This is a genomic window from Paraburkholderia sediminicola (genome assembly GCF_046026855.1).
Lineage (GTDB): Bacteria > Pseudomonadota > Gammaproteobacteria > Burkholderiales > Burkholderiaceae > Paraburkholderia > Paraburkholderia sediminicola_A.
Genome location: NZ_JAQQET010000043.1, coordinates 1 through 57671 on the forward strand (window position 1 = coordinate 1; position 57671 = coordinate 57671).

Annotated in this window: 45 protein-coding genes and 1 pseudogene; 31 read left to right on the top strand and 15 right to left on the bottom strand. The window is 62.9% G+C overall.

The annotated features are described in order from the left end of the window. The first annotated feature begins 1055 nt into the window (after window positions 1-1055). From PQR40_RS33980 to PQR40_RS34025, 10 genes are all read left to right on the top strand, one after another. Window positions 1056-3338: an amylo-alpha-1,6-glucosidase gene (locus PQR40_RS33980; RefSeq protein WP_408340960.1), complete on the top strand. Its 2283-nt coding sequence runs from the start codon at window positions 1056-1058 to the stop codon at window positions 3336-3338. Window positions 3339-3435: 97 nt separating this feature from the next. After that, complete coding sequence (locus PQR40_RS33985) at window positions 3436-4290, top strand: MurR/RpiR family transcriptional regulator (protein WP_408340958.1); 855 nt, start codon at window positions 3436-3438, stop codon at window positions 4288-4290. A gap of 144 nt (window positions 4291-4434) precedes the next feature. Continuing rightward, entirely contained in the window at window positions 4435-5481 is a 1047-nt protein-coding gene (locus PQR40_RS33990) for a C45 family autoproteolytic acyltransferase/hydrolase (RefSeq protein ID WP_408393297.1), read from the top strand. Window positions 5482-5514: 33 nt separating this feature from the next. Continuing rightward, entirely contained in the window at window positions 5515-6843 is a 1329-nt protein-coding gene (locus PQR40_RS33995; protein WP_408227002.1) for an aspartate aminotransferase family protein, read from the top strand. Between the two features lie 28 nt (window positions 6844-6871). Next, window positions 6872-7426, top strand: a complete 555-nt coding sequence (locus tag PQR40_RS34000; RefSeq protein WP_408393223.1) for a carboxymuconolactone decarboxylase family protein — start codon at window positions 6872-6874, stop codon at window positions 7424-7426. A gap of 243 nt (window positions 7427-7669) precedes the next feature. Then, window positions 7670-8095, top strand: a complete 426-nt coding sequence (locus PQR40_RS34005; protein WP_408227008.1) for an OsmC family protein — start codon at window positions 7670-7672, stop codon at window positions 8093-8095. A 191-nt stretch (window positions 8096-8286) separates the two neighbouring features. Then, a complete protein-coding gene (locus PQR40_RS34010; protein ID WP_408393225.1) occupies window positions 8287-9141 on the top strand; it encodes an isocitrate lyase/PEP mutase family protein in 855 nt (284 codons plus the stop codon). A gap of 127 nt (window positions 9142-9268) precedes the next feature. Next, window positions 9269-9907: a TetR/AcrR family transcriptional regulator gene (locus tag PQR40_RS34015; protein WP_408393227.1), complete on the top strand. Its 639-nt coding sequence runs from the start codon at window positions 9269-9271 to the stop codon at window positions 9905-9907. A 30-nt stretch (window positions 9908-9937) separates the two neighbouring features. Next, window positions 9938-11500 (top strand): MFS transporter, encoded by a 1563-nt coding sequence (locus PQR40_RS34020; protein ID WP_408227017.1) that lies wholly within the window; start codon window positions 9938-9940, stop codon window positions 11498-11500. A gap of 485 nt (window positions 11501-11985) precedes the next feature. After that, a complete protein-coding gene (locus tag PQR40_RS34025; protein ID WP_408227020.1) occupies window positions 11986-12258 on the top strand; it encodes a YodC family protein in 273 nt (90 codons plus the stop codon). A gap of 40 nt (window positions 12259-12298) precedes the next feature. On the opposite strand, the gene PQR40_RS34030 is transcribed toward PQR40_RS34025, so the two are convergent. Continuing rightward, complete coding sequence (locus tag PQR40_RS34030) at window positions 12299-12616, bottom strand: DMT family transporter (RefSeq protein ID WP_120345089.1); 318 nt, start codon at window positions 12614-12616, stop codon at window positions 12299-12301. Window positions 12617-12831: 215 nt separating this feature from the next. Here PQR40_RS34030 and PQR40_RS34035 point away from each other — a divergent pair, with 215 nt between their 5' ends. Continuing rightward, window positions 12832-13119, top strand: coding sequence for a winged helix-turn-helix transcriptional regulator (locus tag PQR40_RS34035; RefSeq protein ID WP_408510799.1), 288 nt, complete (start codon window positions 12832-12834; stop codon window positions 13117-13119). A 38-nt stretch (window positions 13120-13157) separates the two neighbouring features. Here the strand turns inward: PQR40_RS34035 and PQR40_RS34040 are convergent, their stop codons facing one another. Beyond that, entirely contained in the window at window positions 13158-13478 is a 321-nt protein-coding gene (locus PQR40_RS34040; RefSeq protein WP_408227026.1) for a superinfection immunity protein, read from the bottom strand. Between the two features lie 164 nt (window positions 13479-13642). Here PQR40_RS34040 and PQR40_RS34045 point away from each other — a divergent pair, with 164 nt between their 5' ends. The 3 genes from PQR40_RS34045 (at window position 13643) to PQR40_RS34055 (ending at window position 17547) form a co-directional block, all read left to right on the top strand. Beyond that, entirely contained in the window at window positions 13643-15106 is a 1464-nt protein-coding gene (locus PQR40_RS34045; protein WP_408227029.1) for a M20 family metallopeptidase, read from the top strand. A gap of 26 nt (window positions 15107-15132) precedes the next feature. Continuing rightward, complete coding sequence (locus PQR40_RS34050; RefSeq protein ID WP_408510775.1) at window positions 15133-16236, top strand: malate/lactate/ureidoglycolate dehydrogenase; 1104 nt, start codon at window positions 15133-15135, stop codon at window positions 16234-16236. Window positions 16237-16659: 423 nt separating this feature from the next. Further along, window positions 16660-17547: a crotonase/enoyl-CoA hydratase family protein gene (locus PQR40_RS34055; RefSeq protein ID WP_408227035.1), complete on the top strand. Its 888-nt coding sequence runs from the start codon at window positions 16660-16662 to the stop codon at window positions 17545-17547. A gap of 149 nt (window positions 17548-17696) precedes the next feature. Here PQR40_RS34055 and pdeR read toward each other — a convergent pair whose 3' ends face one another. From pdeR to PQR40_RS34070, 3 genes are all read right to left on the bottom strand, one after another. Continuing rightward, window positions 17697-19700, bottom strand: a complete 2004-nt coding sequence (gene pdeR / locus PQR40_RS34060) for a cyclic di-GMP phosphodiesterase (RefSeq protein WP_408227038.1) — start codon at window positions 19698-19700, stop codon at window positions 17697-17699. 216 nt (window positions 19701-19916) lie between these two features. After that, window positions 19917-24422 carry a DEAD/DEAH box helicase gene (locus PQR40_RS34065; protein WP_408510776.1) on the bottom strand — a complete coding sequence of 1502 codons (4506 nt, stop codon included), beginning with the start codon at window positions 24420-24422 and terminating at the stop codon, window positions 19917-19919. Window positions 24423-24510: 88 nt separating this feature from the next. Then, the gene (locus PQR40_RS34070) at window positions 24511-27852 is read right to left on the bottom strand and encodes an autotransporter outer membrane beta-barrel domain-containing protein (RefSeq protein WP_408239752.1); all 3342 of its coding nucleotides are present in this window, start codon (window positions 27850-27852) and stop codon (window positions 24511-24513) included. A 336-nt stretch (window positions 27853-28188) separates the two neighbouring features. Here PQR40_RS34070 and PQR40_RS34075 point away from each other — a divergent pair, with 336 nt between their 5' ends. Beyond that, complete coding sequence (locus tag PQR40_RS34075) at window positions 28189-29244, top strand: aldo/keto reductase (protein ID WP_408393238.1); 1056 nt, start codon at window positions 28189-28191, stop codon at window positions 29242-29244. Between the two features lie 147 nt (window positions 29245-29391). Here the strand turns inward: PQR40_RS34075 and PQR40_RS34080 are convergent, their stop codons facing one another. After that, entirely contained in the window at window positions 29392-29748 is a 357-nt protein-coding gene (locus PQR40_RS34080; RefSeq protein WP_201072666.1) for a carboxymuconolactone decarboxylase family protein, read from the bottom strand. Between the two features lie 117 nt (window positions 29749-29865). On the opposite strand from PQR40_RS34080, the gene PQR40_RS34085 reads away from it, so the two are divergent. Beyond that, window positions 29866-30807, top strand: coding sequence for an AraC family transcriptional regulator (locus PQR40_RS34085; protein ID WP_408239759.1), 942 nt, complete (start codon window positions 29866-29868; stop codon window positions 30805-30807). Here PQR40_RS34085 and PQR40_RS34090 read toward each other — a convergent pair. The 4 genes from PQR40_RS34090 to PQR40_RS34105 all read right to left on the bottom strand — a co-directional run bounded on the left by PQR40_RS34090 (window position 30804) and on the right by PQR40_RS34105 (window position 33802). Further along, window positions 30804-31373 carry an FUSC family protein gene (locus PQR40_RS34090; RefSeq protein ID WP_408336398.1) on the bottom strand — a complete coding sequence of 190 codons (570 nt, stop codon included), beginning with the start codon at window positions 31371-31373 and terminating at the stop codon, window positions 30804-30806. The two genes, PQR40_RS34085 and PQR40_RS34090, sit on opposite strands and share 4 nt — an antisense overlap. Window positions 31374-31415: 42 nt before the next feature. Further along, complete coding sequence (locus PQR40_RS34095; protein ID WP_408510777.1) at window positions 31416-32735, bottom strand: cation:proton antiporter; 1320 nt, start codon at window positions 32733-32735, stop codon at window positions 31416-31418. Between the two features lie 93 nt (window positions 32736-32828). Next, window positions 32829-33239, bottom strand: a complete 411-nt coding sequence (locus PQR40_RS34100) for a DUF3175 domain-containing protein (protein WP_408239768.1) — start codon at window positions 33237-33239, stop codon at window positions 32829-32831. 35 nt (window positions 33240-33274) lie between these two features. Continuing rightward, window positions 33275-33802, bottom strand: a complete 528-nt coding sequence (locus PQR40_RS34105; protein WP_408393240.1) for a PRC-barrel domain-containing protein — start codon at window positions 33800-33802, stop codon at window positions 33275-33277. A gap of 281 nt (window positions 33803-34083) precedes the next feature. On the opposite strand from PQR40_RS34105, the gene PQR40_RS34110 reads away from it, so the two are divergent. After that, complete coding sequence (locus PQR40_RS34110; protein WP_408336407.1) at window positions 34084-34350, top strand: hypothetical protein; 267 nt, start codon at window positions 34084-34086, stop codon at window positions 34348-34350. Between the two features lie 112 nt (window positions 34351-34462). Here the strand turns inward: PQR40_RS34110 and PQR40_RS34115 are convergent. After that, window positions 34463-35290 (bottom strand): annotated as a pseudogene (locus tag PQR40_RS34115) (DNA topoisomerase IB); the annotation flags it as partial. An 81-nt stretch (window positions 35291-35371) separates the two neighbouring features. Here PQR40_RS34115 and PQR40_RS34120 point away from each other — a divergent pair. From PQR40_RS34120 to PQR40_RS34140, 5 genes are all read left to right on the top strand, one after another. Beyond that, entirely contained in the window at window positions 35372-35713 is a 342-nt protein-coding gene (locus PQR40_RS34120; protein WP_408239777.1) for a chemotaxis protein, read from the top strand. Between the two features lie 162 nt (window positions 35714-35875). Beyond that, window positions 35876-36439 carry a DUF4142 domain-containing protein gene (locus PQR40_RS34125; RefSeq protein ID WP_408239779.1) on the top strand — a complete coding sequence of 188 codons (564 nt, stop codon included), beginning with the start codon at window positions 35876-35878 and terminating at the stop codon, window positions 36437-36439. Further along, the gene (locus tag PQR40_RS34130; RefSeq protein WP_408219670.1) at window positions 36436-36780 is read left to right on the top strand and encodes a DUF1488 family protein; all 345 of its coding nucleotides are present in this window, start codon (window positions 36436-36438) and stop codon (window positions 36778-36780) included. Before PQR40_RS34125 ends, PQR40_RS34130 begins: the two co-directional genes overlap by 4 nt. Before the next feature lie 96 nt (window positions 36781-36876). Then, window positions 36877-37458: a hypothetical protein gene (locus PQR40_RS34135; RefSeq protein ID WP_408239782.1), complete on the top strand. Its 582-nt coding sequence runs from the start codon at window positions 36877-36879 to the stop codon at window positions 37456-37458. A gap of 303 nt (window positions 37459-37761) precedes the next feature. Then, window positions 37762-38214: a PA2169 family four-helix-bundle protein gene (locus tag PQR40_RS34140; RefSeq protein ID WP_408336413.1), complete on the top strand. Its 453-nt coding sequence runs from the start codon at window positions 37762-37764 to the stop codon at window positions 38212-38214. Between the two features lie 96 nt (window positions 38215-38310). On the opposite strand, the gene PQR40_RS34145 is transcribed toward PQR40_RS34140, so the two are convergent. Next, complete coding sequence (locus PQR40_RS34145) at window positions 38311-38649, bottom strand: BON domain-containing protein (protein WP_325042715.1); 339 nt, start codon at window positions 38647-38649, stop codon at window positions 38311-38313. Window positions 38650-39005: 356 nt separating this feature from the next. Between PQR40_RS34145 and PQR40_RS34150 the strand changes: the two genes are divergently transcribed. The 8 genes from PQR40_RS34150 (at window position 39006) to PQR40_RS34185 (ending at window position 50833) form a co-directional block, all read left to right on the top strand. Next, the gene (locus PQR40_RS34150; protein ID WP_408510778.1) at window positions 39006-40481 is read left to right on the top strand and encodes an RNA polymerase factor sigma-54; all 1476 of its coding nucleotides are present in this window, start codon (window positions 39006-39008) and stop codon (window positions 40479-40481) included. A gap of 137 nt (window positions 40482-40618) precedes the next feature. Then, complete coding sequence (locus tag PQR40_RS34155) at window positions 40619-41818, top strand: pyridoxal phosphate-dependent aminotransferase (protein WP_408510779.1); 1200 nt, start codon at window positions 40619-40621, stop codon at window positions 41816-41818. A gap of 314 nt (window positions 41819-42132) precedes the next feature. Then, a complete protein-coding gene (locus tag PQR40_RS34160; RefSeq protein WP_408510780.1) occupies window positions 42133-42837 on the top strand; it encodes a gluconate 2-dehydrogenase subunit 3 family protein in 705 nt (234 codons plus the stop codon). Between the two features lie 153 nt (window positions 42838-42990). Beyond that, window positions 42991-44763, top strand: coding sequence for a GMC family oxidoreductase (locus tag PQR40_RS34165; protein ID WP_408510781.1), 1773 nt, complete (start codon window positions 42991-42993; stop codon window positions 44761-44763). Window positions 44764-44765: 2 nt separating this feature from the next. Beyond that, window positions 44766-46085 carry a c-type cytochrome gene (locus PQR40_RS34170; RefSeq protein WP_408510782.1) on the top strand — a complete coding sequence of 440 codons (1320 nt, stop codon included), beginning with the start codon at window positions 44766-44768 and terminating at the stop codon, window positions 46083-46085. 298 nt (window positions 46086-46383) lie between these two features. Then, entirely contained in the window at window positions 46384-46602 is a 219-nt protein-coding gene (locus PQR40_RS34175) for a hypothetical protein (protein ID WP_408510783.1), read from the top strand. A gap of 23 nt (window positions 46603-46625) precedes the next feature. Then, window positions 46626-48548: a VRR-NUC domain-containing protein gene (locus PQR40_RS34180; protein ID WP_408510784.1), complete on the top strand. Its 1923-nt coding sequence runs from the start codon at window positions 46626-46628 to the stop codon at window positions 48546-48548. Continuing rightward, window positions 48545-50833, top strand: coding sequence for an ATP-dependent DNA helicase (locus PQR40_RS34185; RefSeq protein ID WP_408510785.1), 2289 nt, complete (start codon window positions 48545-48547; stop codon window positions 50831-50833). Before PQR40_RS34180 ends, PQR40_RS34185 begins: the two co-directional genes overlap by 4 nt. Before the next feature lie 181 nt (window positions 50834-51014). Here PQR40_RS34185 and PQR40_RS34190 read toward each other — a convergent pair whose 3' ends face one another. The 3 genes from PQR40_RS34190 to PQR40_RS34200 form a co-directional block, all read right to left on the bottom strand. Further along, complete coding sequence (locus tag PQR40_RS34190) at window positions 51015-53663, bottom strand: mechanosensitive ion channel family protein (RefSeq protein WP_408510786.1); 2649 nt, start codon at window positions 53661-53663, stop codon at window positions 51015-51017. Window positions 53664-53965: 302 nt separating this feature from the next. Further along, complete coding sequence (locus PQR40_RS34195) at window positions 53966-54316, bottom strand: NIPSNAP family protein (protein ID WP_408510787.1); 351 nt, start codon at window positions 54314-54316, stop codon at window positions 53966-53968. Window positions 54317-54554: 238 nt separating this feature from the next. After that, complete coding sequence (locus PQR40_RS34200; RefSeq protein WP_408239827.1) at window positions 54555-55994, bottom strand: sigma 54-interacting transcriptional regulator; 1440 nt, start codon at window positions 55992-55994, stop codon at window positions 54555-54557. 1232 nt (window positions 55995-57226) lie between these two features. Between PQR40_RS34200 and PQR40_RS34205 the strand changes: the two genes are divergently transcribed. Next, entirely contained in the window at window positions 57227-57514 is a 288-nt protein-coding gene (locus PQR40_RS34205; RefSeq protein WP_408239830.1) for a hypothetical protein, read from the top strand. Window positions 57515-57671 lie beyond the last annotated feature (157 nt).

A 57671-nucleotide genomic window follows, 5' to 3' on the forward strand; every position in this document is an offset into this window, starting at 1 on the left:
TCCGCCCCCCATCTTTACATCAATCGGTTCGGGTGAGGCGACAACTAGCCTGACATGGAGGGCCTGCTGCAAAGAAAAGTAGGCAAAAGAAAGCAGCTCACACCGCCAGCTTATAAGCGGGTCCCCCGCACAGTTGCGGTAGTGGTGCATCTGGAATCTGTGTTCTCGCACACCCCGCGTTAGTGACAAGGCAGTCATACTTCCGGCGGCGCTGCGCGCACCGACGGGCATCTCACAAAACCTACCGCTACGTTTTCGTACTCCCATTCTACTTAGTACCCGTGGCTCGTCGTTGCATCAACAGCACATCACAGCCACAGCCACAGCCACAGCCACAGCCACAGCCACAGCCACAGCGATTACTGCTGCGATATCGATCGTCGCAGCAAATGAAATTGCGCCGCGTTAGCATTTAATTTGGGCAGAGTTTTCGCACTTGCATTCGTTTGTAGACTTTATCCTTTGAATACTTGGGTGCCTTGCCGAGGCGAAGCCGATGGCCCCCACCGTGCCCAAACGAAGCTCTGGTTTCCCATGCAGACCCATCCGCGACGCACGCAGTGCGGAGTGGGCGCTGATGAGCGCATTGTCACTCACGCTGAATGTGCGAGGGCACGGATTCCAGATGCGCCACTGTGCCCTCCAAGCCAGGGGACCCGCTTATAAGCTGGCGGTGTGAGCTGCTTTCTTTTGCCTACTTTTCTTTGCAGCAGGCAAAGAAAAGTAGGTGCCTGCCCCGCACAGGGGCGAACGCTAATACACCAATAAGAATTCAAGGAAAGGCCAAAACCATAAAAACACAGACAACAAAGCGCCGCGCATGCAACCAAATTCAAGAAAAGCCCAACGCCGCAGGCGAGCCTACGAACAAGCCCCGCGCAGGGAACAAAACCCCTTACCTGCATCTCCCATGCCAAACCAAAAAAACTGAAACTCCCATGTGATAAGTTCGTCTGACGCAGACAGACCCTCTACAATCGGAAACGACCGGGCAGCGCCCAACCTCATCCGAAACTGAAAGTGAACGCAAAAGCGAACCCATAGGAGCGACCCTGATGCAGCAGCCAGAAGCCCTCGGCGGCCTGTCCCACTCGGGCGGAATCGACCACCACGAACCCGAGCCGGACGGCGCATTCATCCCGACGGAAAATCTCAACGTCGCGAGCGTCACCCAGCACGTGCTGAAGTCTGGCGACACCTTTATCGTCAACGACCCCCTCGGCGATATCACCGGCCATGACGACGGCCTGTTCGTCAACGACACACGCGTCCTCTCGCAACTCCGGCTCACCTTCGGCGGCCGCGCGCCGTCGCTGCTGTCGGGCAGCGTCAACAGCGACAACACGTCGTTCACCGCGCACCTGACCAACCGCCCCCTGCCGCCGCTCGGCGGAGACAGCACGCCGGAAGGCGTGATCCACGTCGAGCGTGTACGCGTGCTCTCGGGCACTGTCCTCAACGAAGCCATCGAACTCACCAACTACGGCACGAGCGATGCTGTCGTGCCGCTCTCGATCTCGTTCGCGAGCGACTTCCGCGACATGTTCGAAGTGCGCGGCCTCAAGCGCGACAAACAGGGCAGAGTCGAACCGGCGCGCGTCGAGAACCGCGAAGTGCTACTCGGCTATATCGGTCTCGATGACGTGGCGCGCAATGTGCAGATCGCCTTCTCGCCGGAGCCGGACAAGCTCTTCGCCGATCGCGCCGACTACACCGTCAAGCTGCCGGCGCAAGCATGCGTATCGATCTATCTGTCGGTGGCGGTGCAAGTTGTCCCGCAAGCCGACAAACCGGCCGTGGGCGTCGCACAACCCACGCATGCGGTGAGCGAAGCCCATCTGTCGCAAATCGATGCGGAGCGCCCACGCGTTGGCCGCGCTGCGGTGCGTGCCGCACTGGTCGACGCCCACCTGGTGATGCGTGAACGGCGCCGCGTCACCGCGCGTGTGCGTTCGAGCAATCCGCTCTTTAACGCGTGGATCGACCGTTCGCTTGCCGACCTGGGGCTGCTGACTACCGACCTCGCCACGGGTCCGTACCCCTACGCCGGCATCCCGTGGTTTTCAACGCCGTTCGGCCGCGATGCGATCATCACGTCGTTGCAGACGCTGTGGCTGCAACCGAATCTGGCCGCGGGCGTGCTGCGCTTTCTCGCCGAACATCAGGCGCGCGACAATTCGCCGTTTCGTGATGCCGCACCCGGCAAGATCATGCACGAGATGCGCAAGGGTGAAATGGCCGCTACCGGCGAAGTGCCGTTCGCGCTGTACTACGGCGGCGTCGACAGCACGCCGCTCTTCATCGTGCTGGCTGGCGCCTATGCGGCACGCACGGGGGATTTTGCCCTGATCGACGAGTTGTGGCCGGCGTTGGAGCGCGCGGCGCAGTGGGTCGCGGGCGTCTGCGACAAGAACCGTTACGGTCTGCTGGACTATCAGCGCGAGTCCGACGGAGGTCTCGCCAATCAAGGCTGGAAGGACAGCCACGATTCGGTCTTCCACGCAGATGGCCGCTTCCCCGACGGTCCTATCGCGCTCGTCGAAGTGCAGGCGTATGCGAGCGCGGCTTTCGACACAATGGCTCACTTCGCAAAGCTGCGCGGCCTGCAGGATCCGGCCAGACAATACAGCGAGCGCGCGAAGAAAATCCGTCAGTGCGTCGAAGAAAAGTACTGGATGGAAGAGTCCGGCTTTTACGGCATCGCGCTCGACGGCCACGGTGAATTGTGCCGCGTGATGGCGTCGAATGCGGGCCATCTGCTGGCCTTCGGCCTGCCCTCGCGCGAACGTGGCGAAGCAGTCGTTCATGCGCTGGACTCCACGCTGTTCCATACCGGATGGGGCGTGCGTACGCTGGCGGCGAGCCAGGCGCGCTTCAACCCGATGGCGTATCACAACGGCTCGGTCTGGCCGCATGACAATGCGCTCTGTGCTCGCGGTCTGTCACGCTACGGCGGCAAAGCGGCGGCCGTGCGGTTGTTGCAGGCGTTATTCCAGGCGGCAGTCAATTTCGACATGCGCCTGCCTGAACTCTTCTGCGGTTTCCCGCGGCGTCGCGGCGAACCGCCCACCGCCTATCCAGTCGCCTGCCTGCCGCAAGCCTGGGCGGCGGGCTCGCCGTTCATGATGCTCGAAGCCTGTCTGGGTATCACGATCGACGCGGCCCGGCGCGAAGTCGTGATCGAGCAGCCCATGTTGCCCGAAGGCATCGACTGGCTCGAAGTCGGCGATCTGAAGGTAGGTGATTCGTCGGTGTCGATCACGTTCAGGCGAATCGGCGACAAGGTGGTCGCATCGGCGGCCGAGCAGGGCGACGTACGGGTGGTCGCGCTTCTCTAGACACCCGCTGCAAACACGCTGGAAGTTTTGTTGGATGCGATGCACCGGGTGGTAACATTTGTTGTCATCCCTATCGACCGTTCGCCCGGTATATCGCATGCCAGACAGTTTCGACCAGCTTGCCGCCCTGATCCGGGCGCGCTTCTCTGAACTGAGTCCACAGTTCCAGATGGGAGCAGGGTTCCTGCTCGATCATCCCGACGAAGTCGCGGTCTCATCAATGCGCAAAGTGGCCGAGCGGGCGCAGGTGCAACCCGCCTCGCTGGTCCGCCTGTCGCAACAATTGGGTTTTCCCGGCTGGAACGAATTACGCAATCTGTTCGTTGCGCGCGTGCGCACGCGGCCCGAGCCGCTCACCAGCCGCGCCCGTTCGCTCGTCAAATCGAAAGATGCATTGGCCAACGACCTGCTGGCCGCGCAACAACACAATCTGGAAGTCACTGCCGCGCACAACGGTCGCATGATCGTCGAAGCGGCGCGTTTGTTGCGGCGCGCGTCACATGTGCATGTCGCAGGTTTTCGCTCCTGTTATGCGGTGGCGTTCGGGCTGATCTACGGCTACCGGCTGTTCCGCTCGTCCGTGTCGCTGCTCAACGGCGAAGCCGGCACGCTCGAGATGCAATTGCGCACGATCGAACGTGATAGCGCGACCATCGTCATCAGTTTCGCGCCGTATTCCGTCGAAGCGGCGCGCGTGGCTGAAGCGGCGCTGGAAAAGGGCAGCAGGCTGATCGCAATCACAGACAGCGCGGTCTCGCCGATCGCGTTGAATGCCGACAAGGTGCTGATCTTTTCACACGAAAGCCCATCGTTCTTTCCTTCGCTGGTGGCGGCCACGGCGATTTCTGAATCGCTGGTCGCGCATCTGCTAGCGCTGGAAGGGGCGGGTGCCGTCGAGCAACTCGGCATTGCCGAGCAATCCTTGCATGACAAGGGCGCGTACGTACCTTGATGTGCTTCGTCTGAGTCAGGCAGATATCTGCCACGAAGCGAAAACACGCCATCTGTTTCATCGTCACACCGTTTGACAACAAATGTTGTTTGGAAGTATAAATACGTACCGATTGTTGAATGAGTGTGCGTCGTGGCGTCGAAGCTGGATTTGAGTCTTTTTCAGGTGAGCGGTGAGCCGTATGACATCGGCTACAGGCTGGGTGAACTTGCCAGGCCGGTATTCACCGATTATATGGAGCAGAGCAGCGCGTGGCGGGCGGTTCGGCGCTGGCGCGGCGATCCGTTCGTGCAGACGCTGCGCGATGCGGCCGGAGCGCATTTCCCTGCGCTGCTGGCCGAGCTCGACGGCATGGCGGCAGGGCTGGGCTGGTCGGCGGAAGACATTTTTTTGTGGAATTGCCGCGGCGAGCTGATTCACAACGCGCCGGACGGTTGCACGACCTTGGCCGCTGTTGGAGACGATACGCGTTTCATTGCACACAATGAAGACGGCGATCCCTTTCTGCGTGAACGTTGCGCTCTGATCGAGGTTCAACCGGCCGGCAAACCCGGCTTCGTGAGCTTCTATTACCCCGGATCGTTGCCGGGTCACACTTTCGCCGCCAACCGCGCCGGTCTCGTGCAGGCCATCAACAATCTGCGTATTCGCGTACCCGCAGCGGGTGTGCCGCGGATGATCCTCGCGCGGGCGGTGCTCGATGCGGCCTCGCTCGACGAGGCGCTGCACATGCTGCGCGGCGCACCGGCTGCGAGCGGTTTCCATCACACACTCGGTTGCGCGGGAGACGAACGTATTCTGAGCATCGAAGCAAGTGCACAGCAATGTTCCGTGCAGACGGTAGCCATTGTCGCCGGCCATGCGAACCATCTGATTCATCCCGGCTGCGAAGCCGAGGCGCAAATCGTCACCGATTCTTCGCGTGACCGGCAGGCGCGCGTCGACCATCTGCTGAGCACACTCGCCGGTCCAGTCAAGCCGGCCGCGTTGCTCGACGTGTTGCAGGATCGCGCGCCTTCAGGCCTGCCAATCTACCGCAACGACCCGCTCGATCCCGACGACGAAAACACGCTCGCCACGGCGCTTTTCGAACTCGGCAGTGCCGGTGTCTCCATGAAAGTTTATCGACAGGGGCAATGCGCGTTCGATACCTTCATCGCACGCCTATCGCCTGCGCAGACCGGCGCCTGAGCAGCCGTCGCAAACAGAAAGGAAAGTGAAACCATGTCCACCGTATTCCATCGCTCGCCGAAGCAGTCACTGCCAGTGGCTGTCGCCGGTGACGGCATCGAAATCATCGACTCCACCGGCAAGCGCTATATCGACGCCTCGGGCGGCGCAGCTGTTTCGTGCCTCGGCCATAGCAATCAGCGCGTGATCGACGCGATCAAACGGCAGTCGCAGCAATTGCCGTACGCGCACACGTCGTTCTTCACGACCCAGGTCGCCGAGGAACTTGCCGACCGTCTCGTGGCGAGCGCGCCGCAAGGGCTTGAACACGTGTACTTCGTGTCCGGCGGCTCGGAAGCGATCGAGGCCGCACTGAAACTGGCGCGCCAGTATTTCGTCGAGAAGGGCGAGTTGCAGCGCCGTCATTTCATCGCGCGGCGCCAGAGCTATCACGGCAACACGTTGGGGGCGCTCGCGATCGGCGGCAATGCGTGGCGGCGCGAACCGTTTCTGCCGATCCTGATCGAAGCGCATCACGTGAGCCCTTGTTATGCGTATCGCGAGCAACGTGCCGACGAAACCGAGGAGCAGTTCGCGCAGCGTCTCGCGGATGAACTCGAACAGAAGATTCTTGAACTCGGCGCTGACACGGTGGCCGCATTCGTTGCGGAAACGGTGGTGGGTGCAACGGCCGGCGCCGTGCCGCCGGTGCGCGAGTATTTCCGCAAGATTCGCGCGGTGTGCGATCGCTATGGCGTGCTGCTGATCCTCGACGAGATCATGTCGGGCATGGGTCGCACGGGCTACCTGTACGCATGCGAAGAAGACGGCATCGCGCCGGACATGTTGACCATCGCCAAGGGGCTCGGCGCCGGCTATCAGCCGATCGGCGCGACGCTGGTCAGCGACAGGATTTACCAGGCGATTGTCGGCGGCTCGGGTTTCTTTCAGCACGGGCATACGTATATCGGCCACGCCACCGCCTGCGCCGCGGCGCTGGAAGTGCAGCGCGTGATTGCCGACGACCATCTGCTGCCGAACGTCCAGGCGCGTGGCGAGCAGTTGCGTGGCCGACTGCGCGAGCACTATGCGCAGCATCCGCATATCGGCGACGTCCGCGGGCGAGGCCTCTTTGTCGGCGTCGAACTGGTTCGGGATCGCGCCACCAAAACGCCGTTCGACGCGAAGCTGAAACTGCACGCGGCGATCCGCCGCGAAGCGTTTGCGCGGGGTTTGATGGTGTACCCGATGGGCGGCACCGTCGACGGCAATATCGGCGATCATGTGCTGCTGGCGCCACCGTTCATCTGCACCGCGCGCGATATTGACGAAATCGTCAGCCGGTTGACCGACGCGATTGAAGGCGCTCTGACCGTCATCTGATGTCCTTTCCCTTTCTGCGAGATTTGCGATGACCGAGCGTTTGCCTCACTTCGAACTGTCCGATGCCACGCCCGAACAGAAGTCCGTGCTCGATGAGATCCTGTCCGGCCCACGTGGCAATCTGAACGGGCCGTTTCTGGGCTGGATTCATAGTCCGGAGCTGGCGCAGCAGGCGCAGCGGCTCGGCGCGTTCTGCCGCTATCGCACCGGTTTGCCGCTACGCCTGTCGGAGCTTGCGATTCTGGTGACAGCGGCGCGCTGGCAGGCGCAGGCCGAGTGGTATATCCACTATCCGATCGCCCTGGAAGCCGGTGTGGCCGAAGCGGACGCGGCAGCGATCCGCCAGGGGCAACGCCCGGCCTTCGCGGACCCCGACGACGCATTGATTCACGACTTCGCGAGCGAACTGTACGACACCAAACGGGTGTCGGATGTCACCTATAGAAAGGCGGTTGAGCGCTTCAGCCACGAGGTGGTGATCAATCTGGTGGGCCTGCTCGGCTACTACGCCCTGGTGGCGATGACGCTGAACGTGTTCGACATGCGGGCCGTGGGGCAGGAGAGTTTGCCGTTCGCCGAGTAGCGCCAGCGCCGCCCGGTTTGAGTCTGTATGCCGGTGTCGTCACGACACTGGCACACGGAAGCGCCTATGATGAAGTTCGGTCCACCCCCGCGCCTGCAGCGCCGCGCGACATGCCCCGAAGGAAATCCCCTTGGGGGACTCACAACCGATGCCGATACCACGAAAATCCGGGCTGGACCGTTGCGGGCGGCATCACGTAGGGTTGAGGGGCGGCGCAAAGCAGGGCACAAACAGGAGAGAGCGATGAAGCGCAAGGCATCAGCGGTCTGGCAAGGTGGCCTGCAAAACGGCAAGGGCTCGATTTCCACCGACAGCGGCGTCCTCAAGGAAACTCAATACTCGTTTGCTACACGCTTCGCGGACGGCATCGGCACGAATCCGGAAGAGCTGATTGCGGCTGCGCACGCGGGTTGTTTCTCCATGGCGCTATCGGCCGAACTCGGCAAGGCCGGCATCACGCCTGAACGTATCGGCACCACGGCAACCGTCACACTCGACAAGGACGGCGGCGGTTTTTCGATCACCGCAGTGCATCTCGACGTGGCCGTCAAAATCCCCGGCGGTGACAAGGCCGCGTTCGAGAAGGCCACCGCGGACGCCAAGGCAGGCTGCCCGGTTTCCAAGGTACTGAACGCCACTATCACGCTGGACGCGAAGCTCGAAACCTGAGCCTGCGGCTCACCCACTGCAGGCATATGCAGGGCCGGCTGGCAATGATAGTCAGGCCGCCGGTCGCCACTTTCCGTTGGTTTTCCGGATTTGCAGTTCGTTCGCCACTCATTTGCCATTTAACGAACATAACGACGACTGAGCGCGCGTGGGCGCGAAAATGCCGGTCGCCGTCTTCAATGGAACTGTCGATGACAACGCAAAACGAAAAAGCACAGCAATTCCAGTCATACCACGCAGCGGGTGAGGCCTTTATCATCCCGAATCCGTGGGACATCGGCACGGCGCGGCTGTTGGCGCTGGCCGGTTTCAAGGCGCTCGCCACCAGCAGCGCGGGTTATGCGTTCTCGCGCGGCTTGCCGGATAACGCCATCGGCCGCGCGCAGATGATGGTGCATCTCGCCGAAATCGCGGGCGCGACCGACTTGCCGGTCAGCGCCGATCTGGAAAACGGGTTCGGCGACACCCCGGAAGACTGCGCTGAGACGATTACGCAGGCCGCGGCGGCGGGCGTGGTCGGCGGTTCGATCGAAGATGCGACCGGTCGCGCCGATGAACCGATCTATTCGTTCGAAGTCGCCGTGGAGCGCGTGCGCGCGGCGGTCGTCGCGGCGCGTGCTCTGCCGTTCCCATTCACGCTGACGGCGCGTGCCGAAAACTATCTGGTGGGCCGGCCCGATCTCGACGACACGATCCGGCGCCTGCAGGCCTATCAGGAAGCTGGTGCGGACGTGCTTTACGCGCCTGGCCTGAAGACGCGCGAAGAGATCGCGGCCGTGGTCGGCGCGCTCGAACGGCCGGTCAATGTGCTAATGGGGCTGCAAGGCGTCCTGCTCAGTTTCGACGACCTGCGCTCGCTGGGCGTGCGACGTGTCAGCGTGGGCGGTTCGCTGGCGCGCGCGGCGCTGGGCGCGTTTCTCCGCGCGGCGCACGAAATGCACGATCACGGTACGTTCAACTACACGAAAGAGGCAGCCAGCGGCAATGAGATCAACCAGCTGTTCACGGCCGCCGCGCAGAAGTGGGGCAAGCAGGCGGGCGGCTGACGAAAGCTGTCGGCTGGCCCGCACGGTGACGCTTGTGTCACGGACGGCGCCTTGCAAGCCGAACCATTGGCAAATAAGCATCTCAACTGCCTTGCATTGTTGAACGGTTAGTCATAATATCCGTGACATGACGCAATCAGGCAATTCGAAGCAATCCATGAAAAAAGCGGGCGAGGTCTGCTCCCGGGGCAGGCCGCGCGAGTTCGATACGGATACCGTATTGGCAAGCGCGAGCCAGGTTTTCTGGAATCACGGCTACCACGCCACCTCGATCGACGACCTCTGCAAGGCCACCGGCCTGTTGCGGGGGAGTCTGTACGGTGTATTCGGCGACAAGCACGGCATCATGCTCGCCGCGCTCGATCACTACGCGGAAGGGTCGGTCGCGCGGCTGGCCGAGCGGCTGAACGCGCCGGTACCGCCGGAAGAGGCGCTGCGCAACGCTTTGCTGCATTACGCACGGGTCGCTTGCGCGCTGATCGGCGAGCGTAGCTGCTTCATCACCAACACCACGCTGGAGATGCAACCCGGCGACGAGGAACTGCGCACCCGCGTCGCGGCAATCCAGCGCCGCATGGCGACTTTGCTTGCGGCGTCGGTGATTCGCGGTCAGGCGAGCGGCGCTTTCAATTCCACGCTCGACGAGAAAGCCGTCGGCGATTTCCTGCTGTGCGTGATGCAAGGTCTGCGCGTATTGGGGCGAGTCGCTCACAAGGAAGATGCGTTGATCGGAATCGTAGACGTTGCCATGCGCGCGCTCGTCTAATTTTTTTACCAAATTCTTGAACGAACGGTCATGAATAGAGACATCATCAAGCCCGCTCCGGCGGCATCCGTTGGACCCGCGACGCGGTCGGGAGCCGGTGGTGTTGGCGCCGCCGTCTGTCCAGGTGTGGGTGCGGTGGCCGCCAGCGCGGCGGCAGCGGCCGGGAAGGCGGTGTCCGGCTTCGAGCGCCAGGGGCTCGCGCTCGCCGTTCTGTTCGTCGGCGCCTTCCTCGCGCCGCTCGACTATTTCATCGTCAACCTCGCGCTGCCGTCGATTCACACCGGGCTGAACGCTACGGATGCGCAACTGCAACTCGTGGTGTCGGCTTACGCATCCGCTTATGCCGTGCTGCTGATCACGGGTGGACGTCTCGGCGACCTGTTCGGCCGGCGTCGCATGTTCATGACGGGAATGGCGGCGTTCGTGGTCGCCTCCGCGCTGTGCGGCTTCGCCACTAGCGGACACATGCTGGTGATCTCGCGGATCGTGCAGGGCATCGCGGCCGCGATCATGGCGCCGCAGGTGCTCGCGACCATCCGCGCGGTCGTGCCGCTGCATCGGCAGACCAAGGTTATGAGCCTCTACGGTTTCGTATTCGGGCTTTCGTCGATCGTCGGCCAGCTGGGCGGCGGCGCGCTGATCACCTACCATCCGTTCGGGCTCGACTGGCGCATCATCTTTCTTATCAACATTCCCATCGGCATCGTCGCCTTCATCGGCACGTGGAAGTTCGTGCCGGAAAATCAGCCGGCCACGAGTACCGGCATCGACCTGAAGGGCGTCGCGCTACTTTCGATGGTGTTGCTGCTGGTCATCTATCCAATGACACACGGCCGTGAAGCCGGCTGGCCTGCATGGACCTTCGTGATGTTCGCGCTTGCCGTGCCTGCGTTCGCGCTATTCGTGGCAACCGAGCGGCGCGTCGAGCGCGGCGGTGGCCATCCGCTGGTGGATCTGCAATTGTTCCGCAACCCGGCCTTCGCACTGGGCCTGGTGCTCGCGTTTCTGTTCTACTGCAACAGCGCGTTTTTTCTGACCTACGGGATCTTCCTGCAAACCGGTTTGCACTGGACGCCGCTCGCCTCGGGCATGGCCATCATGCCGTTCGCGATCGGCTTCGTGGTTGGACCGCTGACATCGCCCGCGGTGGTCAGGCGCATTGGCGGCCATGTCCTGGCGCTCGGCTTTTCGATGATGACAGTCGGCTTCACGGTGACGGGCTGGTCCGCGACCCACGCCGCTACGCCGGACCTGCTGTTCTATTGCGGACTGGTATGCGCGGGCGTTGGTCATGGGCTGCTGCTGCCGTCGATTATGCGCATCGTTTTGCTGGAAGTCGCGCCGGAGAAGGCGGGGCTTGCCTCGGGCGTGGTGTCGTCGACCTTGCAGATCGGCTCGGCGTTCGGCACGGCGGCCATCAGCGGTGCGTTTTTCGGGGTGATCGGCGGCAGCGAGACGCCGGGCGCGTACGCGCAGGCCTTCCAGCTCAGCCTCGCGATTAACGCGTGTCTGATGTTCGTGTGTATCGGTTTGAGCGTGTTACTCGTGCGGCATCAACAACTCGCATTGCGCCGGGCCGCTCAGCCGGTTTGAAAATAGCGGTCGGGAAATCGTTTTCAACGGTGGCCGCTAAAAACTATTATGCACTTTAAACAAACCGGGTTTGGGAAAGGGTGAATTTACCGGTGAGTTTTCCGTTCACAGGTAACTCCGTTTGTGGACGATTGGAATAAACCTGAATTGGGGTTTGTCGGCAGCGCTTTAGATATGATAAATCGGGGCCGTATTTTCTACCTGCGAATCTGGTTTTCCGCCGTAAGTTTTGCGATCATGCAGTGCCGCACGGGTGGCGCACTGGCGCCATTCAGACGGGTTTTCCCGGTTTGATCCGTCGACTGCCGGGTTGGGAAACCTATTCCAGTGCCGATGAAAACGGTATCAATAAAAAGCACTTGCCGCGGTTAATTTCGATTGTTAATCTGGGCACTCTTTTTAGAGTTTTCCTTCGGCAGGTTCAGTGTTGCAAAGCATGACGCAATGACTTAATTCCGCTCAACGGGTTCCGTAGGGGATTGAATATGCTGACCGCTACCATTGACGTATTCGAAACACCGCCAGCCGCACACTTCGATGTCGGCGATGTTGTCACGCTGAAAGAAGGTGGCTCGCGCATGACCGTGACATACGCCGGTCCGGTGGCGCTCAATCCTGGCGACTGGCTGATTTGCGAGTGGTTCGACGAACATGGCGAACTGCGCCGCGAGATGTTCGCGCACGAGAGTGTGCGGGCTGAGCCGCGCTCGATCCCCGCCGGCTCGGTGACGTGGGGCAGGATGGGCCGGGCAGCTTGAGAGAAGCGGCCCAGCGCGCGTGCTGGTTCTGCGAATCGATCTATCCATCGATCAGCTTCAAGCCCGCCACCGACAGCACGATCAACGTCATGCAAATCACACGGGGTGCGGAAACCGGGTCATTGAACAGCATTACACCGAGCACCGTGATGCCAAGCGATCCGATCCCTGTCCATACCACGTAAGCCGTACCGGCCGGCAAATGCTTCATTGCCAGCGTCAGTAAAAACACGCTGCCGAGCGCGGCCGCAACGCCGCCGATGCTCGGCCACAAGCGTGTCCACCCATTTGCATATTTCAACGCCAACGCCATCAGAATTTCGACCGCGCTTGCGGCGAGCAGAATGAGCCATGCCATCGTGAGCCCCATCGGTGAGTGGTTAATGAGCGGCCAGCTTAGGGCTATAGTGATGCGCTCACCATTACTTACCCACTGGTAACCATGGCATTTCCCGAGTCCGCCAACGCGTCCCACGCCTCGACCGAACAGCCCTATCGCGGGGACGTTTTCGACGCCGCCTGTTCGTCGCGCCTCGCGCTCGAACTAATCGCGGGAAGTGGACGTTGCTCATCATGCCGGCGCTGCTGCCCGGCGCGATGCGCAATAACGCCTTGCTGCGCAAGATCGGCGGCATTTCACAGAAGGTGCTGACGCAGACGCTCAAGGAACTCGAGCGGAACGGTCTGGTGATTCGCGAGGAGCAGCCGGGCGCGGTGGCGCACGTGGAGTACCGGCTGAGCGAACTCGGTCGAACCCGCAGTGACGCGCTGGTGACGCTCGATCATTGGGCCGAGGAAAACGCGGCCGAACTCGACGCTGCGCGTGAACGCTATGACGCGCGGCAGCAAACGCGCCGCTAGCTTGCTGTCTGCGGTTGCCGCGCACGATTGTGGCTGAGTCAAGGCTGCTTGTTTTCCGGGCGCTCACGCGCCGCGGCGCGTCTTTGCACGCGCACCAGAAGCGCCGACGAAAACGCCCGCATCCGCACGATCTTGCGCGTCTCTACAACTTCGCCGGCCACGTTCTTCGGCGGGTTGGGCTGCAGCGACCAGTAGAGGGCGAGTAGCCAGCCAAAGCCGGTCCAGCCGAGGCACGCGTTAAAGAGCGCCAGCGTCAGCACGTCATGACGCTTGCGCCTGTCCGCGAGAATGCTCGGCAGAAAATACAGCGCCAGCGCGAGCACCGCGGCGATCGCCTGTACCACGACGTTGCCACCCATAGACTGGCTCCTCAGGACGTGATGTATCTCCCGATTGTCGCGCGATTGTTTTCTTTGCGCTGCGTTGCTGCGAAACATGCATGCGCGGCGAGGGGGTTCAGCGCATCGCGCATCAGGGCTATGATGGACGTTTCGACTGAACAGAGCCGCCACGGACCGCCACCATGATCTCCGACGATACGACCCAGCAGACCCAGCGCATCAATCAGGACACGCTACGCGAATTCGTAGACCGCAAATGGAACGACGAGATCGTGCCTGCGCTCACCGACTACATCGCCGTGCCGGCCAAGAGTCCGGCGTTCGATCCCGAGTGGGTCAAGCATGGGTATCTCGAGCGCGTGATTACCGACGCTGCGCAATGGGCCGAACAGCAACCCGTGCGCGGCCTGACACTCGAGGTGATCCGTTTGCCGGGCCGCACGCCGGTGATCTTCTTCGAAACGGCCGCGACCCGATCGGGCAGCGACGAAACTATCGTGCTGTACGGCCACCTCGACAAGCAGCCTGAGTTCGACGGCTGGCGCAACGACCTCGGTCCCTGGACGCCGAAACTCGAAAACGACAAGCTGTACGGCCGCGGCGGCGCCGACGACGGCTATGCGATCTACGCGAGCCTAACGGCATTGGCCGCACTGGACGCGCAAGGTATCGAGCGTCCGCGTTGTGTCGGCCTGATCGAAACCTGCGAGGAATCGGGCAGCTACGATCTGCTGCCGTACGTCGACGCATTGCGTGAACGGCTCGGCAAAGTCGGTCTCGTTGTGTGTCTCGATTCGGGTGCGGGCAACTACGATCAATTGTGGCTTACCACGTCGCTGCGCGGACTGGTTGCCGGCGACCTGGAAGTCCAAGTGCTCGACGAAGGCATTCATTCGGGCGGTTACGGTGGCATCGCGCCGTCGAGCTTCCGCATCATGCGGCAACTGTTCGACCGTCTAGAAGACTCTGCCAACGGCACATTGTTGCCGAAGGGTTTCCACGTCCCGATTCCGGCGGACCGTTTGCGCGAAGTGGAAGCGACCGCTCAAATTCTTGGCGATGACGTCTGGAAGAAGCTGCCGTGGGCCTGCGGTCAGGACGGCCGTCAGGTGCTGCCCACCACTACTAATCCACAAGAGGCCTTGCTCAACTCGACGTGGCGTCCGTCGCTGTCGGTGACTGGCGCGGCCGGCTTGCCCGCGCTCGCCGACGCCGGCAATGTGCTGCGTCCGCGCACGGCGTTCAAGCTGTCGCTGCGCCTGCCGCCGCTGATCGAAGCGGAAAAGGCCGTCGCCGAACTGAAGGCGCTGCTCGAATTCGATCCGCCGTACAACGCCAAGGTCACCTTCAAGCCGGACGCCGGCGCGGCGAGCGGCTGGAGCGCACCCGATCTCGCGCCGTGGCTCGCCACTGCGCTTAACGACGCGTCGCGCGCGCACTACGGCGCCGACGTCGCCTACATGGGGCAGGGCGGCACGATTCCGTTGATGAACGTACTGAAGTCGGGCTTCCCGAAGTCGCAGTTCATGGTGTGCGGCGTGCTCGGGCCGAAGTCAAACGCGCACGGCCCGAACGAGTTCCTGCACGTGCCGTACGGCAAGAAGCTGACGGCAGCCGTTGCCCAGGTGATCGCGGCCGCGCCTTGATCTTTCCATCCAAGCCGGCACTGTGAATGACCGATAACCCGACTGCTCAACTCACCACGCTCCGGATTCCGGCCGATCAATTGCATGCCTACGTACGGGCGATCTGGGAGCAGGCGGGCAGTACACCGCGCGAAGCGGAACTGGTCGCGGATCATCTGGTGGCGGCGAATCTGACCGGTCACGATTCGCATGGCGTGGGGATGATCCCGCGCTATGTGGCGTCGCTGGCCGACGCGCAACTGCAACTGAACCTGCACGCGCAAGTTGTGAAAGACGCGGGTGCGGTCCTGACCGTCGAAGGCGCCAGGGGCTTTGGCCAGGTGGTTGCGTTCGAGGCAATGGAGCAGGGTATCGAACGCGCCAAACGCCTCGGCATCTGCGCGGTCGGCTTGCGCTGCGCGCACCACATCGGGCGCATCGGCCACTGGGCCGAACAATGCGCGCGCGCCGGTCTCGTATCGTTCCATTTCGTCAACGTGGCGGGCGATCCGCTCGTCGCGCCGTTCGGCGGTGCGGACCGCCGCATCGGCACGAATCCGTTTTGCGCAGCCTATCCGCGGCCGGGCAAGCCGCCGCTCGTGCTCGATTTCGCGACCAGCACGGTGGCGTACGGCAAGACGCGCGTCGCGTATAACCAGGGCAAGCAGGTGCCGCCTGGCGCGCTGATCGATTACGCGGGCTTTCCGACCCTCGAACCCAAAGTGATGCAGGAAGCGCCGTTCGGTTCGCTGACGCCGTTCGGTGGTCACAAGGGCTTTGGGCTCGCGGCGATGTGCGAGATTTTCGCCGGTGCGCTGTCGGGCGGCTTCACCACGCACACGGACACGCTTGGCACGACCAACGCGATCATCAATTGCATGCTGTCGGTGATCGTCGATCCTGCTGCGTTCGACGCGCCCGACGCACAAGCCGAAGCCGATGCATTCATCGACTGGGTGAAGGCTTCGCCGCTCGCGGCCGGCGCGGACCGTATCTATGAGCCCGGCGAACCCGAGCGGGTGATGCGCGCGCAACGCGAGGCCGAGGGTATTCCGGTCGATGCCGCCACGTGGGCGCAGATTGGTGCAGCGGCGCTGGCCGTCGGTATGCGCCCGGAGCGGGCTGAGCGGTGGTCCGCGCAGTTGCAATAACGATTGCTTGTGAATCAACGGGCGCCTTGTGGCGCCCGCGTCTGAATATGCAAATTGAATATTCCGTCTGTTAGCCCACAAATAAAAAAACAAATACCTGAAAACCATATTTTCGATTGCATTGAATAATCGAAAACTATTTCTTTTCCTTTCAAATCCCGCAAGAATTTCAAGCTTTGTTCGATCGCTAATTTATTACGGCGGCGTGCTCATCTGTGGGCTAATTTCGCCCATCTCCGGTGCGCAAGCGTTTGCGCCTGCGTCATCCTTTCACATTCGATTTACCTCCCCGCCGAGCTCCGTCTGACGGGGCCTGGCAGGCGTGTTGCATTCATCTGTTGGTTACCCCGCTCCCATCCCATTCCGGTCTGATTTAGGCTCGCATTGCAATGCCAGTGTTTAACCTTAAAAGGACCATTCAAAATGAATCTGCATAACCACCACGCCTGCCGTCCGTTCCTCGAAGCCGGCAATTTGTCGCAAGTCTCCGCTTACTACGAAGAAGGCCGCAACATCATGTGGATGATGCTGCGGGCGCAGCCGCGTCCCTGTTTTAATCTCGAACTGGTGCACGACATTCTGGGCCTCGCGCAGGCAGCACGAGAGTCCGGCTTGCCGATCGACTTCTGGGTGACCGGCTCGTTGATTCCGACCATGTTCAACGTCGGGGGCGACCTCGATTTTTTCGCGGATTCGATCCGCTCCGGCAAGCGCCAGGCGCTGATGGCGTATGCGCGAGCTTGCGTCGATTGTGTGCACGCGGCGGCGCGCGGTTTCGATACGGGGGCGATTTCGATCGCGATGGTGGAGGGCACGGCGCTTGGAGGGGGCTTCGAGGCCGCACTGGCGCACCATTTCCTGCTGGCTCAGAACGATGCGCGCATGGGCTTTCCGGAGATCGCGTTCAACCTGTTCCCGGGCATGGGCGGTTATTCGCTGGTCGCACGCAAGGCGGGCATGCGTCTGGCAGAAGAGTTGATCGGCATAGGCGAATCGCATACGGCTGAGTGGCATTTCGGCAAGGGGCTGGTCGACCATCTGTTCGAGCCGGGCGACGCCTATATGGCGACGCGTACCTTCATCGACACGCTCAGGCCGAAGATGAACGGCATCCGCGCGATGCTGCGGGCGCGCCAGCGCGTGCTGCAACTTTCCCGCGCCGAGTTGATGGAAATTACCGAGGACTGGGTGAATGCCGCCTTCATGATCGAGGAGAAGGACCTCGCCTTCATGGAGCGGCTGGTGATGCTGCAAAACCGCCGTAATTCGAACCTGCGCCAGACGGCCTCCAGCGCGGCCAATTTCGCCTGAATGGATCTGGATTCCGGCGAGATCAAGCGGCAGCAGCGGTCCGGTCCGCCAAGGAGAGGCTCCCAGGAGATTTTCTTCGGAACGCGCCGTCCAGGAGAACTTTCTTCGGCGCGCGCCCCAGGGAGACTTCCTTCGGGGTGCGCGGAAGCTCAGGCAATCAGTCTGAGCTTCTGTCTATCCTGCAACCAGCGTTCGAATTCCGCGGCCGGCATGGCGTGGCCGTACAGGAAGCCCTGCACATAGTCGACGCCCAGCCCCTTCATGAACATCTCTTCCGATTCAGTTTCGATGCCTTCCGCGACCACCTTGAAATTCAGTTCCTGCGCGACTGCTACCATCGAGCGCACGAGTGCCTGCGCTTTGGTATCGGCATTGATGGAGCGGACGAAACTGCGGTCGAGCTTGATGACGTCGAGTGGAATACGGCCCAATTGCGACAGCGACGAATAGCCGGTGCCGAAGTCGTCCAGATGGACCTGAGCGCCAAGCTGGCGGAACTGCGTGATCAGATCGATCGCAGCGGCTTCGTCCTCGATCAGGCAACTCTCGGTGAGTTCCAGGTCGATCAGACACGGGTCGAGGCTGGCTCGTTGCAGCGCTTCGCTGAAATGCCGCACCACGGCGGTATCGACCAGTTGCCGCGCCGATACGTTGATCGCGACGCGCAGGTTGTAGCCGTCCGCCTTCCATTTGGCGGCTTGCCTCGCGGCCGTTTCCATGACCCAGCGGCCGAGCACGCCGATCAGCCCGGATTCTTCAGCATAACGGATGAACTCGGCCGGCATGATCTGCCCGCGCTCCGGCGAGTTCCAGCGCACCAGCGCCTCCGCGCCCTGCACCGCGCCGGTGGCGAGCACGAGCTTGGGTTGGTAGTGCAGCGTGAACTGCCCCTCTTCGAGACCGCGCCGCAGGTTGGTGTCGAGCCACATGTACTCGGCGACCTTGCGGTCCATGTCGGGCGAGAACACGCGATAGGTGCGCTTGCCTTCATCTTTGGCAACGTACATGGCCGTGTCCGCCGAACGGATCAGCGATTCGAGGTTGGCGCCATGTTCCGGACACAGCGCGATGCCAATCGAGCAACCGGTATAGACTTCGACGAGCCCCAGGCTGAACGGCGTGCGCAGGCGTTCGAGAATGCGTTGCGCGGTGGCTTCGAGATCATGGGCGGTGCCTTTGGCGGCAAGCACGATGAATTCGTCGCCGCCAAGGCGCGCGAGCGCATCGTCTTCGTTCAGGCAGGTGCGGATGGCCGCCGACACATCGCGGATCAGCCGGTCGCCGAAGACATGGCCGTAGTGGTCGTTGACCTTCTTGAAGTTGTCGAGATCGAGGAACAGTATGCCGACCGATTCGCCTGGGGCCGCTTCTTCGATCGCGGTGCGGATCTTGTCCTGGATCGCGTTGCGATTGGCGAGACCGGTGAGGGAGTCAGTATTCGCCAGTTCGGTGAGCCGTTCCTGCGCGAGCCGTTCCTCGGTGATATCGGTACCTGAGCAGATCAGGAACTGTTCTTCGACGCCGCTGCCGCTGTGAACGAACTTATTGCGAAATAGAAAGAGCCGTTCGCCGTTGAGGGTTTTCACACGCCGCTCGACTTCGTACGAGACACCACGATTGAAGAACCCCGTGATGTTCTGGCTCGACGCCGCACCGGATTCGGAGGTCATGAACAGCGCCCACACATTGCGGCCGACGATGTCTTCTTCCTTCACGCCGGTGAGTTCCTCGGCGAGACGGTTGAAGCGCTGTATACGACCGTGCCTGTCGACGATGACCACAACCGAATTGACTTCGGAGACGACCTGTTCGGCGAACGAAAGACCGTGCACCAGATCGCGCGCGACGGATTCCGTGTCGTCGTAGGCGGAGGCGGTGCCTGCCCATGTATTGCTGGCGAGTTTTTTACCGACGAGGTGCAGGCGCAGCGGTTCGCCGAACAGCCGCACGTCGAGGATGAGATGCGAGGTGATGCCGGTGAGGCAACGGATTTGCGAAGCCTGTTGGGGATTCAGAGGAATGGCGACATTGGCTGGCACGTCACCGGTGACGGGCGTGAGTTCCAGCGCGTTGCTGTCGTTCGACAGACGCCAGCAGGGGCTGCTTGTGCCGAACTGGGCAAAAAGCACCTGGTCGTGTTGGTCGTCGTTCATGAGATCCCCGGGCGGTGTGTGCCGGTGAGCCGCTCGTGAAGCCGGGTTGGCGGCAGACAGTCTTCATCATACTTAAAGACTGGCCCATTGTAGCGAAGCGGCTGCAGTTCGGGCCTATAAACATTAACGGCTGGGATGGCCCGCTTTTTTAGGCTTTTATATGAGCCGCGTGCGGGGGGAAGCCTGGAAACTGCGTCAATGCTGCGCCACACTGCTTCAGAACCGCCGGGCCAATAGACTCCGGGCGTGTTCTCGTTCCGCGGGAATCGTTTCCACTGCGGGGTCAAACCAGAAAGCCCCGGCAACCAACGTCGCGACAACGATCCCATCCCGATACAGAACCCGATTTCCCGCCACAGCCGGCACCCGCTCGCCGACTAGCAACGTACCGGCAAAATTCAAAGGATCCGTTCCGGCGACGCACACAAAAGCACCATCGTTCGCATGCCGTCGAACTTCGCGCAACAAGGGAATCGCTTCCGGTAGCGCAAATTGCTCACCCGCGAGGCCATTCACAAAACGGCCGCCACGAATGACGCCACGCGCTTCGAGCCGCTGAAACACGCGCAACAGATCCCGCCATGGCGGTAACCATTCGGCCTCGCGTACAAGCAACCGCCAGAACACCACGCCAAAGCGGCGCAGCAAAGTCATCGCGACATGTTCGAGTACTTCGGGGGCGAACTGCTGGCGGTGCGCGGACGAGGTTTCCGTTGCAGCGACAACCGGCCGCCGGCTGACCAGCGCCCAGCGTCCTGCGTCGTCCATTCCTCCGATCAATGCGCTCGACCTCACACGCCTGCTACTCGAGTACGCACTGCGTTTGGCGACGGGTTTCAACAACGCCCGCAAGCCGGCGAAACTGTCGGAATTCACGAGGCCCGCCGCAACCAGCTCGCCCAGCGCATTCTCCAGTTCAATACGCAAGCCGCTTACTTCGGTTAACAGTTCGTCGAAGAACATCGCGCCATGTTGCGATAACGTGTCATAGACGCGCTGCGCCCGGGCCGACAACTCCGGTTGTTTCGACGCGTCGATCAGCGCGCTCCAGACGCGCACCTGAGCACGCGGCAAAAGCACGATCGGCGTGCTGCGCACCGGTCCCGCCGCACTGCGTGCCCGCTCGGTCAGACGCGTCCAGACGATCTTGCCGGCGCGGCATAGTTCGTCAAGCGAAATGTTCGCGTAGGCCTTGACGCGTGCCGGCAGAATGTCCTCTTCCCATGCAGCCGCCGCGGCCTGAAAACCCTCCATCTGGTCGAGTACGGCGGCGAGAGCGTCGCGTCCCTCGGCGCGCGTGTCGGGCGTCAAATGCTGCCACTCGAATAGAAAGCGCATGAAGTCATGCCTTTCCACCGGCTCGATTTCGCGTCGCAGGCGTTTCACCGTGTAACGGTGGATCCGCGCCAGCAGATGACGCTCGCACCATTCTCCTTCGGTTGCGCCCGGCGAGAAGCGGCCGCGCATCACGTAGCCTTCCGCTTCGAGACGCGTCAGCGTTTGTTCGACGGATGCCGCAGGCAACATCAGCGCCTGCGAAATCGCGCGTACCGGCAGTGGGCCGAAGCCGGTCAGCCGGGCGCGCAGCACGTCGAGCAGTGCGTCGTCGGCGCTCCAGGTGTCGGTGTAGCCTTTCGGTGGGGTGAGCGGTGGGTCAAATGAGGCGTCAGGGTAGAGCGCCTGGAAACAGGTCAGGCGCTCGGCGGCCAGCCACAGCACGTTATCGGCGGCGATCCTCAGACGCGTCGCGCGGCCGGATTCGGCGAGCGAGGCGAGCCATGCCGGCCAGCCCTCTTCATTGCGCGCTTCGGCCTCGGTGATGCAGGCGAGGCCCGTCAGTGCTTCGTGCATCTCGTCGGCGGTGCGCGCCTGTGGCCATGCTTCGCCGCGTACGCTGTCGATCGCGTCGGCGTCGAGCGCACCGAGGTCGTCGCCGCTGGACGGATCCGTCCAGCGGCGGTTCAGCACGGCCTGGGTGCGGCGCTCTTCGATCGGTGCATCGTCGAGATAGGCGTACGGCTTGGCGGTGAGGATTTCGGCGGCAAGCGGCGAGGGCGCCGGCAAATCGCGGGCAATCAGTTGCACGTCGCCCTGTTCCATGCGACGCAGCAAGGCAATCCAGCTTTCGCTGTCCATCGCTTCGTGCAGGCAATCATCGACGGTTTGGTCCACTAACGGATGATGCGGCAGTTCGCGTTCACCGACGATGTTCTCCAGACACGCGGCCTGCTCGGGAAATACGCTCGCCAGCAGATCTTCGCTACGCATGCGTTGCAATTGCGGCGGGGTCTTGCGTCCGCCGGTATAACGCGGCAGGCCGAGCGAGGTGGTCGCGTTCCAGCGCCAGCGCACGCCAAAGAGTGGCGCGTCGAGCAGCGCCTGAATCAGCAGATGCTCGGCGCTGTTCGAATGCAGGTAGCGCCACACTTCGTCGAGTACGAACGAATGGCTGCCGGTCAGCGAGAGGACGATCGCGTCTTCGGTGGCGGCGGCTTGCAGTTCGAAATTGAAGGTCCGGCAAAAACGCTTGCGCAGGGCGAGACCCCACGCGCGGTTCACGCGGCTGCCGAACGGCGCATGGATCACGAGTTGCGTGCCGCCGGACTCGTCGAAGAAACGCTCCATCACGAGTGTGTTTTGCGACGGTAACACGCTGAGCGCGGCGCGTGCACGGCCGAGATAGTCGACGATCTGGCGGGCGGCGGCTTCATCGAGACCGAGCGTGTCGATGAGCCAGTCGATCGCGCGTTGAAGGCGCGCGGTCATGACTTCGGCGTCGTCTTCTGCTCCATCGAGCAAGCGCCCAATCTGCTCACGCAAGCGCGCAACGCCGAACGACAGTTCATCGCTGCGCCCCGGCGCCTCGCCGAGCCAGAACGGAATATTCGGCGGTTGCCCTTGCGCGTCCTCGACCCGCACGCGGCCGCTTTCGATGCGCAGAATCCGGTACGACGCGTTGCCGAGCTGGAACACATCGCCGGCCAGACTCTCGACGGCGAAATCCTCGTTGACGGTGCCGATATTGATCGCCTGTGGCTCGAGCACCACCGCGTAGTCGGCGTTCTCGGGAATCGTGCCGCCTGAAGTCACGGCGACCAGTTTGCCGCCGCGCCGGCCACGCAAGGTGCCGCTCACGGCGTCGCGATGAATATAGGCGCCGCGCGGACCGTTGCGGCTCGTATACCCTTCGGCGAGCATGCGCAGCACGGCGTCGTATTGCTCGCGTTCCAGGCTGGCATAGGGTGCCGCGCGGCGCATCATCTCGAACAATGCGTCTTCGCCCCATTCCGCGCTCGATACCTCGGCGACGATCTGTTGTGCGAGCACATCGAGCGGTGCGCGCGGAATCCGCAACGCGTCGAGTTCGCCCCGCCGCACGCAATCGAGCAGCGCCGCGCATTCGATCAGATCGTCGCGCGAAGCCGGAAAAAGCCGGCCCTTCGGCATGCCGCCGACATGGTGGCCCGAGCGCCCCACACGTTGCAGGAACGGCGCGATCGCGCGCGGCGAACCCATCTGGCAGACCAGATCGACGTCGCCGATATCGATACCCAGTTCCAGCGAGGCGGTGGCGATCAGCACACGCAACTCGCCACGCTTCAGCCGCTGTTCGGCGTCGAAACGGTGTTCCTTGGCGAGGCTGCCGTGATGCGCGGCGACCACATCTTTACCGAGCCGTTCGGTCAGATGACGGGCGGCGCGCTCGGCCATGCGGCGCGTGTTGACGAAAATCAGCGTGGTGCGATGCATCGCGACCAGTTCGGCGAGCCGGTCGTAGACGCGCTCCCACACTTCGTTGGGCATCACCGCTTCGAGCGGCACGGGCGGAATCTCCAGCGCGAGATCGCGTTCGCGGATGTGCCCCACGTCGATGATTGCGCAGTCAGCAGGCGTATTGCTTTCGATGCTCGCGCCACCCACCAGGAAGCGCGCGACGGCACTGACCGGTTTTTGCGTCGCCGACAGGCCGATCCGCGGCAAGCGACGCTGACACAACGCGTCGAGCCGTTCAAGGCTGAGCGCCAGATGACTGCCGCGCTTGCTGCCGGCGAGCGCATGAATTTCGTCGACGATCACCGTGCGCACCGTCGACAGCATGCGGCGGCCGGAATCCGAGCCGAGCAGGACGTACAGCGATTCCGGCGTGGTCACGAGAATATGCGGCGCGCGTTTTTTCAACGCATTGCGTTCCTGCTGCGTGGTGTCGCCGGTGCGCACGGCGGTGCGGATGTCGAGCGGCGGCAGGCCGCGTGCGTCGAGTTCCGCGGCGATGCCCTGCAACGGCACTTGCAGATTGATGCGGATGTCGTTGGAGAGCGCTTTCAGTGGCGAGACGTAGACCACCAGGGTTTCGTCGGGCAGGACGCCGCCGTTGGCGAGGCCTTGCTGGACGAGTTCGTCGATCGCGGACAGGAAAGCGGTGAGGGTCTTGCCCGAACCGGTCGGCGCGGCCACCAGGGTCGAGCGCCCGCTGCGGATCTGCGGCCAGGCGGCAGCCTGGGCATCGGTGGGGGCGGGGAAGGTTTTCAGGAACCAGCCGGCGACCGCGGGATGAAAGTCGTCCAGCGCACCGGCCGTGAAGGGGCTCAAAGCGGGGCTCAAAACGGCCCCTGAAGCCGGCTCCAAGGCCGGATCGAAAGTCGAAGAATCGGGAGGCGCCGCCAGGGCGGCGGATGTCGGGGCCGAAGTCATGCTTGCATAGATGGGGACGCGCCGTGCCATATCCAGAGGACGGCAAACGCCGCCCTGTTTCGAGGATGAGAGACCAGTCTGGCAGGTTTTTAGCGGCCTTGCCGACGGTTGTACGGCACTACCAGACCCAGCGCACCCCCGCATCGCCCGTCACCGTTCTCTGGTGCGCGCCACCCAGGTTCGTCACCCAGCCGAGCGTTGCGAACACGCTGCCCGAGGTGCTGAATTTACCGACCACACCCGCGCCGAGTTGGGCCGCAGTTTGCCCGACGGTGCCCGGAATCACGGTCCCGCCGCCGAACGTGACTTTGTCGTCGGAGCCGAACTCGCGTAACAGGCTGACCCGCAAATAAGGCCGCCATGCGGTCGCGAACGCGTCGAACTGACCTTGCAGGCGCGCACCGATTCGTCCGACGAAAGTATTGCCGCTGTTGAAGCCGACACTCGATACGCCATCGTTGAAGTCGGAGAGCGAAAGGTGCTGCCACACGAGTTGCGCTTGTGGTTCGAGCGTGAGCCCCGCGCCGAGCGGAATCGGCAGACCGCCTTCGAGCGAACCGGTCACCGCGTTGCCGTGCGTCGTCGTGTTGAGGCCGTCGCGCGAGACCGGATCGACGGTCAGCGAACTCCCCATCAGTACAGCGTCCGTGTACCAGCCGCTCGGGCCGATATGCGTCCAGTAGCCACCGAGGCTGTATGCATTGATCGCCAGGTGGCCCACGGCGAGATTGGGCATGCCGAGCGCGAAGCCGTCGACGTCGCCGGTCGCCCGTGCGAAGCCAACGAACAAACCGTAGTGATTGCGCTGGCCACTCTCGCTGCGATCGGCGTACAGATCCTGGCCGGCCTGAATGCCATACACCGAGCCGTCGAATTGGGGACTTGCCGCACCGTCCTGGCTCAGTACGCTATGGCCACCCCACACGCGGCCCCACGCGGCCGGCAGCTTGCCGCTGTCGTTCAACAAGGCCTGATCGCCTTGCCGGTCATGAAACGTATCGATCTGCATCAAGCCAAGTTCACGTGCGACGCCGGGCGCCGCGGCGTAGACCGGCACTTCGACGCGATACAGCGGCGTGGCGGCCGAGCCCGCAGGCGGTGCGGGAGGCAAGGGCGGCGTGCCCTCGGCCGCAAGCGGTACGCCGGGTTCCACAGCGGGAGGCTCGCCAGGTGTAGCTGGCGAGCCTGGCGTGGTGGCCGGCGGTGGAGGCGTCACGCCTGGAGGCAGCGGTGCCACCGTATTGCGCAGATACCAGTTGTCTGTCGTGCCGCCGCTCACACCGCCTTTGGCGAGGTAGTAGGAATACGCGCCCGCCTTTACCGGTGCAGCCAGCGAGAAGGCGCTCGCGTCTGTGGTGGCGCCGTTGGTCGCCTGAATCAGTTGAATGCCGTCCGCAACCGTTTGTGCGCCCTGGCCGCCCACGTTCGTGACTTGCAGGCGCGTCGAGCCGGTGGCCGTCCCGCCGCTCAGCACGAGGCGATCGGATGCCGCGCCATCGCCGGCGACGACGGTATTCAGTCCGATGGTGCCGTTCTGTCCGGCATAGTTGCCCGTCACATTCAGGAGGTTGCCCACACCCGCGGCGGCAGGGCCGCCGATCTGCACGAGTCCGGCATTCACCAGCGAGCCGTTGATCGAGAAGGCGCCGTTCCCCTCGCTTGCAAACGACGGCAACGCATTCGCCACCGCGAGCGTGCCGTTATTCGTTACCGCGCCCGTTACGCTGCCATAGCCGCCGAGCGTCGCGCCTGCGGCGACCGTGGTGGCGCCGCCGCCCGTCAGCGCAGCGTTGGCATGCGCTGCATCGCCGATCGCGAGGGTGCCCGCCGCGACCGTGGTTGGACCGCTATAGGTGCTCACGCCCGTCATCAGCAAGCTGCCGTCGCCGGCTTTCGTCAAGGCGCCGGTCCCGCTCACTGCCTGGGTGAGCGTCGTATCGAACGATTGCGTATCGATCGTGCCGCCGCCCGCGGCCAGGGTGATGGCGCGCGTGCCCGCGAGGTCGAAGCTCGTGGTCAGTTGCAGCGTGCCGGTGTTGAACGTGAGCCCGCCCGTGTTCGCGCCGAGCGCGTTGTCCGCGCCGACGGCGATCGTGCCTTGATCGATTGTCGTGCCACCCGAGTAGGTGTTGCCGTTCGCCGCAGCCGGCGCGAGCGTCAACACGCCGGCGCCGGTTTTATCGACTGCGCCCGTGCCGCTGATCGATCCCGCATAGGTGCCGGCGTTATCCTGGGCAAACCGCACGAGTCCATTGTCGGTGACGTTGGAGGGCAGGTTCTGCGCGTTTGCCTGCAAGGTCGCGCCGCTATCGACGAGTGCCGTCGCGCTCGCGCCGAGCGTACCGGTGAGATTGAGCGTGCCGGTTTGCACGTGCGCGAGCGTGAAGGTCCCGCTACCCGTCCAGTTCCATAATGCGCCTTGCATCAGCAGGGTCTGGAAGTTGGTAAACGCATTCGAAGCCGTGCCCGAGCCTTGCAAGGTCACCGTATTCGTTCCCGCTCCACCGTCGGCCGTGCCGTTGATCACGGAGCCGGTTTGCAGAATCAGCGCGTCGTTGCCGTTGCCCATCGTGATGGCCGTGCCGATGCCGCTCTGCACGAGCCCCGCATTGATGATGGTGCTGTTGCCGTTGAGCGTGCGGATGCCGGAGCCGTTCTGGCTGATGATGCTGCCGCCCGCGAGGTTCTGGATCGTCGCCACGAAACTCGATCCCGCAGTATTCGAAAACACCGCATCCGAGCCGCTGCCACTCGCGCTGATCGTGCCGCTGTTGGTCAACTGGTCGTTATTGCCTTGCATATAAGCCGTTGGACTGGCCGCGCCGGTCGTGGACAGCGTGCCGGTGTTGGTGATGGCGCCGCTGCCGCCGAGAATCGATGCCGCGCGCGCGTTGCTGCCCGAGGTCGTCACCGTGCCCGTGTTGATCAACTTGTTGTTCGACTGGCCGACGTTCGTTTGTCCCCATGCGGCCGTCATGCCGTAAGCGTTGGGGCCGCTGGTGGTGATCGAGCCGTTATTGGTCAGGGTGTTGCCGCTGCCGTTGGCGGCCATGCCGTCGTTGAAGGCGCCGCTCGTGGTGATGACCCCGCCGGTCGCGTTAGTGATCTGATTGCCGTTGCCCACGCCGAGCAGCACGGCACCACGCACGGTGCCCGTACCGCCGCCGCCTGTCAGCGAAAAGTTGCCGCTGCTGTTGATCGTGCTATTGGTGTCGACGCTGAAGACGACCGGATTGGCGCTGCGTACGAAATTGCCCGAGGCGGTGCTATCGGCATTGATCGTCACACCCGTGCTGCCGGTTTGCGCAACGACGGCGGCGAGGCCGCTGCCGGTGCAGGTGACGGTGGTATTGCTCGGCGGTGCAGTGTTGCTGCACGCGGCCATTGCGGAAGGGGTGAGTGCTTTGGAGAGCAGCACGACGCTGCCGAGGCCAATTCCAAACCTGTTCTTCTTCTTCATACGCGCGGTCCTTGTTAAGGGCACTACACCATACGAGCGGAATGGTCCGACTTATACACGTCTTACTGAAACTTTCCAATTGCGCCCGGCATAACTTACGAATCTGTTGCGGATCACCGACGCTTGCTGAAGACCCGCATGGCGACTTGCTTGCGGAGGAGCAGGCGGTTTTCGAGCGGGGAAATATCCACCGCAGTTCCGGTGCGAACCGTAAGGGATTTGAAACATGCGTTCGCCGGTGGCTGGCGAGGACTCACGCCGGGTCCTGTCGAAATTTGCCAGGTGCAGTACTCTGTACGACCTACTCATCCACGAATCCACGATGGAGTCTCGACGATGCGATACAACCCCTTAGGCCGTACCGGTGTGTTTATTTCAGAGCTATGTCTGGGCACGATGACCTTCGGCGGTGGCGAAGGCATATGGAAGCAGATCGGCGATCTGCAGCAGCAAGACGCGGAGCGGCTGGTTGGCCGGGCGCTCGACGCGGGTATCAATTTCATCGACACGGCCGACGTCTATGCCGAAGGCCTGTCCGAGCAGATCACGGGCCAGGCGCTGAAGAATCTCAAGGTGCCGCGCGACAAGGTTGTGGTCGCAACCAAAGTATTCGGCGCGACGGCAGCGTTTCCGAATGCGCGCGGGGCGTCGCGTTATCACATCATCGACGGCGTCAAGGCGAGCCTGAAGCGCCTGCAACTCGATCACATCGATCTGTACCAGATCCACGGTTTCGATCCGGCCACGCCGATCGAGGAAACCGTGCGCGCGCTCGACACACTGGTTCAGCATGGTCATGTCCGCTATGTGGGCGTGTCGAACTGGGCCGCGTGGCAGATCGTGAAGGCGCTGGGCATCTCGGAGCGCCTCGGCCTCGCGCGCTTTGAAACACTGCAGGCGTATTACACACTGGCGGGCCGCGACCTCGAACGCGAACTCGTGCCGATGCTGCAAAGCGAAGGCCTTGGCCTGATGGTGTGGAGTCCGCTCGCGGGCGGCTTGCTGAGCGGTAAATACGGGCGCGAGCAGCAGGGCGAAGCAGGCAGCCGTCGTACGACGTTCGACTTTCCGCCGGTCAATCGTGAGCGCGCATACGACTGTATCGACGTGATGCGTAACCTCGCGGAGGCGAAGCAGGTGTCGGTGGCGCAGATCGCGCTCGCGTGGCTGCTGCATCAGCGCGTGGTGACCTCGGTGATCGTCGGTGCGAAGAAAATCGAGCAACTCGACGACAACATCGCCGCCACCGGCGTGACGCTGACCGCCGACGATCTAACGAAGCTCGATCAGGTCAGCACGCTGCCGCCGGAGTACCCGGGCTGGATGCTGGAGCGCCAGGGTGAGCCGCGCCGCAAGCAGCTTGAAGAGGCGCGTTATCCGGTGCAAGGCTAAGTGGAAGCTGCGGGGTCCGGTGCTTCCATTGCACGGCGGATAGGTCGTGGCGGAACGGTGTAGCGGCGTGCCGGGCCAGATAGTGGGCAGCGCGTTTTTCTCCGGGCCACCGACCTGGCGCGCCGCCACACCACTACACCGGGTGCCTCACGCCGCCGGCTTGCTGTCCGCCTGATAAGCGGCGACGGCGTCCATTGTGCGTGCCGAGTACACCATGGCGGCGCCCGCGTTCACGGCGACGGCCACGCCCAGCGCTTCGGCGATCTCTTCACGTGTCGCGCCGTGTTTCAGCGCTTCGGCGGTGTGCACGGTGATACAGCCGTCGCATCGCACGGTGACGGCCACCGCAAGCGAAATCAGCTCACGCGTTTTCGCGCCGAGCAGGTCGGCCTTCTGGCCGGCGCTCGACATCGTTTGATAGGCCTTCACCGTATCCGGCGACAGTTTGGCGATCTCGCCGATGCGGCCGAACAGTTCCTTGCGGTAATCGATCCAGTTCAACATGACATTGCTCCTTTGTTTGCAGCGAGCCGGCGGGTGCCGGTGTCGTGAGACAAAGTATTGCGCTGTGCCGCGACATCCTGAATACTCGATTCGCTCAACTTTTAGCGCGATCGTCTCATGGATACGCTCAGCCGACTGATCGACCTTGCCCGGCCGCAGGCCAGCCTCGATTTGCGCTGTCTGCTCACGGGCGGCTTCAACATTGATCATGCGCCGATGGAGGCGGGTATTGCGCCTTTTCATCTGGTGCTGGACGGCGCTTGTGTCGTCGAGACTGAGGATGGCGCGCAGGTTGCACTGCACGCTGGGGATTTCATGTTGTTCCCGCGTGGGGCCGCGCATCGGGTGCGCGATGTCGGGCGGGCGGCTGTTGCCGCGCCGCTGACGTTGAGTCATGACGGCATGCTGCCATTGCGCCGCAACGACGGCAACGACGCAGGCGCCGATCTCGATCTGCTATGCGGCCGGTTTGTCTACGCACCGGGTTCCTCCGCGTTGCTGCTCAACGCGCTGCCCGATCCGTTTCATGTGTCGCTCGCGGGCGTGCAAACGCTCGGTGTGTTGCAGACGGTGATTGCGTTGATGCGCACCGAAGCCGAGCAACGTCAGCCCGGCGCGCTCGCGATCGTCACCGCATTGAGCCACGCGCTGTTCGCAATGGCCTTGCGCGTGCATGGCGAACAGAACGCATCGGCCTCCGGCGTATTGGCGCTACTGGCCGATGCGCGTCTCGGCGCTTCGATACAAGGCATGCTGAGCGCCCCGGAGCGGGCATGGACGATCGCCGAGCTAGGTGAGCTCGCAGCCATGTCCCGCGCGACCTACGCGCGTCACTTCAACGAGCGCGCGGGCATGACGGTGATGGATTTTCTCACGCAGATCCGCATGACGATCGCATGCGATCTGCTGCTGCGCACGCGGGGTAGCGCAGCGGAGATCGGTGAGGCAGTGGGGTATCAATCGGAAGCCGCTTTCGGTAAGGCGTTCCAGCAGAGCATCGGTGTGACGCCGGGACGTTACCGGCGTCAACCGCAAGACAATGATCAGAAAGCCGGCTAGGCCTTCTCGGTTTTGCCGAGCCAGCGCCGCTCGATCCACGACATGATCCAGGTCACCAGCAGTGCGCAGACCGTGCCCAGCGTGACTTCGCCGAGGCGCAGCAGGGCTTTGTCCCACGGCGAACCGACGCCGGGCACCAACAGCATGATGGTCGCGGTGATGCCGCCCAGACGCGCCGCGCTGCCCACGTTCACGATCCAGCAGGTCACGATGGCCACGGCAACCGTGGCCGCATAGGCCGCGAGATTGCCGCCGCCGAGCGTTGCGCCGACGAGACCGCACACGCCGCCCACCATCGCGCCGATGAACTGATCGCGTGAGAGCTTGCGGGTGTCGATATAGCTATGCTGGCTGACTGCAATCGCCGTAATCGCGGCCCAGAAGGCCTGTTCGGTATGCAGCCAGCGGCCGATCGCGAAGGCGAGGCTGGCGCCGGCCACCGCCTGCGCCGCCATCACGCCGCCTTCGATCAGCCGATCGCCCAGCGGCAGAGACTTGAGAAACGCAAACAGCGAGTCGGCGGCGCTTGTCCGCGCTGCGCGTCTTGAATCGTTGGGAGCGGTCATCGAATGGGGAAGGGCCCTGTTGCAGCATGAAGGACTCGTATTCTAGCGTTCGCTGCTGCGCAGCCTGTGATACCAGTTCATCAGAGGCGTAGCCGAGACGCCGTGAATGACGACCGAAGCCGCGACCACCGCCAGCGCGAGCGGCACCAGTGGCACGACGTCGGCTGGCGCACCATGTTCGAGCGCGTACGCCAGGTAGTAAAACGAGCCGATGCCGCGGATGCCGAACCAGCTCATCAAACGTCGCTGCGCCGGCGTTGCGCTCGACCCCAGTAGCGACAACTCCACCGACACCGGTCGCACGACGACGAACAGCGCAACGGTGAGCACCACCGTCTGCCAGGTAAAAAGCGGCACATGCAGCGTGGCGAGCACATTGCCGACCATCGCCATTACCGCAACCTCGGCGATACGTTCGAGCTCGATCGTGAAGCCCATCACCGACTCCGTCATATACGCATGCGCTTTGCTCGGGTTCGCCGCGGTCGCCTCGACGTCTTCGGAATCGACCGTGCCGATCGCTTTGCGCGCTGAAACGCCGCCACTCGCACGATGTTCGACGCGGCGCATCGCGACGCCCGCCGCGAACACCGCCAGAAAGCCATAGGCATGCGCGAGTTGCGCGGCGCCGAACGAGAGTTCGATCAGTCCCAACGCGAAGAAGCCTTCGAGACCGAGCGCCTGTGCATGGCGCGTACGCAACCAGGCGACCGCATGCGTGGTGACCCAGCCGAGCAGACCGCCGATCGCGATCGCGCCGACCACGCCCCATACCATGCCGGCGGCGAGCTTGAAAGTCAGTACGTCGCCGGCTTGAGCCGCGGGCGCCGCGCATATCGCGAGGCCGAGCATCGCGAAGGGAAGCGCGATGCCGTCGTTCAGGCCGCCTTCGCCGGAGAGCGCGAAGCGCAGCAGGTCGTGATCGCCGGGATTGTGCACCTGGACGTCGTGCGCCAGCACCGGATCGGTCGGCGCGAGGATCGCCGCGAGCAGCAGGGAGGGCCCCCAGCCAAGATGTAATACATGCACGCCGAATAGCGTGAGCAGCGGAATGGTCGCCAGCATGGCGAGGAAGCCGAGACGCAGCGGCACGGTCCAGAGCGCCTCGAGTACGCCAAGCCGCAAACGCAGGCCGATCGCGAATAGCGAGACCAGTAGTGCGATTTCGGTGATGATTCGCAGCAGATGCGCATCGGCGACCATGTCGAGCCGCAGCAGATCCATGCCGGGTGGTCCGAGCGCGTAGCCGATGGCAAGGTAGAACATGGCGGCGCTGACGGGCAAGCGCCGGAAGGTTGTCGCCGCCACGCCCATGAAAACGAGCACGGCGCCGACGATGAGAAACCAGAGAGTTTCGTGCATGAGCATCCGGTTGGGGCCGGCATGCGCACAATGCATGCGCGGCTGGTTGAGGGGCACACGTCCGAACGCTTCCCCTGCGTCACCCGTTTTACGTCAGGGCGCACGGCCGAACGCTTCACGCAACTTGCGTTTGGCCTGTTGCAAGGTGTCGCGGCGCGTTTTCGGCAGATTCCTGCCGGCGCGATTGATATAGAAGTTCAGCATCGACATGGCAGACTGGAACGGCGATCCCTTGCGACGGCGGCTATGCGTCGAAGACTGTTTCAGCGATTTCGCGATCGATTCCGCACTGCCCGTTCTGAAAATATCATGTTCGATATCCATCGCGTCGCTAGTTTCCATCACGTGATGCGACCATTTCTTCGGATGCTTTGCGCTGCTTGCGCCGGCAGTTTTCGCGCGATGCGCAGCATGCGCCTGTGCATGCCGCTGACGCGGTGGACGCCCTGACTTGCCGCCCACGGCCGGGCGTTTCGATTTGCCGGCGGTTTTTCGGGTGGCCATCTTGTCGCCTCCTTATCGAATCGTGCTCGTGTGGATCACAACTTCACTCCACCGGCTTCCGGCGCATCCGATGAACCTGGGGGAATGTCGCCGACGCCCAGGTCGTCGCGTCGATCGTACCGGTCACGTCCCCAATAGGGCTCGCTGCCGTAGTACTGATGCACGGACGTGGCCCAGGTCTGATCGGCCATCGCCGGCCAGTGATCCTTATCGAATCCCGGTGCGTTTTGCACGCGCCCGGCTGTCATATCGAGGACGAAGCACTTCTGCTTCGTATCGAGTGTCAGTGCACTCCACGGAATCGCCAGCAGTTTGTCGCCGATGCCGAGAAAGCCGCCACTCGACAGCACCACGTAGGCGATGCGACCCGAGCCGACGTCGAGCATGATGTCCTTGACCTTACCGATGTCCTCGCCGTCGCTGCTGATGACCTTGTTGCCGTCGAGCGTGGCTGCGGCCATCACCTCCGGGCCGGGGCCGTTTACGCTTGGGTTGTCCTTGCCGACGATACGCGCGCCCTGGTCCTGGCGCATTCTGCCTGGAGTCTGTTGCTGGTTGAGCATGATGTTTCTCCCTTACCGGTTCGAGGTAGGGAGAACTGAGCAACTGGCGTTCCTCAGATCTCGTGGACTCGCAACAGAAGTGGAGGCGCTGAACAGCAGTGCTTTGTTCTGGCTGTTCGCCGGCGCGGCACGTAAAGGATGCTGGCCCTTTGAAACTATTTCGTCTCTATGGAGAACTGCACCGCGAGGCATGACCATTGCTACTTAATACCTGGACAGCGCACACCGAAAGCGGAGAGGGACTTCGCGGACCGATGCGCGAACCGATGAAGGAGGGCGTGATGAAGCAACTATCCAGACAAAGCGTGAGCAAGCAGGCGCTGATCGTGGCAGCGATGGTGTTATTGACCGCGGCCGCCGGCTGCAAACGCGCCGATAACAGCAGCACCGATACGTCCACGGCCGCCAGTTCCGCACTGGCCAGCAGTGGCGTGATGAACGGTAACGCGGCCACTGGCAGCACTGCAGATACGAGCAGTGGCGCCGCTGCCGCTGCCGACGCGACGAGTACGCCTGCGGCCTCAGCAGCCTCCGGCGCCAGCCAATAAACCAGGTCGTCGACCCAGTAATAGCGCATGCATTGGTATTGCAGAAGACAGGATCGCCGCGCCAGGATTCCACTAACGGGTGAATCCCGGTGCGGTGACTTCAGCCCATCGTCGCACGTTTCTCCGCATGCGCGAGCAACGCGGCCAATGCCACTTCGTCCACTTTCAATCCGCGGCGTGCCTGGCCGATCCGCAAGCGCTGCAACTCATCCGCTTCGAACGCACTGACTATTGCAGGATGGATGTAGCCTCGCCGGCAAACCGCGGGTGTATTGCGCAGCAATGCCGCCACATCCTTGACGGTCGCTACGATATGGCGGCGCGCTTCCGCCGCGCGCCTGCACATCAACCGTCTTAGTGCGGCCAGCGCATAGACGCTGCCGGCCCAGGTTCGATAGTCCTTCGCGGTGAAATCGGCATCACTCGCACGGCGCAGGTAATCGTTGATGTCGGCCGAACCGATCGTGCGGCGCGTGCCGTCGTCGTCGAGATACTGGAAAAGGTCGTGGCCCGGCAGTTCGGCGCAGCGGCGCACGATACGTTTGACGCGCGGATTATCCACGGTCACGTCGTGTTCGATGCCGCTCTTGCCGCGAAACCGGAAGCGCAATTGGCCGGCTTCGAGCTTCACGTGCTTCTTGCGCAGCGTTGTCAAACCGTACGACTGGTTATCGCGTGCATATTCCGCACTGCCGATGCGAATCAGCGTGGTGTCGAGCAACTGCACGATCGCGGCGAGGACTTTATCGTATGGCATGCCAGGCAGTTTCAGATCGCGTGCGACGCGGGCGCGAATCTTCGGCAACGCGCGGCCGAACTCGGCCATGCGCTCGTATTTGTCGGCGTCGCGTGTCTCGCGCCAACGTGGGTGATACCGGTATTGCTTGCGGCCGCGTGCGTCGCGGCCCGTCGCCTGGAAAAGATGATGCCTGGCGCCGGGCGTGGCGTACTGCGCGAGACGCGAGCGGAACAGTCCTTGCGAACGCTCATGGTGGGTACTGGATAAACCAAGGAGGGCGCCATGAGTAGCACGCTGAACCCCGATGAAGAGCCGCAACAGATCGTCAAGCAGACCGCAGGCACGACGGGTGCGCTCGGCCCGAGCGATTCGTCCGATAGTGGCAGCGACGTCGCCGGTGCGAAGCGTCACGAATTCGATGTCGATTCCGAACTGGACAACCACGCGCTCGAAACGGGCGATTCCGAACTCGGCAGCGATACCGACCGCGCTGGTACGGGCGAGCGGGCCGCCGCCGACGGCGATTCGACGCTCGTTGAGAGCGGTGATATCGAACCTGACCGCGTCGTCGATCCGCTGGCTGCCGATGACGATGGCCTCGACGAAGATCCGGAGGGTCGCTAGGCGGTGGTCAGGCATAGGCACGCCTTTTGCTGTTAAAGGACATGGCAAGCGCAAGGCTGCCTCAGCGAAGCGTAATTGCCGAGGCGCGCAGGCGTTGTTCCGAAACGCTGTGCCTCGTTGTTCAGCTTGCTTCGATGGATAGGTTCACCAGGGAGAAAATGTATGAAATTCCGGTATTCCCTACAAGTGATGACTGTTGCGTTGGGGCTCGGTGCAGCGTCAATCGGCGCTGTCTACGCGCAAGCCAGTGACGCTCCCGCGAGCGATGCGCCGGTGAGCGGCACCAGGCTTTCGCCGGCGGATCAGCAATTCGTGCAGGATGCCTCACAGTCCGACGCCACCGAAATCGCGGCAAGCAAAGTTGCGCTCAAGAATTCGAGCGATCCGCACGTGAAGAAATTCGCGCAGCAAATGATCACTGACCATACGAAACTCTCGCGCGGCATGGCCGCACTCGCCGCGAAGAAGGGGCTTGCCACGGCGCCGTCCGCCGATTCCGCGCTGGTCGGCAAACTGCAGACGCTCAAGGGTCGTGAATTCGATCAGGCCTATGTCGAGCAGATCGGGGTGGAAGCGCATCAGCGCGCGGTCGACCTGTTCCAGCAGGAGAGTCAGAGCGGCACCGATTCGCAGCTGAAGGCGGCGGCCACGCATGCATTGCCGACCATCAAACATCACCTCGCGATGGCGCAGCAACTCGCCGGCTCAATGAAGGGTTCGTCATGAACGCGATTCTGCCGCGGCCGGCCTATGAGGATTCCCTTATGCACATCACCTTTTCCGACGACCAACCTGCCTTCGACGGAGCGAATCTGACCGTGCGCTTCATGGCGCGTGTCGATGGCGAAGCGGTTGAGTGCGCGATCACGGCTGAGGCGCTGGAAGATCATTTCGGCGCCGACTCCGCGCTCGAATCCACCCTGATGGCTGCCTTCGACAAGGGGCGCAACCGCATCCGCTCGGTTTGCGCGGAAGCACTCGACCAGAACGGTGGCGATGGCGTAGTGTTGCATAGTGGACTGTTCAGAGTGGAAGGCATGGAGCCCGATCGCGGCACGACCGCGTAGTCCGGGCACATGCCTGCCGCCTGCGCGCAAGTTTCAGCGCGGCGCTGTCCGGCGGCATGATCCGCAAAACGCGATTCAACGATGCAAGGAGGCCTCATGTCACTCATCGTCGCAGCACGGTTTACGACTTTCCCCGTCGCGGAAGACGCGGCGCAAAAGCTCTTCAACGCAGGTTTCGTCGAAGAAGACGTCACGCTGTTCTTTGTCAATCCGCGCGGCCAGCACGCGCGTTATCCGATCGGTGGCGACACCGGCACCGATGCAGGCGCGAGGGACGCACCGAAAGGCGCAGGAATGGGTGTCACCATCGGTGCGGTCGTGGGGGCGGTGGTCGGCGTCGCGATATTTGCAGCATTCGCCGCGCCGATTATCGTCTCGCTGATCGCGGCCGGCGTCGGCGCATACGTCGGTTCGCTGGTCGGAGCGATGGCGCGTACCCGCGAAATTGGCAAAAGCGGCCACCATTTGCCATTTCATCAGGAAATGCGTGATTCCGGCGTGCTGGTTGCCGTGCATGTGTCGCCCGACAATCAGTTCGACGCGGCTCGCGTACTGCGCGAGGCAGGGGGTCTCGCGATCGAACGCGCAAGCGGGCGCTGGCAGCAGGGACGCTGGGCCGACTTTGATCCGCTCAAAACGCCTGAGCCGCTTAATGAATTCAGCGAGAAGCATGCTTGAGTAAGGTGAGCGCTTTCGTTCGAGCTTAGGTGCGGTAAATGACAGAACGGCCCGGCAAATGTCGGGCCGTTTTGCATTCATCCGGTCGAGAATCCGGTGAAAAGATCGTCGCTGAGGCAGGCAAGTTTTACGCGCATTGGCAATGCTTGCGATCGCTTGTCCATGCTTGCCACCGCCGTCACACAGGGTATCGACGGCCGGCGCGCCGGGCATGGCTCATGCGCATAGATAGAGGAACCCCGTTGCTACGTGGAAGTAAGTAGCAGCGGATTCCGCGATCAACGAAACCCCTGGAGGTATTGAATGGCTACGAACGCTGTTTCCGTGCTGAACGATCTGGTCGAAACGTCGAAGGATGGCGAAAAGGGCTTTCGCAAAGCAGCAGAAGACGCGCATGACGCGCAACTGAAAACCTTGTTTCTGACGCGCGCCGAAGACTGCACGCGTGGTGCGCGTGAATTGCAGGACGCGGTTCAAGCTTTGGGCGGCAAGCCCGAAACGGGCGGCAGCGTGAGCGGTGCGCTGCATCGTGGTTGGGTCGACGTGAAATCGGCTGTGACGGATCGTAGCGACCGCGAGATCCTGGCCGAATGCGAAAAGGGCGAGGACGTCGCGAAGAAGCGCTATCACGACGCGCTCGAAAAGGAATTACCGGCGGATGTGCGCGCTATCGTTGAGCGTCAGTATCAAGGCGTGCTGCAAAACCATGACCGCGTGCGTGACCTGCGCGATCAGTACGCTGCGACCAAACGTTAATTGGCGGCAAACGTAACGAACCGGCGGCCGGCGCTCCGGCGGCCGGCGTTCCGGTGAACCGGCGCTCTCCGGAGCGCCGGTTTGGATCGCCCGGTCTTATTCCGCTGCGACCTTCAGATGGTTTTTGACGCTCGACACGCCATCGACACCCTTCACGACTTCTCCGGCGGCGGCCTTGTCGTCAGCCGACGGCACTGAACCCGTGAGCCACACCACGCCCTTGCGGGTCTTCACGTGGATATGGGTTGACTTGACGTTCTTCGCGCTAAGCAGTTCGGCCTTGGCCTTGGTGGTAATGGTGCCGTCATCGACGTGCTGGCCGATGGTTTCGGACGCTGCCGACGGGGCCGACGCGCTGGTTTGTGCCGTAGCGTTCAATGCGAATGCGACACAAGCGATGCTGCCCGCGGTCTTCAAAAGTTGGATGGTCTTCATGGTTTCTCCTTTGGGTGTTGATGAAAAATACTGCCTTGTTACCTGAAGACGATCTGTCCGCAAGTCGTGTGCCCGGCTCAACGTACAGGTGTCCCCGGCACCGGAAAAGCTGTTACGGCCCATGCATTCAGGCTGAAGAATAGAGAGGTGGGTGCGTGCGGCGCGCTGTCTGGCGGGCTGAAAGGTGTGCGACCGGAAATTGCCGGGTCCTTGTAAAAATGGGGCTCGCCCGCTGCGCAATCGGCGGGCCTGAAAGAGCAAAACTTAGAAAAAACAGTGCATTGGGCGAGCTGGTATGACAGTTGCTCTGTAGAGGTCACGAACCATTTCTCAGCGATTAACGGGACCTCACTACAATGCCTTCAATTGAACTACGCACAAGGCAGTCTCTCGCACTCACGCCACGTCTGCAGCAATCAGTGCGTCTGTTGCAGTTGTCGTCTCTGGAGTTCCAGCAGGAGCTGCGAACCGCGCTCGACACCAATCCGTTCCTCGAGTACGACTCGTCGGATACGGAAGACGTCGCGCTAGCCACCGCCTCACCGGGCGATGACGCCGGTGCGGCGCCTGCCACGGACACGGTTGCCGCAGCCGAAGCTGAACCGGTGCCGGCTGAAGCCAGCGGCACGACGGAGAGCGCGGAGCAGGACGACATTCCCGGCGACTTTTCGGGCGATTACAGCACCCGCAGTTCGACGCGCCAGAACGGCGACTCCGATGGCAGCGATCCCGCTGAATGGGCGCGCTCCCAACCCACCTTGCGCGAGCAGTTGCACGACTCGCTACGCTTGTATCGACTCGACGATCGTGATCGCGCAGTGGCCCGCTTCATCGTCGAAGCCCTCGATGACGATGGCTATCTGCGTCAGGAGCTCTCCGAGCTTGCAGATAGCGTCGACCTCGAACCTGAGCTGACCGAAGAAGAATTGCTGGTGGCGCTGCGCCTCGTGCAATCGCTCGATCGTCCGGGTCTCGGTGCGCGCACGCTGTCCGAGTGCCTGTTGCTACAAGTCAACGCTTTGCCTGCTGACACGCCGGGACGCGAGGCGGCGCGGCAAATCGTCGACCATCATCTCGAACGCCTCGCGCGCCGCGAACAGGCCGAACTGCAAAAGCAGATCGGCTGCAGCGCCGAGGAACTGCGGGTGGCCTGCGCGCTGGTGCGCAAGCTCGACCCGAAGCCGGGCAACAGCTACGGCCGTACCGAAGACAACTACGTCGTGCCGGACGTGATCGTGCGCCAGGCGCGCAACAAATGGGTCGTGACGATCAATCCGGCCGTGCAGCCGCGCGCGCGCATCCATCGCATGTATGCGGAGTTGTTCGCGCAGTCCGCCGGTACAAGCCGTTCGCCGCTCGCGCAACAATTGCAGGAAGCGCGCTGGCTGATCCGCAATGCGCAGCAGCGCTTCGATACGATTCAACGCGTGGCCGAATGCATCGTCACGCATCAGAAGGCCTTCTTCCAGTACGGTGAAATCGCGCTCAAGCCGATGGTGCTGCGCGATGTGGCTGAAGAACTCGGCCTGCATGAGTCCACCATTTCGCGAGCCACCGGCAACAAATATATGGCTACGCCGCGCGGCATCTTCGAATTCAAGCATTTCTTCCCGCGTGAACTCGGCACGGAAAGCGGCGGCACCTGTTCGGCTGCGGCCGTGCGCGCACTGCTCAAGGAAATGATCGCCGCGGAGAACACACGCGATCCGCTGTCTGATGTCACGCTCGCGAAGATGCTCGCGGATCAGGGCGTGCTCGTGGCACGGCGCACGGTAGCGAAATACCGCCATCTGATGAAAGTGCCGCCGGCGGAGCTGCGTCGCCAGGTTTAAGCGTGCTTACCGCGATCTGAACGAGGCTTTACCGAAGGGTCATGCGAGACCGAGTGCTCGCATGACCCTTTTTCGTATCTGGACGTTTCGCGCGCGCCCCATTACATTGGCGGCTCAAGTTGAAACGGGGTGAGTCAATGAAGTACTCGAATCTGGTCGAGCGTTTGCAAGGCAAGCGCACGTCGGCGTGGGAAATCCATCGTGTCGCGCAACAGGCGCTCGCCAATGGCGAAGACGTGATCGTGCTGAGCGTCGGCGACCCCGACTTCGGAACGCCCACGCCGATCGTCGAGCGCGCCATCGAGGCGTTGCGCAGTGGCGATACGCATTACAGCGCCGTGTCCGGGCGTGAGCCGCTGCGTGCGGCGATTGCCGAAGAACACACGCGCACCACCGGCTGCGCCGCGAGCGCGGCTAACGTGATCCTGACGGCGGGTGCGCAGAACGGCGTGTTCGCCACGTCGCTATGTTTGCTGGAAGCAGGCGACGAAGTGATCGTCCCTGAGCCGATGTATCTCACGTACGAGGCCTGCGTGCGCGCTGCGGGTGCCACGCTCGTGCCCGTGCCGGTCGATCCCGAACGGGCGTTTCACCTCGACTGCGACGCGCTCGAAGCGGCTGTCACGTCGCGCACCCAGGCTATTTTCTTTGCCACACCCTGCAATCCGACCGGTGTGGTGATGCCACGTGCCGACCTGGAGCGCATCGCGCGGCTTGCCAACGAGCACGACCTATGGGTGCTGTCCGACGAGGTCTATGCGGATCTCACATTCGAGCGCGAGCACGTGAGCATCGCGACGTTGCCCGGCATGGCGGAGCGCACGGTGACGCTCGGCAGTCTGTCGAAATCGCATGCAATGGCGGGTTGGCGTGTGGGCTGGGCGATTGGACCCGCCCTACTCATTGAGCATATGGGTCGGCTCGCGTTAGCCATGCTCTATGGCTTGCCGGGCTTCATCCAGCAGGCCGCATTAACGGCCTTGCAGAACAAGGCACCGATCGTCGCTGAGATGCGCGAGATATACCGGCGTCGCCGCGACGTCGTGTTCGAGCGCTTGCACCGCGTGCCGGGTTTGCGTTGCCTGTTGCCGGAAGCCGGCATGTTCATGATGGTCGACGTTAGCGGAACGGGCCTCGATACCGTTGATTTCACCTGGCAGCTGTTTCGCGCGCAAGGCGTATCGCTGCTCGATGCCAGCGCATTCGGCGAGACGGCGAATGGCTTCGTGCGGCTGGGCTTCGTGGTCGACGAAGCGAGCCTGATCGATGCGTGCGAACGGATTGCCGCGTTCGTCGGCGGATTGCCGGTACGTGATCGGGCATTGCCGGCGGGTTAGCGCTTCGGCCTCAAACAGAGCCTTTACGCATTCCCCGCGCCCGGCGTCGAGTCGGCGCGAGGTGCCCCACTCCCGGGTGTCCAATTACGCATGGGCACCTGAAATCAGGGTTGTAATTCACCTGCGCGTCTGATTTACTCAGGACATCCGGACTCCGTCAGGCCCTTGCCACACGGCTTCTGCGGCATTGTCACATCCATTGCAAGAGCGAATTTCACGTGTGAGGATGCGTGTGTGCTCGCAGTATACTAACTATTTAGTTAAAATACGGCGCGCACCGTTGTTCGTAACGGAGTTTGTCCAAGGAGTTCGATATGTCGAGACGGAAATTCCTTTCGTCGATGCTGATGCTGGTCGCCGGTGTGGCAGTCGCGAAAGTGAAGGTGATTTTTGGCGGCATGCCATGGAGCAAAGACCCCGCGGTCTTGCCGCAGCCGGTCGTGGCAGGCGGCTGGACCTTCTTTACCGCGGACGAGGCATCAACTGTCGAGGCGATTGCCGATCGTCTGATTCCCGCTGATGAACTGAGCATCGGTGGACGTGAAGCCGGTTGCGCCGTGTTTATCGACCGGCAATTGAGCGGCGACTTCGGCCGCGCGACGACGCAATACCGCAGCGGCCCGGTCACGCCCGGCACCCCGCAGCAAGGGCCGCAGTTCAGCCAGACCCCGGCCGAGCGCTATCGCGCCGGCCTGAACTCGCTCGCGCAGCATTGTCAGAGCGCGCAAGGCAAGCCGTTTCACGCGCTTGACGCCGCACAGCAGGACACGTTGCTTCAGCAGATCGAAGCCGGCCAGCTCAAGTTCGACAACGTCGACGGCGCAGCCTTCTTCAACATGATGCTGCAGAACGTCCGCGAAGGCTTCTTTGCCGATCCGGTCTACGGCGGCAACAAGGAGATGGCGGGCTGGAAAATGCTCGGCTTTCCCGGCGCGCAGTACGACTTTCGCGACGTGATCGGCCGGCGCGGTGAAGACCTCAAGGTGATTCCAATCAGCCTGATAGGCAGCAAGAGCTGATTCGCGGCAGAAGAACGCCCACGAGAAGGCAATACTCAAGCGCGTCGCAAACCGGCGGCGTGGTTCCCACAGCACGGCGCACGCCGTGCCTTGCGAGCGCGAACGGCAAGACCGCGCGCCCGCGCATTGATCATTGAAACCTGGAGAATCTGGATGGCACAGAAACGCGCCAAAGTGGACGCGGTCATCGTCGGACTCGGCTGGTCAGGTTCGCTGATGGCCAACGAATTGACCCAGGCGGGCCTGAACGTGGTGGTGATCGAACGTGGCGAGTGGCGCGACACGTCAAGCGACTTCCCGACCACCATCGACACCGATGAACTGCGTTTCGCGACACGCCGCTCGCTGATGCAGCCGCCGGCAATCGAAACGCTCACGTTTCGCAATACCGTCGAGCAAACCGCGCTGCCGCTGCGCGACTGGAACACCTACCAGTTCGGTATTGGCGTGGGCGGCGCGGGCACGCACTGGAACGGCATGACGTGGCGCTTTCTGCCCACCGACTTCATCACGAAGAGCCATACGATCGAACGCTATGGCGCGAACAAACTGCTCGACGGTTTGACCGTGCAGGACTGGGGGGTGACCTATGGCGACCTGGAGGCGTATTACGACAAGTTCGAACGGCTCGCCGGCACCTCGGGCCGCGCGGGCAACATTCAGGGCAAGCTTCAGCCGGGCGGCAATCCATTTGAGGGTCCGCGTTCGCGCGACTATCCGCTGCCGCCGCTAGAACGCACGCAAGTCGCCATGATGTTCGACAAGGCCACCCGCGATCTCGGCCTGCATCCGTTCGCGGTGCCTGCGGGCAACACCTCGGGTGCGTACGTGAATCCGCTCGGCGTGCATATGGCGCCGTGCACGTACTGCGGATATTGCGAGTTCTTCGGCTGTGGCAACTGGTCGAAGAGCAGTCCGCAGGCGTGCATCATGCCGGCGCTGATGCAGCGTAAGAACTTCAGCGTCATCCCGCAGGCGGAAGTGCTGCGCGTGAATCTGGCCGACGACAGGAAAACCGCCACGGGTGTGACCTTCGTCGACGAGAACAACAACGAGTGGGAGCAGCCGGCGGACATCGTCGTGATCGCCGCGTATCAGATGGACAACGTACGCCTGATGCTGCTTTCGGGCATCGGCCAGCCCTACGATCATGCGCGCGGCGAAGGGGTGGTGGGGCGCAATTACGCGTATCAGACGATTGCGGGCGCATCGATTTTCTTCGAAGGTCAGCGGCTGAATCCGTTCATCGGCGCGGGCGCGCTCGCGCAAGCCGTGGATGACTTCAACGGCGACAACTTCGATCACAGCAACCACGATTTCATCGGCGGTGGCGTAGCGCTCGTGCATTCCACCAACGGCCGCCCGATCGGTCTCGCCAATGGCGTGCCGCCCGGCACGCCGCGCTGGGGCAGCGCCTGGAAGAAGGCCTACAAAGAGAGTTATCAGAACTACAACTCGATTTATTGCATGGGTAACAGCTACCCACATCGCGACGTCTTCCTCGATCTCGATCCGACCTACAAGGACCGCTTCGGCCGGCCGCTGCTGCGCGTGACCTTCGACTGGAACGAGAACGACAAGCGCTCGGCGAAATTCATGGCTGATCGCTCCGAGGAAATCGGTCATGCGATGGGCGCGAAAACCGTGGTGCGCTCCGAGCCCACCGCGAAGCCGTTTTCACCGATGGACAATCTGTCCTCGCACACCACCGGCGGCGCCGTGATGGGCGACGATCCGAAGACGAGCGCGTTGAACCGCTACTTGCAGAGCTGGGACGTGCACAACACCTTCGTGGTCGGCGCATCGGCATTCGCCAACAACGGCGGCTACAACCCGACCGGCACCGTCGCCGCGCTCACGCTGTGGGCCGCCGAGGCGATCAGAACGCAGTACCTGAAGTCACCTGGCCCGCTGGTGAGGACCTGAGCATGCGCACCAAATCTTTGTTGGGGATCGTGGCGCTTGCCTGTGCGAGCGCGGCCGCGTGGATCGGCGTGCAGCATCGCGCGGCGGCCCAGGATGCGCCGGCGCAGGCGGTGCATGGCGTTGCGGCGGCCGCTGGCCCGGCTGCCGAGGCGGTCGAGCGCGGCCGCTATCTGGCGCGTACCGGCGACTGTATTGCGTGTCACACAGCCCAGGGCGGCCAGCCGTTCGCAGGTGGCCTCGCGATCGACACACCGTTCGGCAAGATCGTCGCCAGCAATATCACGCCGGACAAGCAAACCGGTATCGGCGACTGGAGCGAGGCCGAGTTCATCCGCGCAGTGAAGCAGGGTGTCGGCAAGCACGGCGAATATCTCTATCCGGCGATGCCATACACCGCGTACGCGAAGGTGAGCGATCAGGATCTGCGTGACATCAAGGCCTATCTGGACACGGTGCCCGCGGTGAGCAACAAGGTCGACGCCAACCAGTTGCCGTTTCCGTTCAACATCCGTTTGCTGATGTTTGGCTGGAATCTGCTGTTCTTCGACAAAACCCCGTTCAAGGCCGATCCGAAGCAATCGGTCGAGTGGAATCGCGGTGCGTATCTGGTGCAAGGGCTCGGGCATTGCGCGTCCTGCCATACGCCGAAGAACTTCCTGGGCGGCGACGGTGCTGCGTTGCAGGGCGGTGAATTGCAAGGCTGGTATGCCCCGGAGATCACCAGCAATGCGCATATGGGGCTGGGTGGCTGGTCGGTTGACGATATCGCGGCCTATCTGAAGAGCGGCGGCAATGATCGCTCGGTGGCGTCGGGGCCGATGGCCGAGGCCGTTACCAATTCGACGCAGTATTTGACGCAGGCGGATTTGCGGGCGATCGGCGTGTATCTGAAGAGCTTCCCGGGCTCGGATAAGGCTGCGCCTGCAGCGCTCGACGCCGGCGGTGAGTCGATGCGTCTGGGGCATCAGGTGTTCCTGAACAACTGTGCGGCTTGCCATCGATCGAACGGCACGGGCGTGCCGGCGATGGTGTCGTCGCTGAGTGCAAGCGCGGGCGTACAGCAGCCTAACCCTGCGAACCTGTTGCGGACGATCCTGATCGGCAGCCGTGGGGCGGTGACCGAAAGCAACCCGACTGGGGCGGCGATGCCCAACTTCAGCTGGAAGCTGTCCGATGCTGAGGTCGCGGCGGTGGCGACTTATGTGCGCAATAGCTGGGGCAATGCGGCGGACGCTGTTACGGCGGAACAGGCCGGCAAGGCGCGAGCGTCGCTCGGTGCCCGGCCGGTTGTGACGATGACCGCTACCGCGTCGGCTCACTAATTTTTCCAACGCGGGTTATACGACAAGGTAGTAAGGGTTGGGAGCGTACTTCGCGAAACCGTGCGCTCAGGTGTGATGCGGCGCCTCCAAATGGGTCCTTGACCGGCGCCGGCTTCTTTAACATTTCGGTTTGTTTTCGTTTCCCCCAATGAAACGATGCGGCGTGGGAGAGGCGCGCGTTGCAGCCAGTTTTCGGTTGACGTAGTCGATGCTTGCGTCAAGAATCGGTCGCCGAGTTCGTCTTAATCTGGACAATCGGATATCGACGTAAATCGACTCGCAGCCGGGAACCACGCACATGGGCCTTCGCTTCTACCTTTCGTTGCGCCAATCACTGGTGGCTGGATCCATGGCGGCCGCTATGTTGGCGATGGCCTTGCTCCTCGCCATCGTCGCCACGTTCAGCCAGATGTGCGCGGCGGCCGAACTGGATGGCTCATCCGCTGCATCCGCCAGCACGGAAACCGCCACATCGCCGGCCGATTTAGCCACGAACTTTGATATCATCACTGTATAAACATACAGGTTTCGTGATAACCCGTGGCGACAGATGCTCCGTCAGACCTCCGCGCTGATGCCCCCTATTACCTGCTGAACTTCGAGCGTGCGCTGGCCTGGCTCGCCGAGCGTTACGACGATCTGCTGGACGCGCACGAGCACGGCTTCCTGCGCGATTTCGCCGCTTTGCCGCAACCGTCGCGCGCCTTGCTGGTTCGCATGCTGATGCGCAAAGGCACGCTGTTCCGTGCCAGCCGTCTTTCTTATGACGAGATTGGTTGCCCCTTTGTGGCAGTTGCGCCTCTGGCGGCACTCGGCTGGGTCGATGCCGAGCCGGCTCTGACGCTTGACGATCTGTTCGCGCTCACCACGCGTCCCGAATTGCTGCTGATCTTTGCGGACGCCGTCGCTTTGATCCCCGGCGCGAAGGGCTTGCGCAAACCGGATCTGCTGGAAACGCTGCGGCCGTTTTACGAACGTGAACGTGAACGTGAACGTGAACGTGAACGGGAAGGTGAGGGTGAGGGTGAGGGTGAGGGCGACGAACAAGGTCCCCTTGCGCATCCGTTGTCCACATGGCACAGCCAAACCACCGACCGCGTCTTTCACGTCGCCATCGCGCCGCTTTGCGAGCGTCTGCGGCTGATGTTCTTCGGCAATCTGCAGCAGGACTGGTCAGAGTTCGTGCTTGCCGATCTCGGCGTGTTCCAGTACGAGAAGGTCGCATTCGCTCCGTCGTCGCGCGCGTTTCAGCAGCGCGTGGACGTCGATGTCTACCTTGCGTTGCATGCGTGCCGCGACGCGCTCGACTGGTTGCCCACAGGAGACTCAGACGCGGAAGCTGAGGCGATCGACGCGCTCGTAGCCGTGATCGCTGCAATCGAAATCTCGAACCCCTGGCTCGAAACGCGTCGCGCGAAACTGCTGTTTCGTATTGGTCAGCATGGCGAGCGTCAACAGAACTGGCCGGCTGCGCTCGCCGTCTACGAGCGTTGCGCGTGGCCCGGCGCGCGCCATCGGCGCTTGCGTGTGCTGGAGCGCAGCGAACGATTCGACGAAGCTTTCGCCCTCGCTTCGCAAGCCGCTGCCACGCCTGAAAGTGAGGAAGAAGCGCAGCGCGTCGCCCGCATGTTGCCGCGTTTGCAGCGCAAGCGTGGCGAGCCGGTGGCACGTGTGCCCGCCGCACGGCCGGTCGCGCGCAGCACACTGGTGTTGCCGCGGCCTGAGGCGCCGCACTCAGTCGAATACGTCGTCCGCGACCATTTGACTTGCGACTCAGCGCCGGTTCACTACGTCGAAAACGCGCTGATCAACTCGCTGTTCGGCTTGCTGTGCTGGGAGCCGGTGTTCGCGGCGCTGCCCGGCGCGTTTTTCCATCCGTTCCAGCACGGGCCGGCCGATCTGCATGCGCCAGATTTTCATGCGCGGCGTGCCGAACAATTCGCCGCATGTCTTGCGCAACTCGACAGCGGCGCCTATCGCGAGACGATTCTGCGGCATTTGCAAAGCAAGGACGGTCTGCAATCGCCGTTCGTGTTCTGGGGCGTGCTGACCCCGGAACTCATCGTCCTGGCACTCGATTGCCTGCCTGCCGCGCATCTGAAACTTTGGTTCGAGCGTCTGCTGCGCGACATCCGCGGCAACCGTTCAGGCCTGCCGGATCTGATCCGTTTCTGGCCGGCCGAGCGCCGTTATGAATTGATCGAAGTAAAAGGCCCCGGCGACCGTTTGCAGGACAACCAGATCCGTTGGCTCGCATACTGCGCGCAGCACGGCATGCCGGTGCGTGTGCTCGATGTGCGATGGGCGGATGAAGATGCCTGCGTGTCTGAAGTGGCAACAGAAATCGAAACTGAGGTGATGGCAGCGGTCGCGAAAGCGGGCACGACAGCGGACACGACAACGGCTCCGAAAGAGACCGCCGAAAAAGTCACCGCAGCGGCTGTAAAAGAGGCCACCCCGTGACCTACGTGGTCGCCGTGCGGGCGATGTGTGAATTCACCGCGCGGCGCGGCGATCTGGATCTGCGCTTTACGCCCGCGCCCACCTCGCTGGAGGGCATGGCCGGCCACGTGACGGTCGCCGGGCGGCGCACGGGCGGTTACGAGACTGAGATCACGCTGACCAGCACGCATCGCGGTTTGACCGTGCGTGGCCGGGCCGATGGCTACGACCGGGCGGCGAACCGGCTGGAAGAAGTCAAAACCCATCGTGGCGCGCTCGAACGGATGCCCGCCAATCACCGCACCCTGCATTGGGCGCAGGCGCTGGTGTACGGCCATCTGCTGTGTCGCGCCCGCGGGCTCGCCGAATTGACAGTTGCGTTGGTGTATTTCGATATCGGCACGCAGAAGGAAACGTTGCTGACCGAAACACACACCGCGCGTGAGCTGGAGATTTTCTTCGTCGAGCAATGCGAGTGCTTTCTCGATTGGGCCGTGCAGGAAGAGGCACATCGCGCCGCGCGCAATGCGGCGCTCAGCGCCTTGCAGTTTCCGCACGGCCAGTTCCGCAGTGGGCAGCGCGAACTGGCCGTGTCGGTGTATCGCGCGGCGCGTGACGGCAAGCCGTTGATGGCGCAGGCGCCCACCGGAATTGGCAAGACGCTGGCGACCATTTTTCCGCTGCTCAAGGCGTGCGCGTCGGATCAGATCGATCGCGTGTTCTTCCTCACCGCGAAAACGCCGGGCCGCGCGCTTGCCCTCGATGCAATCGAAACACTTCATCAAAGCGCCGCGCCGTCTGTTGAACGATTGCCGGAACGATTGCCGCTCAGAACGCTGGAACTGGTCGCGCGCGACAAGGCCTGCGAGCATCCCGACAAGGCCTGCAACGGTGAGTCCTGTCCGCTCGCGCGCGGTTTCTACGACCGGCTCGACGCGGCCCGCAGCGCGGCGTTGGCCGGGCCGAGGCTCGACCGGGCGTCGGTGCGCGAAGCGGCCCTCGAACACGACGTCTGCCCGTATTACCTCGCGCAGGAACTGGTGCGCTGGTCCGACGTGGTGGTTGGCGACTACAACTACTACTACGACAGCAGCGCGATGCTGTACGCGCTCACGCAGATCAATCAATGGCGCGTCGGCGTGCTGGTCGACGAGGCGCATAACCTGCTCGACCGGGCTCGGCGCATGTACAGCGCGTCGCTCGATCAGTCGACGTTCCGGCTCGCCCGAAAAACCGCGCCGGCGACGTTGAAGAAGCCGCTTGAACGGCTTCAGCGCGAGTGGAACGCCGTCAAGCGCGCACAGACCGACTCGTATCAGGTCTATGCCGACGTGCCCGGCAAACTGCTTTCGGCCGCACAGAATCTGATCGGCGCGGTGACGGATCAACTCGCCGAAGCACCGCTTTCAATCGAAGAAGCGTCGCTGCGGTTTTTCTTCGACGCCATGCATTTTGTCGCGCTGGCGGAGCAATTCGGCGAGCATTCGATTTTCGACATCACGCTCAGCGCAGACCGTTACGCGCCGCGCGACAAGCGCAACGCCACGCTGTGCGTGCGCAACGTGATTCCGGCGCCGTTCCTCGCGGGCCGCTACGCTGCCGCGCGCACCACGGTGATGTTTTCCGGCACGCTCAATCCGCATCATTTCTATCGCGACACGCTGGGTCTGCCCGAGCAGACGACCTGGCTCGATGTCGAAGGGCCGTTCCGCGCCGAGCAGTTGCAGGTGCGTGTGGCGGGCAATGTATCGACGCGCTGGCGTGACCGCGAACGTTCGCTCGTGCCCATCGCCGATCTGATCGCGAGGCAGTACGCCGCGCAACCGGGCAATTATCTTGGCTTTCTGAGCAGCTTCGAGTATCTGCAGCAGGTCGTGACGTTGATGCGCGAGCGTCATCCGGCGCTGCCGGTATGGGCGCAGGAACAGGGCATGGACGAGGCGGCGCGCGATGCGTTCCTCGCACGCTTTCGCACCATGAACCAGGGCGTGGGCTTCGCGGTGTTAGGCGGCGCGTTCTCCGAGGGCATCGATCTGGTCGGTCAGCAACTGATCGGCGCCTTCATCGCGACGCTCGGTCTGCCGCAGATGAACGACGTCAACGAGCAGATGCGCCGCACCATGGACGCGAAGTTCGGCAGCGGCTACGACTACATGTATCTGTATCCGGGCTTGCAGAAGGTCGTGCAGGCTGCGGGCCGGGTCATTCGCACGGAGCAGGACCAGGGTGTGGTGCATCTGATCGACGACCGCTACCGGCGCCCGGAAGTGCAGCGGTTGTTGCCGCGCTGGTGGCAGGTGCAATAACAGAGGCAATAAACAGGTGAGGTAAGCGGCGCGGAGCTGGCCCGCGTCCGGGTGCCGTCGCTGATCGTGCATGGCGACCACGACGTCTCTGCACCACTCGAGCTCACTGGGCGGCCGACTGCGGCGCTGATCGAAGGCGCTTCATTGAACGTCTACGAAGGCGCCGGCCACGGCCTGTACTTCACTCATGCGGGGAAGTTGAACCAGGATTTGCTGGCGTTCCTGGGCCACCGGCCGGCTTGGAGTCGACGGGCAGTTGATCTTCAACCGGCGCGTCGGCTTTGCCGGCGGCCGCCTTCAGCGAGGCATCGGCGGGCGGCGGTGAACGCGGGTTGTCTCCCGGTGTGGCCTCGGGGCCATCATTCGGTGTGCCGTTCGATTCGACTTTGGCCGGTACGCTCTCCGGGTCCCACGTCAGCACATGCCGCTGCGGGTTCGCGATGTCGATGCCGCGCGCGCTGAACTGGTTGAGGATGCGCCGGTTGAATTCGCGCTGCACGCCCCAGCGCGCGGTGTCGCGGCATTGGATCTGGCCGGCCAGCGTCACCGCCGAGCCGTCCACGCCATCCACACCCCAGAAGCTGAAGTCGGACAGAATGCCGTCCTTGAACTTCTCGTCCTCGCGCAGCGCGGCGCCAATTTCCTTCAGCGTGGCGATGGCCAGATCGACATCCGCGCCGAACACGATATTGACCTTCACCGCCGCATTGCCGAGTCCGCGATTGGTGTTGTTCACGGTCGAGACCGAACTGAACGGCACGGTGTACAGCGAGCCGTCGCTGCCGCGCAAGCGCACGGTGCGGATCGACAGATATTCAACCGTGCCGGATACGCCCGCGAGCGTGACCCAGTCGCCGACCTGCATGGCGTTTTCCATCAACAGGAACATGCCGGTGATGAAATCCTGCACGAGCTTTTGCGAGCCGAAGCCGAGCGCCACGCCGAAGATACTCGCGCCCGCCAGCAGCGGCCCGATGTTCACGCCGAGTTCGCTCAGGCCGGTAAGCACCACCACCAGTGCAATTACGCAGAAGAGCGCGCTGCGCAGCATCGGCAGGAGGGTGCGCAGACGCGCGGCGCGCACCAGGTCGCCGCTGGTGGTCCAGCGGTCCAGCCGCCGTTCGACCGCCACGTTGACGCTTTCCCACACCAGCAGCGCGATCACGGCGGCGACGCCGATCGTGACCAGCGCCGAAGCCAGCCGATGGCCGATCGAACCGGCCCGGAACAACTCGCCTACATCGACGCCCCATACCTGCAGCAGCGCGAGCGCGGTGACGATGCCGATGATCCACGAGATGACCCGCCGTAACAGCGGGTAGTAGCGGTAGGCATGCTGGTGCACGAGCGACTTCTCCGCGTCACCCTGTACGTGGAAAAGCCGCGCCAGCGCACCGAAAATCACGATCGAGACGACCCGCGCGCCCACCAGGATCGCCAGCGTAATGCCGCCGAGATGCAGCAGGGTGTGATAGCCGTTCTGCACGTCGAGTGCCCAGATGAACCATAGCGCCATCACGATGAACGCCGCGAACCATGCCCATGCGTCGGCGAGTGCATTGCCGAACATTTGCAGCGACTCGCGCGCGGCGAAGCGCGTGCGGATCAATTCGCCGACCGGTTTCGCGCATCGCAGGATCAGGATCGAGATCATGATGTGGCCCGCGAGCGCGACCACCTTCATCAGCGCGAGATGCGCCGCGTCGTTCAAACCGAGCGACTGCGCGATCTCCGCGATCGCCGAGCCGGCGCCGACCACGGCGACGATCCGCACAATCCAGCGCTGCACGAAAACGGCCCATGCATCGCTCATGCGCAGCAGGCGCAGGCGCGGTGCGGTGGGCTGCAGAAAGAAGCCGCTGACGATCACGATCACGCGGCACAGCACGTAGATATCAATCAGTGAATCGAGCGCACGGTCCTGCGGCGTGCCATCTTCAGTGAAGATCGACATCAGCGCGCTCGCCGCGCCGACGAACACGACGAGCGGCAACAGGCGCAGCACCATCGTTAGCAGCGCGCGCGGCAGACGCTGCAGGAGCGTCCAGTGATGCACGGCTTTCTGCTTGCCCTTGGCTTCGGTGGCCTGGCCTGTGGCGGGCGTGGGCGATGAGGTGCCAGGCGGCTTCGCTGTCTGCACCGACGCATCGGGAGCAACGGGCAGCGGCGGTGCGGCATTCGGCGCATCGGCCTGTTGCGGCAGGACGTCGACGGGCAGGTCGGCTCGCGGCGCGCTGTCTTCATCGCCACGTTCGCGGCGCGCGGCGAGGGCCGTGTACGCGCGGCGCAACAGACGGCGCGCGAGCCATTCGAGCCCCAGCGCGGGCAGCAGCGCCGCCAGCAGCGACCAGACGACCTGGCCGAGCACGCTGCGCGCTTGCGGGTTGGTCGATTGCCAATGCCACCAGGCGCGCACCGACGCTACGTCGAGCAGCGCGGCGGCCGAACTGCGCAATGACGAGCCAAGGTGCACGGCCCAATGCGCGCCCTGACGCGCCAGTTGCGAGGCGAGGCCATTGGACTTGAACGCCGCCGGAACGAGCGCGGCGGCACTGCTGGCCGCGGAGGGCGCCGAAGCGGCTGCAGCCGCCGGGACAGGCGGTGCGCTGAGTGCGCCCGCTGCGGCAATCGCCTGGAGCGTGTCGCTGACTTGCGCGCGGCGCTTGGGATCATTGAGGACGCTGAGGGCCTGGCGGGCCTGCTCGGGCGTCAGGGTGAGCGCGGCGCCGGATGCCGCGGATGCGGCGGCGGGTTGCGCCGCGGCGGCAAAGGCCGGCGAGGCGCCTAGCAGGAGAAAAATGACAAACCAGGCGTGAAATATTTTGCGCATAGGGTGTAAGGCGGGGGTACCAGGTGCGGACGACGGTGCCGGGACGCGTGGATCGGTTCGGCGACGTGACCCTGAACCGACACGGGTTGGGTCGTACAAGTTCCATCGGCGGCGGCTTGCGGTGGTCACACGAGAGTTCGGCCAGCCGGTTTGAATTGTAACGTCTGGCAGCAGAAAGCTTGCCTGACGGGGGCACCCCCGGTGGTACTTCAGCCGCGACGCGGGCGCAGCCACAGGGGCTGCGTCGTCAAAAGCGAAAGCGTGGGGACGCCCGGCCACCAGGGCACCCAGTCCGATGATGCCTATTCCGTCGCTTCCATCCCGCCCATCGCGGGTAATCCAAGTGTGCCTTCGACGACCTCGGCGAAGGTGCGCTCCTCGCGCAGAATGAAGCGCCTGGTCTGCGCGAAACTGAAATTTTCCCGCGCTTCGGGATCGGTTCGCAGCCGTGCCCGGTATGTTTCATACGCGGCGAGGCTGTCGAACGCGATCAAGCCCCACGCGATGTCGTTGGTCCCTTCGTGGGGCAGAAAGTAGCCAATCAGATGACCGCCGCAGCGGGGAATAATGCGGCCCCAGTTGCGGGCGTAGTCGTCAAAGGCCTCGCGTTGGAAGGGGTCGATCTGGTAACGGATAAAGCAGGTAATCGTCATGTGCGAGCTCCCAGTCGGATAAGGATGGTCCGAGGACCTGAGCACCAGTATGGCGGCAGGTTGATCGCGACGTTTCAGTGCTTGATGAACTGTGGATGAGACCGCGTGACTGCGCCATGGCGAGCATTGCGAGCGGATCGTCAAAGGGATTCGATCAGCGGTTACGACGGCCGGCCCTCCGGAGCGCGGCAATCGGTGCGGCTTCGCGGAGGTTTACCCGCCTAGGTGGCTTGGGCGATCAAACCAGCGATGGCGCGTGCCGCTCCGCCTCGTCGTCCGCATCCGCGCCGCCGCCGTTCGTGTTCGAGGCGCGCCCGGCCGCCGGCTCCTGATGCAGCCGGTTCGTATGCATCAGGCGATACAGCGTTGCCCGCGAAATGCCGAGTTCGGCCGCGGCCTCGGACAATTTGTAGCCGTGCCGCTGCAACGCGTGTTCGATCGCGTCCTTCTCGGCCTTGCTGCGGATCTCCGCCAGGGTCACGGCCGGCCCGTTGTCGGTTTCCGGCAAGCCGAGGTCGCTTGCCGTGATAAAACGACCTTCGCTCATGACCACGGCACGGCGTACGCAGTTGATCAGCTCGCGCACGTTGCCCGGCCACGGATAGTTCGACATGGCGACGATCGCATCGCTCGACAGCCCGCGCAATTTACGCGCACCGTCCTGCCGGTACATGCTGAGCGCGTAGTTGGCGAGCAGCTTGATGTCGCCGCCGCGCTCGCGCAACGGCGGCTCGACGAGCCGCAGCACGCACAGGCGGTGATACAGGTCGGAGCGGAAGCGGCCATCTTCGACGGCTTTGTCCAGGTCGACGTGGGTCGCCGAAATCACCCGTGCGTCGACCTTGATCGACCCATTGCCACCGAGCCGTTCAATGGTGCCTTCCTGCAGAAAGCGCAACAGGACCGCCTGGCATTCATGCGGCATATCGCCGATTTCATCCAGGAACAGGGTGCCCTCGTTCGCGCTTTCGATCCGGCCGATCTTGCGCTGCAATGCGCCGGTAAAGGCGCCGCGCTCGTGGCCGAACAATTCGGCTTGCAGCAGGCTGGGTGGAATAGCCGCGCAATTGATCGCGACGAACGCCAGGCCTGCGCGCGGCGAGCGCTCGTGAATCGCACGGGCGGTCAGTTCCTTGCCGGTGCCCGATTCGCCGGCGACGAACACGGGGGCATCGGTCACGCTGCATTTGTCGATGCGACGGTACAACTGCTGCATCGCCTCGCATTGCCCGACCATACCGTGCCGGCCGAGCGACGGCGCCGGGGCGACCGGCGCGTGCCGCAGGCTCGACAGCCCGTGCGCGTGGCCGAGCGCGAACACGAGCCGCTCGTTCAGCCACGGCCGGGTAACGAAATCGAAGCAATAGTCGAGGATAAAACGGCTGACCAGTTCGTTTTCCGCCTGGCCTGGCGCGATCTGCGCGACCCAATTGGTTTCGACGCGCCGCATGCAGGAGGCGAGGACGGACAGATGTTGGGACGTGCAGTCACCGGGCAATTCGACGAGGCCGACCTTGATATTGTCACGCTCGATCATGCGTTCGGCAATTGCCGTGCTTCGGGCGTGCACCGCTTGCCAGCCCGATGCTGCGAGAAAGCTGGCGAGATCCTGATCGGGCGAGTTCGATACGTACAGAACCGTGCGTTCGGTGTCGACAGGCGTGCAAGTCGTATTCATGTAACCCCCGGATCGTTGCTGCTCTCAGAACTGCTTTTCGAACTGGACAAACCGGTAAGGACAAACTCACGGTAACTGCAGTGGCGGGGGCATGGAGTGGCGGCGTGAGCCGCGAGGTATTACACATCGGACCGGCGGCAGAACAGCGCTCAACGCTGAAACCGCCGGACTATTTCATCCCCGCATCATAAAAACCGTTTCTTGCCTTGGTGGCCTGACACAAGCGCTCTACGTGGCGCATGGCTTAACCATAAGCGAAAGTGCTTTCGAGCGCCATACAAACAAATATGGATTCAGAAACGTTTTTCGCGTCGCCACGTGTTGGCTTGCGGTTCAAAAATAGCCGGTCAAGCCCGGCTATGCGCGGTGTGCCACACAACGTCGCAAATCACATTGCTGTAGGTGTGCGACGGATATCGTGCCGTCGAGTCGACGTGTCTCAAGCTTGCGACATCTTTGGCACCCGGTCTCCAGCGCTGTTTCGTGGCCCGAAGCATCGGCACATTTGACCGGGGCATGCCGCAAAGCACGGCCGGACGCGGCCCGGTGAAGGGTGCAGCCGGGTATGCAAGCAGGTAGATCCTTCCTTGACGCGTTGGAAGGTGAACCAACCGCGTCTCGAATTCGAATCAACGTGTGCCATCAGGCAGGGTCCGGCGCGGTGTTTTGCGGCAAAAATCACGCTGCGGCAAGGGATTGAAGGCGCATGGCACAGCCATTGCAATAGGAGACTCACAAGCGAATGCATTGCCGCCTGGTTCCTGAAAGCCGGGGAAACAGCAGCCGGAACCCGGTGGCAAACATAGTCTTCGTAAGCGCGGCCGGGGAAGCCAATGTGTCTTACGAGGGTGCGGCGGGGCCACTGAAAAACGGATGTCAAAAAAAACGGGGTGAATGATCGATACGACGTATCGGTCATTCGTCACCGGACAACGTGAAGCGCTGACTACGCCACTTTTTCCGTCAAACTGGACGGACTCGAAGTAGATGGCCGTCATTGATGGCCAATAGCGACAGGTACCGCACTCGAGCAATTCGCGAGCGCGCGACGCACAGAACAGGGAAGGGCAGCGTACGGTCAGGACCGGCCGGCGCGAAGAAGCGGGGAAACGGCCTTAGTCTCCATAGAGAGGCACACGCTACGAGGTGAACCGGGTGCTGTGCCCGTGTATTAGCGCGGGCATGGCTTACCTGGATACGGCCTTGAAATGACCGATCATTCGGGGGTTGTCATGAAAACGATCAGCAAGCCGGCCGCAGCGCGGCTCGACTACGACACCACGGCGCACGGCGCCGGTCTCTGCTATCGGCGTCACTTTGCACGGCAGCGTACATTGTTCGCCGCGCCGTCAGCCGATCTGCTTACGCTGGTGATCGCCGAAGCGATGAAACGTAAGGCTCAGCCCGAGATTCAGCGCGAGGTGTTGCGCGACGCCGTGTTTGAAATCCCGGTTTCGCCTGAACCGGAGCACGATCGCGGTATGGACATCTACTCATCCGATCCCGACGAATATTCCTGAACGTCGACCGTTGAGAGGGGCACGGCCGCCTGTTCGCAGCGCGGCCGAATGCCGGTAAACGTCGGGATTCAGAAACTGGTTGTTTGCGGATACCCGTTTGCGTTGCAGGTTGGGCGCATTGTGCGGGAGGCGCGACGCCTGTCCTGTGTCGAGCAGT

What these genes read in the sequence shown, in the direction of transcription:
- PQR40_RS34035 (WP_408510799.1), top strand. Translation starts at nt 12,832, where the DNA reads ATGCCGGCGCTGCTGCCCGGCGCGATGCGCAATAACGCCTTGCTGCGC.
- PQR40_RS34050 (WP_408510775.1), top strand. Translation starts at nt 15,133, where the DNA reads ATGACCGATAACCCGACTGCTCAACTCACCACGCTCCGGATTCCGGCC.
- PQR40_RS34125 (WP_408239779.1), top strand. Translation starts at nt 35,876, where the DNA reads ATGAAATTCCGGTATTCCCTACAAGTGATGACTGTTGCGTTGGGGCTC.
- PQR40_RS34165 (WP_408510781.1), top strand. Translation starts at nt 42,991, where the DNA reads ATGGCACAGAAACGCGCCAAAGTGGACGCGGTCATCGTCGGACTCGGC.
- PQR40_RS33985 (WP_408340958.1), top strand. Translation starts at nt 3,436, where the DNA reads ATGCCAGACAGTTTCGACCAGCTTGCCGCCCTGATCCGGGCGCGCTTC.
- PQR40_RS34085 (WP_408239759.1), top strand. Translation starts at nt 29,866, where the DNA reads ATGGATACGCTCAGCCGACTGATCGACCTTGCCCGGCCGCAGGCCAGC.
- PQR40_RS34000 (WP_408393223.1), top strand. Translation starts at nt 6,872, where the DNA reads ATGACCGAGCGTTTGCCTCACTTCGAACTGTCCGATGCCACGCCCGAA.
- PQR40_RS34020 (WP_408227017.1), top strand. Translation starts at nt 9,938, where the DNA reads ATGAATAGAGACATCATCAAGCCCGCTCCGGCGGCATCCGTTGGACCC.
- PQR40_RS34040 (WP_408227026.1), bottom strand. Translation starts at nt 13,478, where the DNA reads ATGGGTGGCAACGTCGTGGTACAGGCGATCGCCGCGGTGCTCGCGCTG.
- PQR40_RS34145 (WP_325042715.1), bottom strand. Translation starts at nt 38,649, where the DNA reads ATGAAGACCATCCAACTTTTGAAGACCGCGGGCAGCATCGCTTGTGTC.
- PQR40_RS34205 (WP_408239830.1), top strand. Translation starts at nt 57,227, where the DNA reads ATGAAAACGATCAGCAAGCCGGCCGCAGCGCGGCTCGACTACGACACC.
- PQR40_RS34135 (WP_408239782.1), top strand. Translation starts at nt 36,877, where the DNA reads ATGTCACTCATCGTCGCAGCACGGTTTACGACTTTCCCCGTCGCGGAA.
- PQR40_RS34095 (WP_408510777.1), bottom strand. Translation starts at nt 32,735, where the DNA reads ATGCACGAAACTCTCTGGTTTCTCATCGTCGGCGCCGTGCTCGTTTTC.
- PQR40_RS34130 (WP_408219670.1), top strand. Translation starts at nt 36,436, where the DNA reads ATGAACGCGATTCTGCCGCGGCCGGCCTATGAGGATTCCCTTATGCAC.
- pdeR (WP_408227038.1), bottom strand. Translation starts at nt 19,700, where the DNA reads ATGAACGACGACCAACACGACCAGGTGCTTTTTGCCCAGTTCGGCACA.
- PQR40_RS34045 (WP_408227029.1), top strand. Translation starts at nt 13,643, where the DNA reads ATGATCTCCGACGATACGACCCAGCAGACCCAGCGCATCAATCAGGAC.
- PQR40_RS34200 (WP_408239827.1), bottom strand. Translation starts at nt 55,994, where the DNA reads ATGAATACGACTTGCACGCCTGTCGACACCGAACGCACGGTTCTGTAC.
- PQR40_RS34030 (WP_120345089.1), bottom strand. Translation starts at nt 12,616, where the DNA reads ATGGCATGGCTCATTCTGCTCGCCGCAAGCGCGGTCGAAATTCTGATG.
- PQR40_RS33995 (WP_408227002.1), top strand. Translation starts at nt 5,515, where the DNA reads ATGTCCACCGTATTCCATCGCTCGCCGAAGCAGTCACTGCCAGTGGCT.
- PQR40_RS34015 (WP_408393227.1), top strand. Translation starts at nt 9,269, where the DNA reads ATGACGCAATCAGGCAATTCGAAGCAATCCATGAAAAAAGCGGGCGAG.
- PQR40_RS34055 (WP_408227035.1), top strand. Translation starts at nt 16,660, where the DNA reads ATGAATCTGCATAACCACCACGCCTGCCGTCCGTTCCTCGAAGCCGGC.
- PQR40_RS34080 (WP_201072666.1), bottom strand. Translation starts at nt 29,748, where the DNA reads ATGTTGAACTGGATCGATTACCGCAAGGAACTGTTCGGCCGCATCGGC.
- PQR40_RS34175 (WP_408510783.1), top strand. Translation starts at nt 46,384, where the DNA reads ATGGGCCTTCGCTTCTACCTTTCGTTGCGCCAATCACTGGTGGCTGGA.
- PQR40_RS34075 (WP_408393238.1), top strand. Translation starts at nt 28,189, where the DNA reads ATGCGATACAACCCCTTAGGCCGTACCGGTGTGTTTATTTCAGAGCTA.
- PQR40_RS34005 (WP_408227008.1), top strand. Translation starts at nt 7,670, where the DNA reads ATGAAGCGCAAGGCATCAGCGGTCTGGCAAGGTGGCCTGCAAAACGGC.
- PQR40_RS34010 (WP_408393225.1), top strand. Translation starts at nt 8,287, where the DNA reads ATGACAACGCAAAACGAAAAAGCACAGCAATTCCAGTCATACCACGCA.
- PQR40_RS34155 (WP_408510779.1), top strand. Translation starts at nt 40,619, where the DNA reads ATGAAGTACTCGAATCTGGTCGAGCGTTTGCAAGGCAAGCGCACGTCG.
- PQR40_RS34195 (WP_408510787.1), bottom strand. Translation starts at nt 54,316, where the DNA reads ATGACGATTACCTGCTTTATCCGTTACCAGATCGACCCCTTCCAACGC.
- PQR40_RS34065 (WP_408510776.1), bottom strand. Translation starts at nt 24,422, where the DNA reads ATGGCACGGCGCGTCCCCATCTATGCAAGCATGACTTCGGCCCCGACA.
- PQR40_RS34190 (WP_408510786.1), bottom strand. Translation starts at nt 53,663, where the DNA reads ATGCGCAAAATATTTCACGCCTGGTTTGTCATTTTTCTCCTGCTAGGC.
- PQR40_RS34170 (WP_408510782.1), top strand. Translation starts at nt 44,766, where the DNA reads ATGCGCACCAAATCTTTGTTGGGGATCGTGGCGCTTGCCTGTGCGAGC.
- PQR40_RS34090 (WP_408336398.1), bottom strand. Translation starts at nt 31,373, where the DNA reads ATGACCGCTCCCAACGATTCAAGACGCGCAGCGCGGACAAGCGCCGCC.
- PQR40_RS34110 (WP_408336407.1), top strand. Translation starts at nt 34,084, where the DNA reads ATGAAGCAACTATCCAGACAAAGCGTGAGCAAGCAGGCGCTGATCGTG.
- PQR40_RS34070 (WP_408239752.1), bottom strand. Translation starts at nt 27,852, where the DNA reads ATGAAGAAGAAGAACAGGTTTGGAATTGGCCTCGGCAGCGTCGTGCTG.
- PQR40_RS34105 (WP_408393240.1), bottom strand. Translation starts at nt 33,802, where the DNA reads ATGCTCAACCAGCAACAGACTCCAGGCAGAATGCGCCAGGACCAGGGC.
- PQR40_RS33980 (WP_408340960.1), top strand. Translation starts at nt 1,056, where the DNA reads ATGCAGCAGCCAGAAGCCCTCGGCGGCCTGTCCCACTCGGGCGGAATC.
- PQR40_RS34150 (WP_408510778.1), top strand. Translation starts at nt 39,006, where the DNA reads ATGCCTTCAATTGAACTACGCACAAGGCAGTCTCTCGCACTCACGCCA.
- PQR40_RS34160 (WP_408510780.1), top strand. Translation starts at nt 42,133, where the DNA reads ATGTCGAGACGGAAATTCCTTTCGTCGATGCTGATGCTGGTCGCCGGT.
- PQR40_RS34120 (WP_408239777.1), top strand. Translation starts at nt 35,372, where the DNA reads ATGAGTAGCACGCTGAACCCCGATGAAGAGCCGCAACAGATCGTCAAG.
- PQR40_RS34100 (WP_408239768.1), bottom strand. Translation starts at nt 33,239, where the DNA reads ATGGCCACCCGAAAAACCGCCGGCAAATCGAAACGCCCGGCCGTGGGC.
- PQR40_RS34025 (WP_408227020.1), top strand. Translation starts at nt 11,986, where the DNA reads ATGCTGACCGCTACCATTGACGTATTCGAAACACCGCCAGCCGCACAC.
- PQR40_RS34140 (WP_408336413.1), top strand. Translation starts at nt 37,762, where the DNA reads ATGGCTACGAACGCTGTTTCCGTGCTGAACGATCTGGTCGAAACGTCG.